The 54,573-nt window shown below is 41.6% G+C and carries 50 protein-coding genes and 1 other RNA gene (1 of these 51 running past the window's edge); 23 read left to right on the top strand and 28 right to left on the bottom strand.

Annotated elements, in window-relative coordinates:
* Positions 1–187: 187 nt before the first annotated feature.
* An RNA gene (gene ffs / locus DDV96_RS04665) (signal recognition particle sRNA small type) lies at positions 188–286 on the bottom strand.
* An 87-nt stretch (positions 287–373) separates the two neighbouring features.
* Here ffs and DDV96_RS04660 point away from each other — a divergent pair.
* The 11 genes from DDV96_RS04660 to miaA all read left to right on the top strand — a co-directional run bounded on the left by DDV96_RS04660 (position 374) and on the right by miaA (position 13,214).
* On the top strand, positions 374–1,429 hold the full coding sequence (locus tag DDV96_RS04660) for a glutaminyl-peptide cyclotransferase (RefSeq protein ID WP_116693564.1): 1,056 nt from the start codon (positions 374–376) through the stop codon (positions 1,427–1,429).
* A gap of 17 nt (positions 1,430–1,446) precedes the next feature.
* Positions 1,447–2,253: a TrmH family RNA methyltransferase gene (locus tag DDV96_RS04655; RefSeq protein ID WP_116693563.1), complete on the top strand. Its 807-nt coding sequence runs from the start codon at positions 1,447–1,449 to the stop codon at positions 2,251–2,253.
* Positions 2,254–2,505: 252 nt separating this feature from the next.
* Complete coding sequence (locus DDV96_RS04650) at positions 2,506–3,744, top strand: M48 family metallopeptidase (protein ID WP_116693562.1); 1,239 nt, start codon at positions 2,506–2,508, stop codon at positions 3,742–3,744.
* Positions 3,745–3,792: 48 nt separating this feature from the next.
* Positions 3,793–5,589 carry a mechanosensitive ion channel domain-containing protein gene (locus DDV96_RS04645; protein WP_116693561.1) on the top strand — a complete coding sequence of 599 codons (1,797 nt, stop codon included), beginning with the start codon at positions 3,793–3,795 and terminating at the stop codon, positions 5,587–5,589.
* Between the two features lie 323 nt (positions 5,590–5,912).
* Complete coding sequence (locus tag DDV96_RS04640) at positions 5,913–6,890, top strand: Gfo/Idh/MocA family protein (protein WP_116693560.1); 978 nt, start codon at positions 5,913–5,915, stop codon at positions 6,888–6,890.
* Between the two features lie 90 nt (positions 6,891–6,980).
* Entirely contained in the window at positions 6,981–7,871 is an 891-nt protein-coding gene (locus DDV96_RS04635; protein ID WP_116693559.1) for a 3-hydroxyacyl-CoA dehydrogenase family protein, read from the top strand.
* Positions 7,872–7,941: 70 nt separating this feature from the next.
* On the top strand, positions 7,942–9,180 hold the full coding sequence (locus tag DDV96_RS04630) for a DUF1015 domain-containing protein (protein ID WP_116693558.1): 1,239 nt from the start codon (positions 7,942–7,944) through the stop codon (positions 9,178–9,180).
* An 85-nt stretch (positions 9,181–9,265) separates the two neighbouring features.
* On the top strand, positions 9,266–9,919 hold the full coding sequence (locus tag DDV96_RS04625) for a YggS family pyridoxal phosphate-dependent enzyme (RefSeq protein ID WP_116693557.1): 654 nt from the start codon (positions 9,266–9,268) through the stop codon (positions 9,917–9,919).
* 45 nt (positions 9,920–9,964) lie between these two features.
* Positions 9,965–11,329 (top strand): exonuclease domain-containing protein, encoded by a 1,365-nt coding sequence (locus DDV96_RS04620; protein WP_116693556.1) that lies wholly within the window; start codon positions 9,965–9,967, stop codon positions 11,327–11,329.
* Positions 11,330–11,451: 122 nt separating this feature from the next.
* Complete coding sequence (locus DDV96_RS04615; protein ID WP_240607676.1) at positions 11,452–12,294, top strand: ion transporter; 843 nt, start codon at positions 11,452–11,454, stop codon at positions 12,292–12,294.
* A complete protein-coding gene (gene miaA / locus DDV96_RS04610) occupies positions 12,252–13,214 on the top strand; it encodes a tRNA (adenosine(37)-N6)-dimethylallyltransferase MiaA (RefSeq protein ID WP_394340099.1) in 963 nt (320 codons plus the stop codon). The genes DDV96_RS04615 and miaA overlap by 43 nt, the downstream gene beginning before the upstream one ends.
* Before the next feature lie 42 nt (positions 13,215–13,256).
* Here the strand turns inward: miaA and DDV96_RS04605 are convergent, their stop codons facing one another.
* The 21 genes from DDV96_RS04605 to DDV96_RS04505 form a co-directional block, all read right to left on the bottom strand.
* On the bottom strand, positions 13,257–13,973 hold the full coding sequence (locus tag DDV96_RS04605; RefSeq protein WP_116693554.1) for a response regulator transcription factor: 717 nt from the start codon (positions 13,971–13,973) through the stop codon (positions 13,257–13,259).
* Positions 13,974–13,976: 3 nt separating this feature from the next.
* On the bottom strand, positions 13,977–15,539 hold the full coding sequence (locus DDV96_RS04600) for a sensor histidine kinase (RefSeq protein ID WP_116693553.1): 1,563 nt from the start codon (positions 15,537–15,539) through the stop codon (positions 13,977–13,979).
* Between the two features lie 76 nt (positions 15,540–15,615).
* A complete protein-coding gene (coaE, locus tag DDV96_RS04595) occupies positions 15,616–16,203 on the bottom strand; it encodes a dephospho-CoA kinase (RefSeq protein ID WP_116693552.1) in 588 nt (195 codons plus the stop codon).
* On the bottom strand, positions 16,200–17,081 hold the full coding sequence (locus DDV96_RS04590; protein WP_165805967.1) for a CdaR family protein: 882 nt from the start codon (positions 17,079–17,081) through the stop codon (positions 16,200–16,202). The genes coaE and DDV96_RS04590 overlap by 4 nt, the downstream gene beginning before the upstream one ends.
* Positions 17,082–17,170: 89 nt before the next feature.
* Positions 17,171–18,181: a glycosyltransferase gene (locus tag DDV96_RS04585; protein WP_116693550.1), complete on the bottom strand. Its 1,011-nt coding sequence runs from the start codon at positions 18,179–18,181 to the stop codon at positions 17,171–17,173.
* Positions 18,182–18,253: 72 nt separating this feature from the next.
* A complete protein-coding gene (locus DDV96_RS04580) occupies positions 18,254–21,703 on the bottom strand; it encodes a T9SS-dependent choice-of-anchor J family protein (RefSeq protein WP_116693549.1) in 3,450 nt (1,149 codons plus the stop codon).
* 166 nt (positions 21,704–21,869) lie between these two features.
* The gene (locus DDV96_RS04575) at positions 21,870–23,798 is read right to left on the bottom strand and encodes a S8 family peptidase (RefSeq protein ID WP_116693548.1); all 1,929 of its coding nucleotides are present in this window, start codon (positions 23,796–23,798) and stop codon (positions 21,870–21,872) included.
* On the bottom strand, positions 23,788–24,348 hold the full coding sequence (locus DDV96_RS04570; RefSeq protein ID WP_116693547.1) for a hypothetical protein: 561 nt from the start codon (positions 24,346–24,348) through the stop codon (positions 23,788–23,790). Before DDV96_RS04570 ends, DDV96_RS04575 begins: the two co-directional genes overlap by 11 nt.
* A 170-nt stretch (positions 24,349–24,518) precedes the next feature.
* On the bottom strand, positions 24,519–25,334 hold the full coding sequence (locus DDV96_RS04565) for an enoyl-ACP reductase FabI (protein ID WP_116693546.1): 816 nt from the start codon (positions 25,332–25,334) through the stop codon (positions 24,519–24,521).
* A 77-nt stretch (positions 25,335–25,411) separates the two neighbouring features.
* Positions 25,412–27,064 (bottom strand): DNA repair protein RecN, encoded by a 1,653-nt coding sequence (gene recN / locus DDV96_RS04560; RefSeq protein WP_116693598.1) that lies wholly within the window; start codon positions 27,062–27,064, stop codon positions 25,412–25,414.
* A 94-nt stretch (positions 27,065–27,158) separates the two neighbouring features.
* Positions 27,159–28,049: a type IX secretion system protein PorD gene (gene porD, locus DDV96_RS04555; RefSeq protein WP_116693545.1), complete on the bottom strand. Its 891-nt coding sequence runs from the start codon at positions 28,047–28,049 to the stop codon at positions 27,159–27,161.
* Positions 28,042–29,253 carry a bifunctional phosphopantothenoylcysteine decarboxylase/phosphopantothenate--cysteine ligase CoaBC gene (coaBC, locus tag DDV96_RS04550; protein ID WP_116693544.1) on the bottom strand — a complete coding sequence of 404 codons (1,212 nt, stop codon included), beginning with the start codon at positions 29,251–29,253 and terminating at the stop codon, positions 28,042–28,044. Before coaBC ends, porD begins: the two co-directional genes overlap by 8 nt.
* A gap of 4 nt (positions 29,254–29,257) precedes the next feature.
* A complete protein-coding gene (locus tag DDV96_RS04545) occupies positions 29,258–29,593 on the bottom strand; it encodes a DNA-directed RNA polymerase subunit omega (protein ID WP_116693543.1) in 336 nt (111 codons plus the stop codon).
* A gap of 11 nt (positions 29,594–29,604) precedes the next feature.
* The gene (locus tag DDV96_RS04540) at positions 29,605–30,429 is read right to left on the bottom strand and encodes an outer membrane protein assembly factor BamD (RefSeq protein WP_116693542.1); all 825 of its coding nucleotides are present in this window, start codon (positions 30,427–30,429) and stop codon (positions 29,605–29,607) included.
* A 136-nt stretch (positions 30,430–30,565) separates the two neighbouring features.
* On the bottom strand, positions 30,566–31,441 hold the full coding sequence (gene dapA, locus DDV96_RS04535; RefSeq protein WP_116693541.1) for a 4-hydroxy-tetrahydrodipicolinate synthase: 876 nt from the start codon (positions 31,439–31,441) through the stop codon (positions 30,566–30,568).
* A complete protein-coding gene (locus tag DDV96_RS04530; RefSeq protein WP_394340098.1) occupies positions 31,441–31,956 on the bottom strand; it encodes a DUF6913 domain-containing protein in 516 nt (171 codons plus the stop codon). Before DDV96_RS04530 ends, dapA begins: the two co-directional genes overlap by 1 nt.
* Before the next feature lie 59 nt (positions 31,957–32,015).
* A complete protein-coding gene (gene ligA / locus DDV96_RS04525) occupies positions 32,016–34,010 on the bottom strand; it encodes an NAD-dependent DNA ligase LigA (RefSeq protein ID WP_116693539.1) in 1,995 nt (664 codons plus the stop codon).
* Positions 34,011–34,166: 156 nt separating this feature from the next.
* Positions 34,167–34,868 carry an aquaporin Z gene (gene aqpZ, locus DDV96_RS04520; RefSeq protein ID WP_116693597.1) on the bottom strand — a complete coding sequence of 234 codons (702 nt, stop codon included), beginning with the start codon at positions 34,866–34,868 and terminating at the stop codon, positions 34,167–34,169.
* A gap of 76 nt (positions 34,869–34,944) precedes the next feature.
* Positions 34,945–35,535 (bottom strand): LOG family protein, encoded by a 591-nt coding sequence (locus tag DDV96_RS04515; protein ID WP_116693538.1) that lies wholly within the window; start codon positions 35,533–35,535, stop codon positions 34,945–34,947.
* A gap of 34 nt (positions 35,536–35,569) precedes the next feature.
* On the bottom strand, positions 35,570–36,424 hold the full coding sequence (prmC, locus tag DDV96_RS04510) for a peptide chain release factor N(5)-glutamine methyltransferase (protein ID WP_116693537.1): 855 nt from the start codon (positions 36,422–36,424) through the stop codon (positions 35,570–35,572).
* Positions 36,425–36,448: 24 nt separating this feature from the next.
* The gene (locus DDV96_RS04505; protein ID WP_116693536.1) at positions 36,449–36,940 is read right to left on the bottom strand and encodes a GNAT family N-acetyltransferase; all 492 of its coding nucleotides are present in this window, start codon (positions 36,938–36,940) and stop codon (positions 36,449–36,451) included.
* Between the two features lie 27 nt (positions 36,941–36,967).
* On the opposite strand from DDV96_RS04505, the gene ribD reads away from it, so the two are divergent.
* From ribD to DDV96_RS04490, 3 genes are all read left to right on the top strand, one after another.
* A complete protein-coding gene (gene ribD / locus DDV96_RS04500) occupies positions 36,968–38,050 on the top strand; it encodes a bifunctional diaminohydroxyphosphoribosylaminopyrimidine deaminase/5-amino-6-(5-phosphoribosylamino)uracil reductase RibD (protein WP_116693596.1) in 1,083 nt (360 codons plus the stop codon).
* Positions 38,047–38,919, top strand: a complete 873-nt coding sequence (locus DDV96_RS04495) for an EamA family transporter (protein WP_116693535.1) — start codon at positions 38,047–38,049, stop codon at positions 38,917–38,919. The genes ribD and DDV96_RS04495 overlap by 4 nt, the downstream gene beginning before the upstream one ends.
* A gap of 246 nt (positions 38,920–39,165) precedes the next feature.
* Entirely contained in the window at positions 39,166–39,783 is a 618-nt protein-coding gene (locus tag DDV96_RS04490; protein WP_116693534.1) for an IMPACT family protein, read from the top strand.
* Between the two features lie 63 nt (positions 39,784–39,846).
* Here DDV96_RS04490 and DDV96_RS04485 read toward each other — a convergent pair whose 3' ends face one another.
* Complete coding sequence (locus DDV96_RS04485; RefSeq protein ID WP_116693533.1) at positions 39,847–40,245, bottom strand: acyl-CoA thioesterase; 399 nt, start codon at positions 40,243–40,245, stop codon at positions 39,847–39,849.
* A 214-nt stretch (positions 40,246–40,459) separates the two neighbouring features.
* Between DDV96_RS04485 and dnaA the strand changes: the two genes are divergently transcribed.
* The 4 genes from dnaA to DDV96_RS04465 all read left to right on the top strand — a co-directional run bounded on the left by dnaA (position 40,460) and on the right by DDV96_RS04465 (position 44,597).
* A complete protein-coding gene (dnaA, locus tag DDV96_RS04480; RefSeq protein ID WP_116693532.1) occupies positions 40,460–41,887 on the top strand; it encodes a chromosomal replication initiator protein DnaA in 1,428 nt (475 codons plus the stop codon).
* 114 nt (positions 41,888–42,001) lie between these two features.
* Positions 42,002–42,454 (top strand): low molecular weight protein-tyrosine-phosphatase, encoded by a 453-nt coding sequence (locus DDV96_RS04475; RefSeq protein ID WP_116693531.1) that lies wholly within the window; start codon positions 42,002–42,004, stop codon positions 42,452–42,454.
* Between the two features lie 47 nt (positions 42,455–42,501).
* A complete protein-coding gene (locus DDV96_RS04470) occupies positions 42,502–43,875 on the top strand; it encodes a PQQ-dependent sugar dehydrogenase (RefSeq protein ID WP_116693530.1) in 1,374 nt (457 codons plus the stop codon).
* Positions 43,876–43,880: 5 nt separating this feature from the next.
* Positions 43,881–44,597, top strand: a complete 717-nt coding sequence (locus DDV96_RS04465; RefSeq protein WP_116693529.1) for an SAM-dependent methyltransferase — start codon at positions 43,881–43,883, stop codon at positions 44,595–44,597.
* 6 nt (positions 44,598–44,603) lie between these two features.
* Here the strand turns inward: DDV96_RS04465 and DDV96_RS04460 are convergent, their stop codons facing one another.
* From DDV96_RS04460 to dapF, 5 genes are all read right to left on the bottom strand, one after another.
* Complete coding sequence (locus DDV96_RS04460; protein WP_116693528.1) at positions 44,604–45,272, bottom strand: peptidoglycan-binding protein LysM; 669 nt, start codon at positions 45,270–45,272, stop codon at positions 44,604–44,606.
* Positions 45,273–45,412: 140 nt separating this feature from the next.
* Positions 45,413–46,057 (bottom strand): hypothetical protein, encoded by a 645-nt coding sequence (locus tag DDV96_RS04455; protein WP_116693527.1) that lies wholly within the window; start codon positions 46,055–46,057, stop codon positions 45,413–45,415.
* A gap of 304 nt (positions 46,058–46,361) precedes the next feature.
* A complete protein-coding gene (gene mltG, locus DDV96_RS04450) occupies positions 46,362–47,405 on the bottom strand; it encodes an endolytic transglycosylase MltG (protein WP_116693526.1) in 1,044 nt (347 codons plus the stop codon).
* A complete protein-coding gene (locus DDV96_RS04445) occupies positions 47,395–47,928 on the bottom strand; it encodes a GNAT family N-acetyltransferase (protein WP_116693525.1) in 534 nt (177 codons plus the stop codon). Before DDV96_RS04445 ends, mltG begins: the two co-directional genes overlap by 11 nt.
* Positions 47,925–48,698: a diaminopimelate epimerase gene (gene dapF, locus DDV96_RS04440; protein WP_116693524.1), complete on the bottom strand. Its 774-nt coding sequence runs from the start codon at positions 48,696–48,698 to the stop codon at positions 47,925–47,927. The genes DDV96_RS04445 and dapF overlap by 4 nt, the downstream gene beginning before the upstream one ends.
* Positions 48,699–48,833: 135 nt before the next feature.
* On the opposite strand from dapF, the gene DDV96_RS04435 reads away from it, so the two are divergent.
* The 5 genes from DDV96_RS04435 to DDV96_RS04415 form a co-directional block, all read left to right on the top strand.
* Positions 48,834–50,231: a trypsin-like peptidase domain-containing protein gene (locus tag DDV96_RS04435; RefSeq protein ID WP_116693523.1), complete on the top strand. Its 1,398-nt coding sequence runs from the start codon at positions 48,834–48,836 to the stop codon at positions 50,229–50,231.
* Positions 50,232–50,673: 442 nt separating this feature from the next.
* The gene (locus DDV96_RS04430; protein ID WP_116693522.1) at positions 50,674–52,122 is read left to right on the top strand and encodes a glyceraldehyde-3-phosphate dehydrogenase; all 1,449 of its coding nucleotides are present in this window, start codon (positions 50,674–50,676) and stop codon (positions 52,120–52,122) included.
* 143 nt (positions 52,123–52,265) lie between these two features.
* Positions 52,266–52,706, top strand: a complete 441-nt coding sequence (locus DDV96_RS04425) for a GNAT family N-acetyltransferase (RefSeq protein WP_116693521.1) — start codon at positions 52,266–52,268, stop codon at positions 52,704–52,706.
* A gap of 117 nt (positions 52,707–52,823) precedes the next feature.
* A complete protein-coding gene (trmD, locus tag DDV96_RS04420; protein WP_116693520.1) occupies positions 52,824–53,501 on the top strand; it encodes a tRNA (guanosine(37)-N1)-methyltransferase TrmD in 678 nt (225 codons plus the stop codon).
* 258 nt (positions 53,502–53,759) lie between these two features.
* Positions 53,760–54,573, top strand: partial view of a tetratricopeptide repeat-containing sensor histidine kinase gene (locus DDV96_RS04415; protein WP_116693519.1) — the 5' end (the start) only. It continues 1,073 nt past the right edge of the window; only the first 814 of its 1,887 coding nucleotides appear in the window; it begins with the start codon at positions 53,760–53,762; the stop codon falls past the right edge of the window.

Genomic DNA, 54,573 nt, shown 5'->3' with positions numbered 1-54,573 from the left:
CTTTTAATGCAAAAATTAAAGCATTTAGAGCACAATTAAGAGGCGTAAGAAGAACTGAATTCTTCCTGTACAGACTTGAAAAATTATTTGCTTAAAAACTCAAAAACCCAGAAAATGTTCTTGATCCAAGATTAAGCCACCATTAGCGCAGTAAGCAATACATTCTTCTTTCACTTTTGCGCATAAAAAATGGCAAGCTACCTACATCACACCGCTACGACCGTTTACCCTTGCTGCGTTCCCGCCCTGGGGGATTCAACAGGAGCTGGTTGTGTAGGACTTGCCACTGCAAAGATACGTAGTTTTACATATTTAACAAGGGAATTTTACAATGATTTTTTACTTTTACCAGCAATAAAATGGAAGACGCACCATGAAATCACTCAACCTATTCGCAGCTATTGTTTTAGCGACACTCACAGCTTCTTGCGGAAACAACCCAGGCAGTAAAAAAAGCTCATTCTCCCTACAGATAACGAATGCCAAAAAAACTTATAAACCTTCTGATGCGCTATCGGTTTCCGTGACGAATAAAGATGGAATGGAAATAGATTCGGTTGTTTATTCCCTTCGTGATAAAAAAGTAGCGGTTTCAGTAAAAAACAAGCCTCAAACCATTTCATTGGCACATGAAAAATTAGGGAAAGACAGCCTAAAAGCAACTATCTATGCCGATGGGGATCAGTATGAAACCAAAACAGCATTTACCTTGCTCGCCCAAAGCAAACCAGAACTGTTTACCTATAAAATTTTAGAGACCTATCCTCACGATGTCAACGCCTTTACCCAAGGATTGGAGTTTGAAGGCGACACCTTGTACGAAAGCACTGGCAAGTACGGACATTCCACCCTACGAAAAACAAACTATAAAACGGGCGAAGTAATACAACAGGTAAAACTGGACAACCAATATTTTGGCGAAGGCCTCACCATTTTGAACAATAAGGTGTACCAACTTACTTGGCAAGCCGGCAAAGGCTTTATTTATGATGAGGGTACCTTAAAACAGACCGGTACTTTTGCCTATAACAAAAGCAAAGAAGGTTGGGGCCTCTGCCACAGCGAGTCAAAAGTGTATAAAAGCGACGGCACCGAAAAAATATGGGTTTTAAACCCTGAAACCATGGCCGAAATAGACCATATTGAACTATATACCCACACCAGCCGTATTCCAAAAGTGAACGAACTGGAATGGGTGGAAGGCAAAATTTACGCCAATGTATGGGAACAATCGTCCGTGGCCATCATTAACCCAAAAAACGGTGCTGTTGAAGGTGTAATCGACCTCGACGGCCTAAAAGAAAAAGTAACCCAACACCCAGACCTCAATGTGATGAACGGCATTGCCTACAAAGGCGAAAAAGACATCCTGTACATCACGGGGAAATATTGGGATAAACTGTTTAAGGTGCAGGTAGTTAAAAAGTAGCAGGTTATATTTGCCCTATGGAAAAATATATTTCAAGCTTTCAAAATCCATTGGTGAAGGAGTTTTCCCTGCTTCAGTCAAAATCGCGCGAACGTAAAAAATCCGGTTTGTTCCCTATTGAAGGACAGCGTGAGATTTCACTGGCCATAAAAGGCGGTTGTAGGATAAAAACCATACTTTTTTCTTCGGAAATAATAGCCGAAGAAGATCTGTACGTTATAAAGGACCTGAGCAACAGTGAAACATATTTTGTTGAAATTTCAACTGAAATATACGATAAGCTCGCCTACCGAAACTCCACCGAGGGCATCCTCGCCATTGCTGAAGCCAAAGAACACCGCTTGGAAAATTTCGATTTTCAATCTAAAAACCCACTCATATTAGTGGCCGAAGCAACCGAAAAGCCCGGAAACATCGGTGCCTTGCTCCGTACGGCCGATGCCGCAAACTTGGACGGTGTGCTCATTGCCGATATGAAAACCGACCTCTACAACCCGAACATCATACGCAGCAGTGTGGGCTGTATATTTACCAATAAAATCGCCACAGGCACTACCACCGAGATTATTGAGTTTTTAAAAGCGAACGCTATTTCCATTTATTGCGCTGCATTGCAAACCTCCCAACCTTACCACACACAAGATTACACCAAAGCCTCCGCATTAGTCGTAGGCACCGAAGCCACAGGGCTTTCCAAAGAATGGTTGCATGCCAGTACTCAAAACATCATAATCCCCATGCAAGGTGAAATTGACAGTATGAACGTTTCGGTAGCCGCAGGCATCCTTATATTTGAAGCCAAAAGACAGCGACTGTTTAAGTGATAATCAATTAAATAACAATTATTGCAAATAAATTTAAGTGAAACAAATTTCAATTAATTGAATTAGACATAGGAAGAAAAGACATACCCCTGATAATTTTGTCTTACTTTTAATAAGTTAGACTTCCCGTTAAAGCAATATAAACTCACAGTAGTCATAAGTCCAAAACTTCTTTAATCATTATTTTTTAGTTTTTGTTTCATTCGCGATTTCACTGTAAGCGTGATCAACCCATACCTTTAAACATAATTTATGACCCCGCAAACGCTATTTAATATCATTATCGCCATTTTGATCCTCAATTTTATCAAAGACCAAATATTGGATGCCCTAAACGCCAAACATTTTAACGATGCGCTACCAAAAGAACTGGAGGATGTTTATGATGAAACCGAATACAAAAAATCGCAAGCCTATAAAAAAGAAAAATATCGGTTTGGGGTGCTAACCTCCTGCGTCTCGTTTATAGGGGTTTTGTTGTTTTTCTTTTTGGATGGCTTTGCATACATAAATAAAATAGCCCGGTCTGTTTCAGATAACGAAATTGTAATCGCATTACTTTTCTTTGCGATCATTCTTTTTGCGAGCGATATTGTTATGACGCCGTTTGGGTATTACAACACGTTTGTTATCGAAGAGAAGTTCGGATTCAACAAAACAACTCGAGCTACTTTCTTTTTAGATAAGCTTAAAGGTTGGCTTGTTATGGGCATTATAGGCGCAGGGCTGTTAAGCGCTATTATTTGGTTTTACCAAACCACCGGTAGTTATTTTTGGTTATGGGCCTGGGCAATCATCAGCGTTTTTGCCGTGTTTATGAACCTTTTCTATGCCCGGTTGATTGTGCCGCTCTTCAACAAACAAACGCCATTGCAAGAGGGATCGCTCCGTTCAAAAATTGAAAATTATGCCAATACCGTTGGTTTTACGTTAGACAATATTTTTGTGATCGATGGCTCTAAGCGCAGCACCAAGGCAAACGCTTATTTTTCAGGCTTCGGAAAAGAAAAGCGCATCACTCTCTACGATACTTTGATTAACGATTTGGAAGAGGACGAAATCGTAGCCGTCCTGGCGCACGAAGTAGGGCATTATAAAAAAAACCACATTATTATCAACCTGTTTGCTTCTATTATTACCACCGGGTTCACCTTATGGTTACTGTCCCTTTTTGTGGGCAGCCCTTTGCTTTCTGAAGCGCTGCACGTTCCACAACCCTCTTTCCACATCGGCTTGATTGCCTTTGGGGTTTTATACACCCCGGTTTCCGAACTTACCGGGCTATTAATGAATTACCTCTCCAGAGTCTTTGAATACCAAGCAGATTATTATGCAAAATCCACCTTTAGTGCGCAACCGCTCATTTCAGCATTGAAAAAACTGTCCAAAAACAGTTTAAGCAATCTTACTCCACATCCGGCTTATGTTTTTGTTCATTATTCGCATCCCACCTTATTGCAACGTTTCAAAAGTTTAAAAAAGAGGAAATGAATTTAGGTACTGCCGAACATTCGGTATTTTTTCAGTATTTTTAAGGTAATGAAAAAAATTGCACCCTTACTTTCCTTAGCGCTAATCATCTTTGTTTTCGGTTTACCAGGGGTTAATGCCCAAACCGCGCAAGACTCGATAGAACCTATAGATGAAAGCAAGTTACCCAGTAAAAAAGAAATTATAAACGATAGTGCCCGCTATGCCTCCAACCCATTTACCGATTACAACGAAGCCTATTACCAAGTTAACAGGCTCAACGAACAGATAGGCCTTCCGCCTAAACGCTTTAACCTAAGGACGCCCCAAGCCACACTGGAACATTTTGTTTTAAAAAGCCGAAACGGAAACTACGAGGAAGCACTCTATGCCCTCAACTTGAACCTATTGCCACAGACCACCACAAAAGAAGAAGCCGCCATCCTGGCCGAAAAACTCTACTTTGTTATCAATCAACGGGTAAATATTGATTGGGACGCCCTTTCCGACCGTCCCGATGGGCAAATCGACATAAGCACCACTACCAACCAGGCCATTGCCGGCAAACCCAGAAGGAGCGTTGTGTTTGGTGAAGTACAACTGGGCGAACGCGACATTGTGATGCGGGTACAGCGCATACGGTACAAGGACTATGGAGCGCTATGGCTCATCTCGGCAAATACGGTTGAAAACATTGAACCGCTTTACCAAGAATATGGCCCCAGGAAATTAGACAAGATGATGCCCGAGTGGTCCCGGGTGCATTTTTTGGGCTATCAGGTTTGGAAATTTTTCGGAATTCTCGTTTTGTTGGTGCTCGCATGGTTTTTTGGCAAGTTCGTGACGTATTTAATTAGAAAACTCCTTCGGAAATCTAAAAAAATATGGATCAAGCATATCGCCAATAAATTGGCCAAACCGGCCGGCATCCTCTTTGGTACCTTGTTTTTCTACATTTTATTGGACAACCTTATCTCGTTGTCCGGTGGGGTTGCCAGCATTGTTTACACCAGTTTAATCATTCTTATCATTGGCTCCATCACGTGGTTCATTACGCGTTTTGTAGATTATTTGATGACCTACATAGCCGAAAACAAAATAGGCGATGTTTCCGAAGAAGAAAACGAAGAGGCCCGTAAAATGCTCACTTACATTTCGGTTGCGCGCCGCGTGGTTACCTTTTTGGTGGTCATTGTAGGGGGATATATCATTATTTCGCAGTTCAGGGCGTTGGAAAAAGTGGGCATTTCGCTGTTGGCATCGGCTGGGGTGGCTACGGTTATTCTGGGTATTGCCGCTCAAAATACCTTAGGAAATATCTTCGCCGGGCTTCAAATAGCCATTACTAAGCCTGTTCGCGTGGGCGACACGGTTATCATTAAAGACGACTGGGGCAATGTGGAAGAAATTGGCTTTACCTACATGGTGGTACGCACTTGGGATTTAAGGCGGTTGGTCGTTCCGTTGAAATATGTGATCTCCAATATTTTTGAAAATTGGTCCATGACCAGTTCGCATCAAATACGGCCCATTATTCTGTATGCAGATTACCGGGTGGACGTTTCAAAAATACGCTCGGAATTTGAAAAAATGCTGGAAGCCGAAGAAGATTGGGACAAAGACAACCCGGCTGTGGTGGAAGTGGTCGATATGACCGAAGAATCGGTTAAAATAAGGGCCCTTTGCAGTGCTAAAGACGCTAGGACCACATGGAAACTGCATTGCGCCTTGCGCGAAAAGTTAATTGAATACATCTGCCAATTGGAAGATGGCATCTACCTTTCCAGAACCCGCGTGGATATTTCAAATCCTCCCCAAAACAGAAAAAACGATCAGAATAATTCTTCTGAAGCGAAAGATAATTAGTTCAGTTGTCAGTATTCAATTAGCAGTCTACAGGTTTCAGAATCTTGTACTGACGTAGGTTGATCGTTTATGAAGCAATAAAACATGAAACAATTAGAAACAAATAGTTTTTTTCAAAACCTATAAGCTAAATAAAATAGACAATTAGTATGTAGTTTTGACCTACACTCTGGTACCTTAAAACCCGCAGCGACCTCTACTTGCCTGAATGCAGGTTTGCGAGAGATCATTTAGCACGGTCTACCTATTGTACATTATCTAAATTATCTTCTCCCTTTACAAATTCCCTCGAAAACCGTTACCTTTGCCAAAAACTAAAGCTGATGCTAAAAGCCGGAGTATTAGGTGCCGGGCACCTTGGAAAAATCCATTTAAAATTACTGGAGCAATCTACCAAATACCAATTGGTAGGGTTTTACGATAAGGACCAAGAAGCTTCAGCAAAAGTGGAATCCGAATTTGGCTACAAAAGCTTCCCTACCCCAGAAGCGTTAATTGAAGCCTGCGATATGGTCGATGTGGTAACGCCCACCGTCTTTCATTTTGACAGTGCAAAACAAGTGGTCGAAGCCGGCAAACACTTATTTATTGAAAAACCCATTACACATACCGTTCCCGAAGCCGAAGCTTTACTGGAACTGGCAAAAATACACAAGGTAAAGGGGCAGGTTGGGCACGTGGAACGCTTTAACCCGGCCTTTATGGCGGTAAACCATAAAATTAACAATCCCATGTTCATCGAGTCGCACCGCTTGGCAGAGTTCAACCCACGCGGAACCGATGTTTCGGTGGTGCTGGATTTAATGATCCACGATATCGATGCCATTTTAAGCGTGGTGCAATCCAAAGTCAAGGACGTACACGCCAGCGGGGTTTCGGTTATCAGTGAAACGCCCGATATTGCCAACGCCCGTATCGAGTTTGAAAACGGATGCGTGGCAAACTTGACCGCAAGCCGCATTTCGATGAAAAAAATGCGGAAAGCCCGGTTTTTTCAGCGCGACGCCTATATTTCGGTAGATTTTCTCGAAAAGAAATGTGAAGTGGTAAAAATGAAGGATGCGCCAAAAACACCCGATGATTTTGCGATGATCTTGACCAACGCCGAAGGGGTTAAGAAACAGATTTATTTTGACAACCCAAAAGTGGACAGCAACAACGCCATTTTAGACGAGCTGGAAACCTTTGCCGACGCTATCAACAACAACACAACCCCAATTGTGAGTTTAGCACAGGGCACGGAAGCATTGCGGGTTGCGATGCAGGTGATTTCAAAATTTGGTACATCGATACAATTTTAAATTTATTTCGGCTTCGTAAACAAAATTAAAACCAAGCTGTAGCTTTTGTTTAAAAAATTAAATTAATATTTCAGAAGAAAACCAACAACTATGAAAAATATAGCAGTAATAGGGGCAGGAACCATGGGCAACGGAATTGCCCACACCTTTGCCCAAAACGACTATAACGTACAATTGATTGATATTTCGCAAGATTCTTTAGACAAAGGAATGGCAACCATAACCAAAAACTTGGATAGGATGGTTGCCAAGGAAAAAATAAGCGAAGACGATAAAAAACGCACCCTCGACAATATCACTACCCATACCAAAACCGAAACAGGCGTAAAAAACGCAGATCTGGTAGTGGAAGCAGCGACCGAAAATTTAGATTTAAAGCTGAAAATATTCAAGGATTTAGACAGCTTATGTGGCGAGAACACTATTTTGGCCAGTAACACCTCATCTATTTCCATTACCCAGATCGCTGCGGCAACCTCACGCCCCGAAAAGGTGATTGGGATGCACTTTATGAACCCCGTCCCTATCATGAAATTGGTGGAAATTATTAAAGGCTACAGTACAAGCGCCGATACTTACAACACGGTTGAAGAACTTTCCAAAAAACTTAACAAAGTACCGGTAGAAGTGAACGATTATCCCGGTTTTGTGGCCAACCGTATTTTAATGCCCATGATCAACGAGGCCATTGAAACCCTGTATAACGGTGTAGCCGGTGTTCAAGAAATTGACACCGTGATGAAATTAGGAATGGCACACCCTATGGGGCCACTGCAACTGGCCGATTTTATTGGCCTGGACGTTTGCCTATCGATACTTGAGGTCATGCACGACGGATTTAAAAACCCAAAATATGCTCCCTGTCCATTATTGGTCAATATGGTCCGGGCCGGCAAAATGGGCATAAAAAGCGGAGAAGGGTTTTATGATTATACCGAAAGCAGAAAAGCCGAAACCGTTTCTTCGCAATTCACTAAGTAAAAATAAAAGACTCCTGACTGTTGGTCATTGAGCGGAGCCGAAGTGAACCGAAGAACCATTTAAGAAAAACATGGCAAAAATAATCCCTTTTAAAGCTGTACGCCCTACCCGCGACAAAGTGAGTTTGCTGGCCGCGCGATCGTACGATAGCTATACCCCGGCTCAAAGGGAATCGCGCTTGCGGGACAATCCGTTTTCATTTTTGCACATTGTAAATCCCGGTTACAAGTACCACAAGGAAATTTCGGGCGAAGAACGGTATTCGCTGGTAAAAAACCGTTATCAAGAGTTTAAGGAGGACGGCGTTTTTATGCAAGATGAAAAACCATGCTTTTACATTTATAAAATCGTGAACCGCGATGGTATTGAGTTCAATGGCATTGTAGCCGCCGCCAGTACCGAAGACTACAAAAACAATGTTTTAAAAAAACACGAAGAAACCCTAGAGTATAAAGAAGTGGTTTTTAAAGAATACTTAAAAACAGTAGGGTTTAATGCGGAAGCGGTTCTGCTCACCCATCCGGATAACGAAGCACTTTCGGCGATTGTAAAAAACGTGATGAAAACCCGTGCCGAATACGAATTTACCACCACCTACCGCGACACCCATTATTTATGGAACGTTGATGATGCGGAAATCGTTAAGAAGATAAGCGGTATTTTTTCTGAAATGGAAAGCCTTTACATAGCCGATGGCCATCACCGCAGCGCTTCTTCTTTTTTGCTTTCCGAAGATTTAAAAGAAGAAAACAACAACCACACCGGAAACGAGCCGTACAATTTTTTCATGAGCTACATGATTCCTGAAAGCAACCTAAAGATCTACGAGTTCAACCGGCTGGTTAAAGACCTCAATGGCTTGAGCAAGGAAGAGTTTTTAATCCGTTTAGATGCGGTGTTCCGTATTGAAAATCGAGGTTTGGAGTATTATAAGCCCACGCAGAAACAAAATTTCAGTATGTACTTGGATGGCGAGTTTTATTCGCTCTACCTTCGTAAAAACAGTTATACCATCAACAATGCGCTCGATGCCTTGGACGCGCAAATATTGTACACCACTATTTTAAAGCCCATTTTGGGTATTAAAGACCTCCGCAACGACAAGCGCATTAAATACACCGATGGAAAAAGCGACATGGCCTATGTGCAAACCATTGTCGATACCGGTGAGTTTACCGTAGGTTTCGGGCTGTTGCCGGTAACCGTTTCAGAAATGAAAAGCATTGCAGACGAAGGACTGAAAATGCCGCCCAAAACCACTTTTGTACTGCCAAAATTACGGAGTGGCGTTACGGTTTACGAATTTTAAGGTATTTCAGGAAACAGATTGTTTAACAAACTTTAGTTTTTCCTAAAGCTTCCTATTTGTATTTTACTGCAGAAAAGATAATGGTATGAATATTTCAGAAAACATAAAAACGTTTAAGCAACAACTTCCCGACGATGTTACGTTGATCGCCGTTTCAAAAACAAAGCCCGTTTCAGAAATCATGGAGGCCTATAATGCCGGCCATCGTATTTTTGGCGAGAACAAAGTGCAAGAAATGGAACGCAAATGGCAAGAAATGCCAAAGGACGTAGAGTGGCACATGATTGGCCATGTGCAACGCAACAAGGTAAAATATATAGCACCATTTGTGAGTTTAATACACTCGGTAGACAGCAAACGCTTGTTAAAAGAAATAAACAAACGGGCCAAAAACGAAAACCGGGTGATCGACTGTTTGCTTCAGGTTAAAATTGCCGAAGAGGAGAGCAAATTTGGTTTGGATAAAAACGAAGTGTTGGATTTATTGGCTTCAGAAGCTTTTGCGAACTATAAAAACGTGAAGGTAATCGGCTTGATGGGCATGGCAACCTTTACCGATAATGAAATGCAAATTGCGAAAGAATTTCAGAAATTAAAAGACCTCTACGACAACCTAAAAGAAGACCATGAGTTTACAACACTCTCTATGGGGATGAGCGGCGATTATGAAATTGCCTTAAAAAAAGGGAGCAATATGGTACGCGTGGGGAGCGCTATTTTTGGGGAGCGCAATTACTAAGCTGGGCATCACAAAACATTAAGGAAAAATAAAGGAAAACCATAGATGTACGCTATTTTAGATATTGAAACCACTGGCGGGAAGTACAACGAAGAAGGCATTACCGAAATAGCCATTTACCGTTTTGACGGGCATGAGATCGTAGATCAATTTAGTAGCTTGATCAATCCAGAGCGGAGCATTCAACCTTTTGTGGTGAACTTGACCGGCATCAACAATCAAATGTTGCGCAATGCGCCCAAGTTTTATGAGGTGGCCAAGCGCATTATTGAAATTACCGAAGATTGCACCTTGGTCGCCCACAATGCCAAGTTTGACAACCGCATATTGACTACCGAATTTGACCGATTGGGCTATAAGTATGAAAAAAAGACTCTTTGCACGGTTGAGCTTTCCAAAAAATTGATACCCGACCTTCCCTCCTACAGCTTGGGCAAGTTGGTAAAATCGTTGGGCATTCCGCTTACCGACCGTCATAGGGCGCAAGGCGATGCCAAGGCAACCGTTACTCTATTTAAAATGTTGTTGAACAAGGATACGCAAAAAAACATCATACAGGCAGCAGTGCGCAAAAACCCAAAACGCCAACTGGAGCCTAAATTGCTCGACTTTATTGCAGAAGCCCCTACCGAAACTGGGGTATATTATATGCACCGCGACGATGGCAAGATCATCTACATTGGAAAGAGCAAGAATATCAAAAAAAGGCTGACGCAACATTTTACTTCGGATAACAGAAAATCGAAACGCATCCAAAAAGAAGTGGCCAGTGTAAGTTACGAAAAAACCGGAAGCGACCTCATTGCCCAGTTAAAGGAGAGCGAAGAAATTAAAAGCAACCGGCCGGTGTACAACCGGGCATTGCGCAAATCTACTTTTAATCACCAGCTCACGTCTTTTAAAGACGAAAACGGGTATATAAACCTAAAGATAGAAAAAGCAGACGCCCGAAAAAAGGCCATCACCACCTTTACCAATTATCAACAAGCCAAAGCTGTTCTTTTTAAGATCACCGAAGCATATAAGCTTTGTCAAAAATTAAACGGTTTGCATAAAACTCAGGGCAGTTGTTTTCAATATAGCATTAAAGCGTGCAACGGCGCTTGCATAGCGGCAGAACCCCCTGAAGCCTATAACAGGAGGGTACAGCAATTTATAGATGAAACAAGCTATAAAAACCAAAACATGCTTATTATAGACCGTGGGCGGGATGTAGAAGAGCGATCGGTCGTCTTAATTGAAGCCGGACAATACAAAGGCTTTGGCTATTTCAACTTAAACCATCAGATAACCAACCCCGAAATTTTAAAAACACTCATCAACCCGATGCAAAATAACCGGGACGTGCAGCATATCATTCAAAATTATCTTCGGAAAAACAAAAAGGTGAAGACCGTTAAGCTTAGTTAGAAATAAATCTTATCATAAATAACCAAAAAATAGGCCACATAAATTCTTGCGAAGCTATAATCTTATCCAGAATGCGATAAATTAATTAAACTTAGTTATTTTTATCCCAAAAGATACTTTTCTTGAAAACCGAATCAAAAAGTTATTGGCGTGTAAAATTGCACGAAATCATTTCAGAGGCCGATACGCCCATGGGCAAGATGTTCGATGTGATTTTGCTTATTCTCATTCTGCTCAGCGTGCTATTTGTAATGATAGAGAGTGTAAAAGGCCTTCCTGAAAATGTGTACGATTTTCTGTATATAGGCGAATGGGTCATTACCATTTTTTTTACTTTAGAGTATATCGCCCGCATCTTGATCACCAAAAAGCCATCAACTTATATTTTCAGTTTTTACGGCATCATCGATTTTTTATCGACCATTCCCTTGTACCTGTCGTTTATATTGGTGGGCAGCAATGTTTTAATCACCGTACGGGCGTTGCGGTTGCTGCGGGTGTTCCGTATTCTGAAAATTTCCCGCTATGTAGGGGAAAGCAACAAATTGAAAAAAGCCCTCATCGACAGCCGTGCCAAAATATTTGTTTTTCTATTTGCCGTATTAATCGTCGCCCTCATCGCCGGAACGCTCATGTACCTGATTGAGGGCGAGCAAAGCGGCTTTAACAGCATTCCCGTAAGCATTTATTGGTGTATCGTAACCCTTACCACAGTTGGTTTTGGGGATATTGCCCCGGTTACGCCTTTAGGACAGTTTTTAGCGACCATCATTATGATTTTGGGTTACGGTATCATCGCTGTGCCCACGGGAATTGTAAGCGCCGAGTACGCCAAAAATACAGATTATGTGCATGTAAATACCCAAGCGTGTAGAAATTGCGGAGCGTTAAAACACCGCGACGACGCCAAATATTGTCATAAATGCGGCGAAGAACTCCATCCGGAAATTACAAAAAACAGTTGATGACCCCCAAACAAGACACCCTTATCTGTGTGGTGGGGCCTACCGCCATTGGCAAAACAAAACTGGCTATTGAACTTGCCAAAGCCTTCAACACTGAAATAGTCTCGGCAGACTCGCGGCAATTTTATAAAGAAATGACAATAGGCACGGCCGTACCTTCTGCTGAAGAGCTCCAAGCAGTACCACACCATTTTATCCAAAACAAGACCATTTATGAACCGTACAGCGTAGGCGATTTCGAAACAGAAGCCCTTGAAAAGCTGTATGAATTGTTCAAAATCAATAACACCGTCGTTATGGTAGGCGGTTCGGGGCTGTATGTCGATGCGGTGACCAAAGGGCTGGATTATTTTCCAAACGTTTCTGAAGAACTTAGGGAGCAGCTAAATGCCCAACTGAATGAAGAAGGATTGGAGTCGCTTCAAAAAGAACTGGAACAAAAAGACCCTTCCTATTATAAAAAAGTGGACCTGCAAAACCCCCACCGGGTCATTCGCGCACTGGGGGTTATCCGTACTTCAGGAAAACCCTATTCTTCCTTTTTAAACCAAGAGAAAAAAGAGCGGCCATTTAAAACCATTTACGTTGGGTTGACCGCAGACCGGGAAACTGTTTACGCCCGTATCAACAAACGGGTGGACCTTATGATGGAAGCAGGCTTATTGAGCGAAGCCAAAACTTTAATGCCATATAAAGACCTCAATGCCTTGAATACCGTAGGCTACCGCGAACTTTTTGATTATTTAGGAGGAAGGTTTACCTTGCAAGAGGCCCTTTCAGAAATAAAGAAAAACACCCGGCGTTTTGCCAAGCGGCAACTTACCTGGTTTAAAAAGAACAAGGCCATCCATTGGTTTGATTACCGCACGCCGGCTAAAGAAATCATCCACGGGCTAAAAACAAAAAACGCCCTGCAATAAGGGCGTTTTATGACACTTAATTTTTTAAATCTTGTTCCTTTTTTAATTATCAACTTCATCTTTTACCACCAAACGGAATCCTTCGCCGTGGATATTGATGATTTCCACCCCATCGTCTTTACCCAAATACTTACGGAGTTTGGCAATGTAAACATCCATACTTCGTGAAGTGAAATAGTTATCATCCCTCCAAATTTTGGTTAACGCCAACTCTCGGGGCATTAAATCGTTTTTGTGCAAGGCCAATAAACGAAGCAATTCGTTTTCTTTTGGGGAAAGTTTTATCGGGTCTTCTTCTTTGTAAGTTAAAAACCGAAGTTTGGAATTCAAAAAGAAGTTGCCTATTTCAAACTCAAACTGCTTGCTGTCTGCAATGCTGTCGGTAGCTTTGCGCTGTATGATGGCTTTTATCTTCATCAACAGTACTTCGCTGTCAAAGGGTTTGTTTAAATAATCGTCGGCACCAACTTTATAACCTTTGAGCACATCTTCTTTCATGGCTTTTGCCGTAAGGAAAATAATGGGGATGTCTTCATTTTTATCGCGTATTTCTTTTGCGAGGGTAAATCCGTCTTTATAGGGCATCATCACATCGAGGATACATAGATCGAAGTCATCTTTTTTAAATTTTTCAAAGCCTTCCATACCGTTTTTGGCGTGGACCACTTCATAATCGTTCATAGCAAGGTAGTCTTTTAAAACGGTTCCGAAATTGGGGTCGTCTTCTACCAATAAGATTTTTTTGTTTTCAGTTTCCATAATTTAAGATATTAAGTGTATTTTAATAATAAAGGTACTTCCTTTTCCTTTTTCGCTTTCTACATATACTTGTGCGTCGTGATCGTCAAGTATGCGTTTTACGTAAGCCAGGCCAAGGCCGTGACCTTTAACGTTGTGTATATCGCCGGTGTGTTCCCGGTAAAATTTTTCGAATATTTTCTTTTGGGTGGTTTTGCTCATTCCCATCCCTTGATCGCGTATCTTTAAAATAATATAGTTTTTTACGTTTTCGGTATAGACATCGATTTTAGGAGCTTCTTCAGAGTATTTTATGGCATTGTCCAAAATATTCACCACTACATTGGTTAAATGCGACTCGTTGCCCAAAACAGATGACTTTAACGCACCAAGATGGCTGGCCACATAACCGCCACGGTCTTCCACGATAAGCTCCACATGGGTAATGGCATCATTGATTACATCGTGCAGCTTAATGCGCTCTTTAGGGAGGTCCAGTTCGTTTTTTTCCAGTTTTGAAATTCGCAGCACATTTTCCACTTGTGCATGCATGCGGCGGTTTTCGTCCCGTATCATCTTTAAATAACGTTGTAAAAACTCCTTATTGTCCTTTACCTTTGGGTTTTTAAGGGAATCCAGTGCCAAATTGATGGTAGCGATAGGGGTTTTAAACTCGTGCGTCATGTTGTTGATAAAGTCCGACTTGATTTGCGAAATCTGCCGTTGTTTGAAAATTTGCGACAGGGCACTGGCATAAGCCAAAACGATTACCGCCGTAAACACCAATGAAAGCACTGCCATTCCCAAAATGGAACTGAGCACCACTTTTTCTTTTTCTGAAAAATTTACATATAATTGATATCCCTTTCCGGTATCGTCATTCTTGAACAACGGGACCACATACGTACTTTCGGGATTCAGTTTAAAATCGCCAGAGCGTACCTTGGTGGCCAAGTTGTTGCTGTAAACCGCATATTCAAATTTCGAATTAACGCCTCTGTCCTTCAGCTCTTTGGTAATCAGGTTTTCAATTTCTCCTCCACTCACCCTTTTGTGCAACGGCACTTTTGACGAAATGTCGAAATAAGCGCTTTCAATTTGGTTGCGCTCAAAATCTTTCAGTCGTTTAAAGGTTACTTCCGTGGATTCTGAAGGATTGCCCCCTTCCACTCCTGGGTTCAGCCTGGTTGTCGTTTTTCGGTTGGTAAGTTTTTTAAATTGGATACTGTCAAAATCCATGTCCAAAAAACTGGAAGACAGTTTATAATCTTCTTCCAAAATACCATCGGTATATATAAAAATTTCATTGGTCCGGTCATTTTTGGTTTTATAGACCAACTCGCTGAAATTTACATTGTCCGGCACTTCAATACTATCAACATACCTGCTGTAAACGCTGTAAAAATCTTCTATTTCCCTGTTTTTTATCTGTTTGGTAACAGAAAAAAGGGTTTGCTGTACGTTAAAGGTAAACTGTTCTTCCTTGGTTTGGTACGAATTCGCGATCCAATATCCCTGCACAAACATAATCCCCAGCAGCGACAAACTCATTAGGGCAATAAGTAAGGCGAATAGCTTTTTATTCATATCCCCAAAAGTAAGATTTTAACATTTAGTGCGGTTTTCATTTAACCAAATGTTAACAAAACATGTTACAGGGGTGTTATTGTGCCGTTTTCAGTAGGTATTCGTGAATTTCCTTAACTTGGGCTCGGGTCATTTCCATATCGATGTTTTCGATGGTAAAATCGGCCAAAGCTTTCTTTTTTTCATCGGGCCATTGGTTGTCCATACGCGATTGTATTTCGGTTTCGGTAGTATCGTCCCGTTTTAAAATACGATCTATCCTAAGCTGTTTGGGAGCCGTTACCAAAATGGTATAATCGCAGTTTTTATAGCCTCCGTTTTCAAACAGTATCGCGGCTTCTTCTATGCAATAAATGCCCGTTTGTTGTTGCGCCCACTCCTTAAAATGTTCGGCTACACGGGGATGGATTATTTGGTTCACTTTTTTCAAAAGCTGCTCGTTGTTGAAAATCTGGTCGGCCACATATTTACGGTTCAAACCGTTTTTGTTATAGGCTTTCTCGCCAAGGATTTCGGTGAGCTCAGATTTTATTGCTTCGGAAGTGTTGGTGAGCTTTTTTGCTTCAATATCTGCAATATAAATGGGCACGCCCAATTCACTGAACATGGTTGCCACGGTGGTTTTGCCGCTTCCTATTCCTCCTGTAAGCCCTATTGTTTTCATTTTTTGGAATCATTTTTGAAAATTAAAAAGTCGATTTTTTTGTCTTTTATCTCCACATCCCGAATGCCTGAAGGCCGTTTTGAAAGCTGGGTGAGCATAAAGTTGCCCTTTGGGTTCCGTTCGGAAAAATCGCACAACAACTTAAAATCGGTTTCAGATACCTTATTGAAATTTTTTACCGGCACATTAAAGCTTACCGTGGTCACTTCGGGAATCAACTTAATAATGGTACGTTGTGGCAAGTTGATCACTTCTATGGGAAGCGTCACTTGTTTTTGGGTAAATTCCTGTACCCTTAGAGATAGTTTTACTTCTTTTGGCACCACCGAAAGCGAAGGTGCATCGGGAACGGTAACGGCTACTTTTTCAGAAAAATCTGAATCGATGTTTTTAAAGTTTTCAGTTTTGGTAAAAACGGAAGCGATGGTGTCAATCACTTCTCTGGGGCCGGAAATCTGGACCGAATCTGGTTTTATGGATATGCTGTCCAAGCTCATATATCCCTTTTTAAAATTAAGGCCGGCCTTTGAAACCACAGGGACTTTTTTAGATACCAAAAGTTCTAAGTTTATGCTCAAGGTATCCAAAGATAGATTTTTTATAGAGAAATCTTCGTCCAGCTGGTTTTCGATCAAGTTGACCAATTGTGCATTGCCAATAGTTACTGTTTTGTTGCCTTTTTTATAATATTCGGCAAGGTTCACTGTAATTTCAGGCTGTTTTAGTTGGTAATAGAAAAATTCAAAACCGTTGGTGGTAAGGTCAAAAGAAAGTGTTTCGGGATTGTTTTCAGCCAAAAGTGTTTCATTGGGAATGCTTTTATACACAATGTTGGCGTCAACCGTGGCAGTGTATTCCCTTGAAAATTTTGTAAGCATCCAAAACAGGATTGCCAGAACAAGAAAAAATAAAAATTTCTTGATCTTACCGGTATTGTATTTTTTTTTAGGTTTCGCACTCATCGATGTCAATGGGTTTTAGTAAAGAACAATGTTGGGAACTGTTTTCTTGGGTCGCGCTTCAATAAACCAATATAGTAAGTGGATTTTAAAAAAGCGAGGCCATATCCAAAAAATTGTATAAACAATGCCACAACAGACAATAACCCAATTGCAAGGCTTTTATTTTTCAAAGAGGAATCGATAACGATCAATAACAAATAAGCAATCAAAGGCAACAACAGCATCCAATTGACTACGATAGATAGCACGATTGACCCCAAGGTAAAAAGAACAAAGCACAAGGGAAACCAAAACGTGATCTTAGATGCCTGTGGATGCCATTTATTGAGTATGGGGCGCACCAAACCAAATTTTTTTACCTGGACATAAAATTTTTGCCACGAAATACGGCGTTTGTGATATACGTAAGCATGGGGTATAAATGTTGTTTTGAATCCATTTTTTGCTATGCGCTGCGAAAGGTCTGGGTCTTCCCCGGGATGAATCGTACCAAAGCCGCCTGTTTCTATAAATGCCTTTTTTGAAATACCCATATTAAAGCTTCGGGGCTCAAAATTGCTCACACTCTTTTTACTGCCCCGTATGCCTCCTGTAGTAAAGAAAGACGTCATTGCATAGTTGATGGCCTTTTGCAGGTTGCTAAAACTTTCATGGGCTGCATCTGCGCCTCCATAACAATCGTAAAAATTGTTTTTTAAGAAATGGTCAACAGTTGCTAAATAATGCGATGGCAACAAACAATCTGAATCCAATATAATAAAATAATCGCCCTTGGCTCTTTGCATTCCGTAATTTCGGGAAAGCCCGGGCCCAGAATTTTCCTTATAAAAATACGCGATGTTCAATGTTTCTGAAAATGCATCGACAACCGCTTTGCTGGTGCTGGAAGAGCCGTCTTCTACGATCACAATTTCATACGGTTTGCTGTAATCAAGCGTCACAAAGCTCTCCAGAAGTTCTTTTACTTCCTCCGGGCGGTTGTAAACGGGAATTATAAATGAGAAACTGCTGTTCATTACGCAAATGTAACGAATAAAAAAAAGCCATCCCGTTACCAGGATGGCTTTTGAACTTTAAACGAAAAGGAGTTATCTTTTAATTAACTTAAAGGTTCCTATTTCTCCGTTTACAGAAACTTTCATCAAGTACGTTCCTGTACTCAAAGATGAAATGTCCAGGTCTGCGGTTACATTATCAATAGGTCGGTCTATTACCTTTTGACCTAAAATAGTGTAAATAGCCACATTTTCGATATTGTCCATTGCGTTTAAGGACAGTACATCATCTGCCGGGTTAGGATGGTAGGAGAACCCTTCAATGGTATTCTCTTCGGTTCCTAAATTGGTTCCATCGATGGTAATATCGGTCGTGCCTTCTGTGTTCACCACAAACACATAGTAGGCTTGGCCTGCTGTAGTATTTATGGTTGTAGAAGTGCTTGGCAAACATTGGTTGGTACCTTGATCCACTAAGGTAAGATCGGTCTCGGTAGCATTTTCATCCGGTGCTTCAAAGAAGGTCACCACGGTTACCCCTGCTGGGGAATCTACTGTTGCGGTAGCCGTTCCGTCTCCGTTAGAAACAAAATTGTACCAAACGCCGTTTGCTCCATCAATGTTACAGTTGTTCGGGTTCCCTCCTTCTGTGGTCGCTGCTGGCATGGCCACGGCAGGATCGGTATAAGGGAAGCCTATTTCATCAACATCAATAGAATTTGCGATATCATCGTTAGGCGGTGGCACAGGAAGACAATCTACATTTAAGGTAAAGTCGCCTGCATTACTTGCAAACCCGTGTACCAAAATATAATAAGTACTGTTTCCATCACCTTGGAAAGTTGCTTCAGACTGCAATCCACAGCTATCATCATTTCCAGCTTCACACACCAATGCGTTGCAGTCTCCTGAGAAGACAGATACCTTTGTATCATAATCTGAACCACACAAGGAAACGGTATAGTCGGTAACCAAACCTGAATCATCAGTAAAGGTGTACCAAAGTCCGGGCGCGGTTATATCTGTACCGTTACATACCGGCGCATCGGTATCAGGCGTAGCGCCAACAGTAGAGCCGGTAATGGTTTCGCCACATTCAATCGGCAAGGCTCCATCACAGAAATCGTTTTCAATAGGCGCTTCGCACGTAATGGTCAATTCAAAGTTACCTGAATTACTGCCGAACCCTTCAACCATAATCAAATATTCGCTAATACCATCGGAAACAAATGTAACTTCAGATTGCAATCCACAAGAATCATCATTTTCGGCAACAATAGTAGTTAAATCACAAGAGTCGTAAACCTTTAATACCGTATCAAAATCAGTCCCACTTCCACAAAGTGAAACAGTAACTATTTCAGTATCGCCACTTCCAGTATATGAGAAAAACTCATCTGGTGCGGCATTACCTCCAGAATCTGTATCACTCACTGTTTCTCCTATATACGTGTCACCACAAGAAAGCGCATAAGCGTTTTCACATTCATCGTTGGTTGGTGGCACACAAATAGACATAGAGAATTGCAATACCGTACCAGTATCGCCACTGGCATCGTCACAAACTTTTAATATCCAGTCACCTGAAATACTTTCACCATCAAATGCATCAGCAAATGCACCTCCAACGGCCATATAAGGACCTACACCAAATGGAGCAGTTGCTCCTGAAATATCTGCCCCGCCGTCTTCAAACATTGTACCATTATAGGCATCTTCGGTGCTTCCACCTAAATCTTGAGCGATTATCAATTCGGTACCAGCAGGTGAAATCAATGAAATATCAAGATCTGATGAAAAAGTATGCGCAATATCAATGGTTATATTTTCTAAAGTTGCGCCATCACCTATGGTTCCATTATCTGTTACTGTGATTGGAATTTCATTTGGTGCGTTGGTACAATCTGTTGTTGAAGTATCAGCTCCATCAATATCAAACGGTACGGCTGTAGAATCGTAAGTTGTACTGGTACAATTTGGTGGCGGTGGCACTGTGCCCCCACCTTCGATAGCGACAATGGTTAACTCAGCGCAATCTGCATTTACAGGACCTAACCCAGTTGCTGCTCCAGTTGCAGTATCAACAGAAGCCCATTGATTTACACCACCTCCAATATATGCTCCCATATAAAGAATACCGGTATCAGGATCAAAATCTGCATCTTGTGCAAAGCTAATATCAATTCCGAGCGGTCCTATTTCAGTTGCTGTTCCTGTAGCAAGATCCATAGAGTATAAATTATCCAACCCTATATCTGCCATGTAGGCATTACCATCGTTATCAATAGCCAACCATATTCCTATAAATCCTGCTATAGTAGTAGTGCCTATTTCAGTTAAGGTTCCACTTGATAAATCTACAGTGTATAATGTAACATCATCACCTAAACCACTAAGTAGGTACATCGTACTATTGGCTTCATTCCAAGCCAATCCTCTTGTACCATGACCTGCTACAATATTTGTAAGTGGTCCCACTGTTGTTGAAATACCTGTAGCTGGGTCGATAGTTAATAACGTTAAATTATCGTTATCCATGGTATATAACGTACCTGAACCATCAAAATCTCCAGCAAAGTTAGCTGCAGGATCATTATTAACTGTGTTTAAATTATAAGGACCATCTAAAGGGAATGATCCAAAGTCACCTCCAGTACATATTGCTGTTCCATCTTTAGCATAAACTGTAGAAACGCCACCGCCTCCGCCACCGGCTTCTTCAATAGATAACGTATCAATACCAATATAATCTGAATTGTTTCCAGCAGGGCCGGCATCGGTAACCCAATACCTAAAGGCAACCCTGGTGTCTGTTGCACCAGTAAGTCCTGATACGGTTACTGTAAATTCTGTCCATACATCAGGATAAACTCCAGTTACCAATGTAGGGTTTATCTCGAGCAATAACTCGGTGTAAGAACCTACATCGGCAGGTCCAGTAGGATCTGTATCTGCACCTGTTGGGTCTAAACGGACTTCCAATCTATCTGGAAACGTACTGCCTGTGGTTGTACGGGTCCAAAATTTAATTTCATCTCCATTCTCCAAGTTCAATACAGGGGTAATCATAAAGTTGTTTATCACAGAACCTGCTGTATTGTTAAAGTTGGCACCAATGTATGCCGTAGGTGCTCCTGTTTGTGATGGAAAAACCGTTTCATTCCCTTGAAACCAATCGGTTGCTCCTATCGCATCACTTGCATTTACAAAGCTATACCCCACTCCTGGCAAGGTGGTGATATCATCAAATCCTTCTTCAAGAAGCGTTGCTTGTGGTGCTTTATTACCAACATTTTGACCTCTAAGATAGGCCTGTAACACCTGTTTTTCATTAGGTGTAAATTGTTGGTTGTCTATTCCGGCTTTATTTTCCCCACTGTGGAGTCTTGCCAACAGTTCTTCAATTGAGGCGGTTGGTTGTTGTCTAATTTCTGCTCCAGCACTCCTTGCTCCATAAATTGAAGCGTTGGGCTGCGTAAACTGTGCCTCCATTGTAGCAACAATACCACAGAAGACAAAGAACAATAATGTAATTTTTCTCATAATTAAAATTAGAATTTAGTTAATATTAGCTTAAAAGTATCTAAAAAAAACCTGAAAGACAAAAGAATTAGCAGTAAAAACAATAACTAAACAAAAGATCACTCGTGTTTTAAGAAAAAAGCTACCTATAAAGGCAGCTTTGTTCTTAAATAAGGTTTAAGTGAATTTATTTTTTTACAATTTTGGTAGAATATATAGTCTCGTTATTATTATTGTATAATTTAATTATATATATACCAGGTTTTAAGTTTGTAAGATTCAATTGCGTTTCTGATTTTTTTGTACTACTCTTTTTGTACACTAATTGATTATAAAAATCATAAACTCTTATTGTTTTTAAATTTGGGTTAAAAGGTTCTGATTTAACAATAACTTCACTGTCAACCAATGTAGGAGTTACAAAATAGAATTCTTTATAATCATTTGGATTGTCTTCTTTAATGTTACCTACCTTAGAGGGAGTTGTAGTTGTTGGCACCTCACATGATGTTAAATTTGGATTAATTTGCAAGTCAATATACCCTCCTTCTGGTTGATAAAGTCCACTCACAATTTCCATAGCCGCTCTTGCTCTAAATTTAATTTTAGCACTATCAGTTATTGTATTATTTGCCATTTTAATAACATAAGGTGCAGTCTCCAATTTATAAAACCAAGGTCTATACAAAATTCTGTCAGATACAGTCACTGTCCCAAAATCAGATTTCATATCACGAGCCATTTTAACAGCCTGATAGGCATCTAACCTGCCCGCTCCTAATTTACCATAATAAGGTAGGTTTTCTGGAATAGTATCTACTTTTACTGCTGTTAATTTAAGAATTGTCTCTACCTCCCGCGGTTTTAAACAGTAATTTACTGAATGCATCAAACCTATTGTTCCTGCAACTATGGGTGCAGACAAAGAAGTACCACCAAAACCCGTTCTCCTGTAATCATCTTTCCAAGGATCAGTATGGTCAGCATCTCTCCATAATACAGGTGACGGATAGTAGGCAGGTACAACAATATCGATTGAATCGTTATGTTGATGAGACTGAACAACGCCATTATCTTTGTGATAGCAACTATGAACATCCTTCCAGTTATCGTAAGGTATTATTGTGCTATTTATCTCGTTTTTGTTTCCAACCGTAGATACAGCAATAACATTTTTATAGGAAGCAGGCCAGTAATAGGTGCTTGGATCACCAGACCCTGACCCCTCCCCATTACCTCCAGCTATTACAACCGTAACATCCAAAGAATCAATGGCATTTACCATATCTTGTATGTTTTGATTATAGGAAGAATCTAACCCAAAGCTAAGGTTTACAACTTTAGGTTTGGGATCATATTGAGCTAAAAGAAGGAGGTTACTAACACTACCCCCTTTTGCACCAATTAGTTTAGTATTAAAGCCAATCGAAGAAACTCCTAAATCATTATCAGTAGCTGCGGAAGCAAAACCAGCAACATAATTACCATGTGGCCCATATTGGTCATCATAATCTGATACCCCACCAACAAACTCTGTTTCAAAATCTTCGTGTTCTATATCAAAACCTTGATCTGCGACACCAATAATTACCGAAGGCTCTCCTTTTGTAATTTCCCAAGCTAACCGTGCTCCAATCATTCTTAGATCATTCTGTTCATAATCATCATAATTAGAAATTTTTATATTATCTGTTAAATCGGGGTTCTCCCAATCATTCGGAGTATATTGTATCGGATTTATTGGGATATCAAGAGGTTCATAATCTTCTTCAATAAAATATGAAGGGTAATAACTTGAATACTGATTAGTCAAATTCCCTATATCATCATTGTTGTCTAAGTCAAGTACATACTTATTTTTTAAAAAAGAGTTTTGTGTACCTGGTAAAAGCTCTTTAAATTCATAAACAGTAAAAGAACTTAATACAGTATTTATACGCTGGTTACTTTCTATATTACCTCTTAATCTCAACTCAAGCACTCCGTCATTTTCTGATACAACTTCTGGCACATATGCTTTATTTGGAATTTCCAAAAGATAACGCACCCTTTCCTGAGCATTTGAAAATTGAAAAACAATAAAAAGTAATAATAATTGCAATATTTTATTTTTCATCGTTATCAAGTTTTGATTTTAATACTTCTATTTCTTTTTTAAGAGAAATTACATACAAGGTAAGTTCTTCTATTTTTTCCATTTGTTTAGCTTGCATTTTACCAACATCTATCCCTTCTTTTTCTAATTTTTTTGCAGAAGGAACTCCTGGCAAGTGTTTATTCTTTTTTATGTATTTTTCGAGTTCAGACAGAGAACGTAATCTATAATTGTTTTCAAAAACATAATCTGCCCAATCATCACTACTGCTTAATGCTATTTTTAGTTTCTCTGTTAAAATACCATCTGCTACGTAAAGTTTATAATCACCTGGGGTTGCATTTATACTACCTGTTGTAGAAAGGTTACCTATTAAAACTTTATTGTCTTCTTTAACTCTAAAAGCAGTAACATTTTTTCTTTTAAAAACTAAGTCTTTATCATTAATGGTTCCAATAAAGCTAGAAGAACTTACACTATTACCGTTTAAACTCCAATCAGTCGGAACAGGTTGTGAGTACATGATTGAATTCACAAAAAAGAAGCTAATAATTATTAAAAAATTTTTCATAATTAGTAATGTTTTAGTTAATATTAACCTAAAAGTATTTAAAATAAACCTTAAAATCAAACATTTTAACGTTAAAATAATGCCTTTTAAGGAAAATAATTGATTTTTTAACAAAAAAAAAGACCCGTAACCACGGATCTTTTTGTTAAAAAAATAGTATTTAGTTTTTTTTATTCTTCCTCAAAGGCTTCTATCACCCCATCACTAACGCCAACATTAGAAAAGCCGCCGTCATTGTATAAATTCTGAAGGGTTACCCGCTTGGTCAAATCACTAAATAACGTAATGGTATAATTGGCACAGTCTATTGCTGTTGCGTTGCCTAAGGGTGACATTTTATCGGCATACGATATAAAACCACCAAAACCTTTTACGCCTTTCCCTGCCGTAGTGGGCGTTGGCGATTGCGAAATGGTATTGACCCGTACTTTTTTATCCCTTCCGAAGAAATATCCAAAACTACGCGCTATGGATTCCAGATATGCTTTGTTATCGGCCATATCGTTATAATCCGGAAATACACGCTGGGCGGCCATATAGGTCAAGGCTACAATACTTCCCCATTCGTTCATCGCATCTTTATTATATAATACGTTCATTGTCTTATGAAAAGAAACCGCAGAAACGTCCCAGCCTTTATGGGTCCAATCGTAATTTTGCTCGGTATAATGTTTGCCTTTTCTAACGTTTACCGACATCCCAATGGAGTGCAATACAAAGTCAAGCTTGCCGCCCAAGATTTCGGTGGCTTTTTCAACCAGGTTTTCCAAATCTTCCATTTTGGTAGCATCGGCTGGGATGATTTCAGCATTTGTTTTTTCTGCCAACTCGTTTATCTGCCCCATGCGCAAGGCTATGGGCGCATTGGTCAATACAAATTTCCCGCCTTCTTCGTGAACGCGCTCTGCGGTTTTCCAAGCAATGGAATGTTCGTCCAAGGCACCAAAAATGATCCCCCGTTTTCCTTTCAGTAAATTATATGACATATTTTTTTTAGTTTATGGGTTTATGAGTTTTAAGCTAAATATAGAATGGCTAATCTTCATTCCGTAAAGATACGGTTTTAATTCAGTAATTCCTTTGCATGGGCCAAAGCCGAATCGGTAACGTTCTTCCCCCCTATCATTTGTGCAATTTCCACAATGCGCTCTTCTTGCGACAGTGTTTTTAAACGGGTTTCGGTTACTTGGTCCACATCTTTTTTATACACCTTAATATGTTGCGCACCCTTTGAAGCGATTTGCGGCAAATGCGTGATGCTCACCAGCTGCATGCCCCGGCTCATCCCGTCCATGATCTCGGCCATTTTATGGGCAATCTCTCCTGAGACGCCGGTATCTATTTCATCAAAAATAAGGGTGGGTAGGGTTTGGTATTGTGCCAAAACCGCTTTTACCGCCAGCATAATACGGCTCATTTCGCCGCCCGAAGCCACTTTTTTAATGGGGCCCTTAGTGGTACCTTTGTTGGCCGTAAACAATAGCTCAAGCGTATCGGTACCGGTTTCCCGGAAATGTTCAGTAGCCGAAAGCTTAAAGTCAAAACGGGCATGGGGCAATCCGAGTTTCGCCAAAATAACCTCCAGTTTTTCCTGTAATTTAGGAATGACCTGCTCACGGGAACTGTGAATGTCATTCCCAACAGCAGTTACTTCTTTTTCTAAACCGTTCACTTCTTTTTCCAGCGCTTCAATGCGGGCGTCGAGCGTGTTGGTATCGTTAATGCTCGTTTCTAAGGTGTTTTTAATGGCCAGCAGTTCTGAAACCGTCGCCACTTGATGTTTTTGCTGCAGTTTGTGCAGGGTTTGCAGTTTTTCGTTGACCTGAAGCAATTCGTTGGGATCGGCCTCTACCGATGTTGTAATTTGCTCGGTTTCTTCAAGTAAATCATCGAGCTCGATGATGACGCTGTTTAAACGTTCCCACAACGTTTGATAAACCGACCCGTAGTTTTTCAATTGGCTCAATGCCGAACGGGCCTCCTTGGCGGTTTCCAAAGTACCTATCTGTTCATCTGAAAGCAGCTGAATTGTTTTTGAAAGCGTTTCTTGAATTTCTTCGGCATGGCTTAACATTTCATAACGTTCTTCCAAAGCTTCTTGGTCTATATGTTCCAAACCGGCCTCTTCCAACTCGGTAAACAAAAAAGTATTGTAATCCAGTTCTTTTGAAGCTTCACTTTTCTGAATTTTGGTTGTCTCCAATGTATTGGCAGTAGCACGGTATTCTTTTAACTTTTGAACATAGATGCTTTTAAGGGATGTATTTTGAGCCAACGTATCGATCACTTGCAGCTGGTACTGCTCTTGGGCCAACGACAATGTTTCGTGCTGGCTGTGGATATCGACCAAATACGGCCCCAAGGCCTGTAATTGGGCTACTGTTACAGGAGTATCATTTACAAAAGCACGCGATTTGCCGCTGGGCAGTATTTCCCTCCTAATGATGGTTTGGGCATCATAATCGAGGTCGTTTTCTTCAAAAATAGGTTGCAGGTTAAATTTTTTAATGGCGAATTCAGCTTCGATTACACATTTTTTTGAAGCGTCTTTCATACTGTTCAAATCGGCCCGTTTGCCCAACACCAAGGCCAAGGCACCCAACAAAATGGACTTTCCCGCACCGGTTTCGCCCGTGATGATGGTTAGCCCGTCCTTAAAATCCATACGGATGTCATCTATTAAGGCATAATTTTTTATGGAGAGGCTCGTGATCACAGGCAATAAATAAGATTAACAGTAATACGAATACGGTTTAAAATCGTTTTAAATATAAGGTAGCATTTTTACAACCGCAAGGAAAAAATAAGGCTTAAAATTTAATTTCGGCCCATTGGCTCCTTTTGGTCGGGGCCATTTTGTTCAGGTTTTCTACCAGTTTTACAATATCGACATTAGGGCCACCGCTAAAGATGTTCTGTATTTCGTCGCTCTTGGCATCAAAAAAGGTACGTATTATATACGAATTTGGCCTACGGTTATTGATCTGGGCCAAGGTTGCAATCGCATTGGCTACGCCCTTTTTCCCTTCTTTTGGGCTCTGGGCCATTTCGTCCAAGCCTTTACGATGGTATTCGTACATCGCGGTATGGAATTCTTGATACACGTTAGACAGCACCGCCTCGTTATAACGGTAGCGGGTTTGGGTACCATCGGTGGGTTTCCAGCCGGCAAAATTGCTTGAGGCGGCAGTATTTACAATCTGCTTGGCGATTTCAAAGTATTCGTCGCCCCCGTTCAGTTCAAACGTATCGGCATCCAAACCAATAATGGTATAAACGTGATAGGCAATGACCGATACTAAATTGGAGTTGAAGGTGTTCAAATTAAAATTCAACGGCTGAAACTCGGTATAGTCAAAATTAAACTGGCGGTCGTTATAGTTGTAAATGGGAGAACTGTAACTGGAACCATACACCGGTCTGGAAGCTTGTATTTGAATAGATGCCGTAAACGAATTGGAATCGAACCCTGAAACAATGATGGACATATTGCAATCAATGCGCTCTTGGTTTTTATAGACCTTGTTGGTCCACTTGGTGTTGTTCACAAAATCGTTCAACTCTTGCTGAAGCGTCCTGAACACTTGCAAATTGGGTTGGCCCGTTTGTTGGGCATCTACCGTAATACTGCAGTTGAGCTCCTGCGCTTGCACAGAAAACGAAAAAATAAAAACGGAAAGTATAAGTATGAAATTACGCATCTAATTGGTGTATAATATATTGTAAAATATCGTTGGCCACTTCGGTCTTTGGTTTAACAGGAAACGGCTGTACTTTATTGTGTTTATCTATTAATGTCACTTTGTTGGTGTCTGCCTTAAACCCAGCGCCTTTGTCTTTGAGCGAATTTAACACAATTAAATCTAAATTCTTTTTTTTGAGTTTGCTTTTTGCGTTTTCCAGCTCGTTTTGGGTTTCCAGTGCAAAACCGGTTAAAAATTGGTGTTTTTTTAGTTCCCCAAGGGATTTAAGAATGTCTTTTGTTTTTTCCAGTTGGATGGTCAAGGAACTATCGTTCTTTTTTATTTTTTCTGAAGCGACTTCCTTTGGTCTATAATCGGCCACTGCGGCACTTAAAATAGCAATATCGCAGTTGGGGAAATGCTTATGGGCAGCTTTGTACATTTCTTCGGCCGAAGTAACGGAAACCACTTCAATAGTACTGTGTTCCAGTTGTAAACTCACCGGACCGGAAACCAAAACCACCTTAGCCCCAAGGTTTGCCGCCGCTTCAGCGATGGCGTAACCCATTTTCCCACTGCTGTGGTTGCCAATAAAACGTACCGGGTCTATCGCTTCGTAAGTGGGCCCTGCGGTAATAAGTATTTTTTTATTCCGAAGGGGAAGTTTTTTCAGGATATCGTTTTCAAGAAATGAAACAATGTGTTCTGGTTCGGCCATTCTTCCTTTTCCGGTCAAGCCGCTTGCCAATTCGCCTTCTTCGGCCGGTATTTGTATGTTGCCGAAACGGTTTAAGATGTTGAACGTTTCCGAAGTACTGGGATGCTTGTACATATCCAAGTCCATGGCCGGGGCATAATACACGGGGCACTTGGCCGAAAGATAGGTGGCGAGCAACAGGTTGTCGCTGGTGCCGTGGGCCATTTTAGAAAGGGTGTTGGCCGTGGCCGGGGCGATTACAAATAAATCTGCCCAAAGGCCCAACGCGACGTGGTTGTTCCATTGGGCATTGTCATCTTCTTCGTGGGTAAACGAAGAAAAAACCTCATTTTTTGAAAGGGTGGATAGGGTAAGCGGGGTTACAAAGTCTTTAGCCGCAGGTGTCATCACTACTTTAACTTGGGCGCCCTTTTTTACCAAATGCCGAACCAAAAAAGCAGCTTTGTAAGCGGCAATACCGGCAGTAACGCCAAGCAACACATGTTTACCGCTTAAAACAGACATCTTTTTACTTATCTAATTCTTCTTCCTTGGTGTTGCGGTAGTAAATTTTATCGTTCAACCACTCCTCTACTGCAAGGGCATGCGGTTTTGGCAGACGCTCGTAAAATTTAGACACTTCAATTTGTTCCTTGTTTTCGAAAATCTCTTCCAAACTGTCGTTGTAGGTGGCAAATTCGTCGAGTTTTTCCAACAATTCTTTTTTGATGTCGCTATTGATTTGGGTCGCCCGCTTGGCAATGATTGAAATGGCCTCGTAAATGTTTTCAGTAGGCGCATCCACTTTGTTCTTGTCAATGGTGGTTGTATTTACGGGAGCTTCAGAATTTTTAATATCGATCATAATTCCTTGTTTTAACTTTTTTGTGCTGTTTCGGTTTGTAGTTCGCCCAAGCGCTCTTCAATATCTGCTGCAATGCGGTCGGCTTCGGCTTTTAATTCGGTATCGCTGTAATACTTTATAAATTTTTGATAATACTCTTTAGCGGTGAGCAAGCGTTCTTCTACCAAAGACGGAATACTGCGAACGGCCAGTTGATAGGCTGCCTGCAACCTTCCATAGAAGGCATCCTTACGGTATTTCGAACCGGGATGATCTGCAATGAAATTGTCGTACGATTCGATAGCTGGGCGGTAATCGCCAATGTATTCGGCAATTTTCAAGTTTTGATCGGCAATCTCTATGTCTTTTTTCTCCAATTTCCCCCGCAGTTCTGCAACCAGTTCGTTGGCCTCCATCCGCTTTTCTGAATTTGGATACTTATTAATGTAGTTTTGCAACTTTTCCAGCGCTTTATACGTGTCTTCTTGGTCTAAGGAATAGCGCGGCGACAACTCGTAATAGCTTTTGGCCGATTTGTAGGCGGCGACTTCCACGCTATCGCTTTGCGGATAGGAGGTTTCAAAACGCTCAAACTGGTAGCCAGATAAATAATAGTCCTCTAATTCATAAAAGGTGTTGGCGTACAAATACATTAACCGCTCTGCTTGGGGCTTGCCACGGTACACCGGCACCACTTGTTCAAAAAGTTTCAATGCTTTTTTGTATTTCCCTTGTTTATAAAGGGAATCGGCCATGGCGTATTTTTTCCCGGTATCTTCAGAAGAGAGCACCTTTTGGTATTCGCTACAGGAACTCAATGCAATGGCGGCAAAAAGCAATAAAAATAAATTCTTCATAGTGTTAAAAAACATCGTGCAAAATTAGTGAATTAAATGGGATTACAAAAACTTAATAATAGTCCAAATTATTGTGTTAAAACCTACAAACGGACCATTTCAGAAAAACAACATCATCCCAATCTAAAAGTTAAAATCACATTTCTTCGATAAAAGAGGCGATTTTTTGCTGCAAAGTACCGCTTGCCTTAACCAACGGCAACCGTACGGTATCACTGCAAATGCCAAGCTTCTTAAAAACAGCTTTGATGCCAGCAGGATTTCCTTCGGCAAAAATATAATCGATTGCCGGAGCCATTTTGTAATGCAACTTGAAGGCCTCGTCCACCTTTTTGTCGAGCCCTAAACGAATCATCGTAGAAAATTCCTTTGGGAACCCTTCGCCAATTACAGAAATAACACCCGCACCGCCAGCCAAGGTCATAGGCAAGGCGATCATATCGTCCCCGCTAATCACCAGAAAGCCATCTGGGGTTTTAGCGATCAAGTTCATGGCTTGCACCAAGTCGCCAGCGGCTTCTTTAATGCCAATGATGTTTTCATGGTCCTTGGCCAGGCGCGCAACCGTCTCTGGCAACATATTGGATGCCGTTCTTCCCGGCACATTGTACAGTACGATGGGCAACGGGGCCTCTTTGGCAATAGCGGAAAAGTGGCGGTAAATACCATCTTGCGTGGGCTTGTTGTAGGCCGGCGAAACCGAAAGAATGGCCGTAAAAGCTGCGAGGTCCCTCGTGTTCATTTCTTTTACCACCGCAGCCGTATTGTTACCGCCAATGCCCAACACCAATGGCAATTGTCCGTCGTTGGTCTGGACAATGGTATCGATGACCAATTGTTTTTCATCTTCGTCCAAGGTGGCGCTTTCGGCCGTTGTGCCCAACACCACAAGATAATCGGTACCGTTATCGATATTGTGCTGCACTACTTTTTTCAATCCGTCCACATCTACCGAAAAATCATTCTTAAAAGGGGTGATCAACGCGACTCCGGTTCCTATCAATTCTTTCATTATATTTTATTTAAAACGGTTAAATATTTTTTCAGTTCTTTTTTAAAGGGTTCCATCTGTTCCAGTTTTACATCGATCAACAAATCGAACAAGCGCGGGTCTGCTCCTTTTAATCCAACTTTAAAATGGGCTTGGCTCGCAGCGACAACGGCATTCAAAAAATCGTTTTTTGTGTTGTAATACCCTATAAGGACATCAAACGGCGTGTCGATAAATTCTTGGGCATTCTGGTTGTGCAATTCCCCCTTCCAATTAAAATCCTTGTTGTGTAATTGGTTTTGCCGCAAGGAAGGGAGTTTGCGCTTTACTTCCAAAAAAGAAAACACCCGCACGTCTTTAGGCTGCAAGTTGAAATAGCCCGAACATTCATACAGCTTCTCGAAATCCTGAAACGTGGCCTCGTCCACCAAAAACCCCATCGTTTTCAAAGTAGAATTTATTTGCGAGACATCCCTTTTCTTTAGGCTATGCTCCATTTTTTTGCGTAATGACCGTCGCTTCAATTTTTCAAACATAAGCTTTGTTGGCTTCTTTCACAAAAGTAGGGGTTTCAAGTTCATTTTTAAAATGATTGTTAAGCGATCATATTCAAGAAATCATCTTCTGAAATAATGGGCACTCCCAAATTTTCGGCCTTTGTTTTTTTACTGGGTCCCATCTTGTCGCCGGCAACCACATAATTGGTTTTTCCTGAAATGGAGCTCGACACTTTTCCGCCGTTATCTTCTATGAGTTTTTTAAGTTCGGTTCGGGACACTTGATAAAACACGCCCGAAACCACAAAGGTGTCGCCATTTAATTTATTGGTTTGGTTAGCCAGTTTTTCTGCCGATAGTTCCAGTTGCAACCCGTGGTTTTTCAACCGCTCGATGATGTGTTGGTTTTCTTCGGAAGCGAAAAAAGAAACTACACTTTCAGCAATGCGATCGCCAATTTCATCTACCGAAATCAATTGCTCTTCGGTTGCCGATGAGAGCGCATCGATACTCTTATAGTGTTTCGCCAACTTTTTCGCCACTGTTTCGCCCACATACCGAATGCCCAAAGCAAACAGCACCCGCTCGAAAGGGATTTGCTTGGACGCTTCAATACCATTAATTAAGTTCTCGGCACTTTTTTCGGCCATGCGCTCTAAGGGAAGAATGTCTTTTTTGGTGAGCTCATACAAATCGGTATAATTGTTAATCAAGCCATTGTTGACCAATAAAGCAACGGTCTCACCGCCCAAACCTTCAATATCCATCGCTTTTCGAGAAATAAAATGCTGGATGCGCCCGATAATTTGTGGCGGACACCCGTCGGTATTGGGACAGTAATGCTGGGCTTCGCCTTCGTTACGTATTAACTCGGTATCACATTCGGGGCAGGTGGCTCTGTATTCCGTAGGATTGGAATTCGGGTCGCGCTGGGTAAAATCGACCCCAATAATTTTCGGGATGATTTCACCACCTTTTTCAACAAAAACAGTATCCCCTTCCCGCACATCCAATTTTTCAATTTGATCGGCATTGTGCAGCGAGGCTCGTTTAACGATAGTACCGGCGAGCTCTACCGGTTCTAAGTTGGCCACCGGCGTGATGGCTCCGGTACGTCCCACTTGGTAGGTTATGGTATTCAGTTTGGTAGAAACTTGTTCGGCCTTAAACTTATAGGCCATGGCCCATCGTGGGGCTTTGGCCGTATACCCCAATTCTTCTTGTTGATAAAGGCTATTCACTTTAATTACCACACCATCGGTTTCGTAGGGCAAATCGTGCCGATGGGTGTCCCAATAGTCCACAAATTTCAATACCTCATCGATGCTTTTGGTGAGTTTGGCCACTTCGGGCACTTTAAAACCCCAGTCCCTGGCCTTTTCCAAACATTCATATTGAGTGGCAAATGGCAACCTATCAGCCTTAATACTGTACAACAAACACTCTAAAGGGCGTTTGGCCACCTCGCTGCTGTCTTGCAGTTTTAGGCTTCCTGAGGCTGTGTTTCTAGGGTTTCGGTACGGTTCTTCCCCTGCCTCCACACGTTGAGCGTTCATTTTTGCAAATCCTTCAAACGGCAAGATGATTTCGCCACGGATTTCAAATTTCTCCGGAAAATCACCCTTCAATTTCAACGGCACCGAGTTAATGGTTTTTACATTGGTCGTTACATCATCGCCTTGAAATCCGTCGCCACGGGTCACTGCTCTTTTAAGTAAGCCGTTTTCGTACGTAAGGTTAATGGACGCACCGTCGTATTTAAGTTCGCAAACATATTCCACTGTACCGTCCACCAATTTTTTTATGCGTTTCTCCCAATCTTCCAAGTCTTCTTTTGAATACGAATTGGCCAACGAGTACATACGGTGTTCGTGCGCAACCGTTTCAAAATTTTTGGTCACTTCGCCACCAACGCGCAAGATGGGCGAATTGGCGTCGTAAAATTCTGGGTGTGCTTCTTCCAGTTTTTGTAGCTGCTTCAGTTTTTGATCGAATTCAAAGTCTGAAATCGTAGGCTTGTCCAGTACGTAATACTTGTAATTGTGCTTGCGGAGTTCCTCTCGGAGTTGGTTGATCTGTTCTTCGGTGTTCATGCCAACAAATATAAAGAATAGCCCTTGTTGTAAAATGGAATTTTGAAAAAATAAATTGATGATGGGCGTGGGTGCTGGAGGCTGGATGATGGGATGATGGATGATGGGATGACGGATGATGGATGATGGATGATGGATGATGGAAATTTCAAAGATTCAATCTTCCAAAAACAAGTTGCGTACGAGCGCGGCAAACAGGCCACCGGCGATGGGAATAAGTATAAAAAGCCACAATTGCCTAAGGGCTTCCCCGCCCGAAAACAAGGCTGGGCCAAGACTGCGCGCCGGATTTACCGAAGTGCCCGTAATAGGGATGGCCACCATATGGATTAACGTCAAAGAGATACCAATGGCCAAGCCTGCCATTAATGGTGACGCTATTTTGGCAGTGGTCCCAAAGATCACGAGCAAGAACAAAAAAGTGAACACAAACTCGGTGATCGCTGCCGAAATGATATTGTACTCACCCAGATAGCCATCGCCCCAGCCGTTGCTCGCCAAGCCCCACTCTGGCATGACAAATCCATCGCTACCAATGGCAATTACATACAAAATTGCAGCCGCGAGGGTCGCTCCCGTGCACTGAGATAGCACATAGCCTATTGTTTCTTTTAAGGATAGTTTTTTGGCGGCCATCATGGCAATGGATACCGCCGGATTGATATGACAGCCCGAAATAGGCCCTATGGCATACACCATAACCATAAGCGAAAAACCAAAAGCAAGCGAAATGCCCAATAGCCCAATTCCTTCTGGGCCCGACTGCGATACACTGGCAATGGTCGCGGCTCCACAACCAAACAGCACCAAGGCAAAAGTGCCCAATGCTTCAGCAAAATATTTTTTTGAAGATTCCACAACAAACAACTGGTTAGCAATCACTAAGGTAATCCAATTATTTATTTTGACGTGTTTTTTTACTGAAAGGAGTTTCTTACGTTCGATGTTTTTTAAGCCATTTGGGTATTTCCGGGGCTTTAAAACGCTTCATTTTTTCCAAAAGGTTTTCAATAGTGGTATCGACCAAAAGCAAGTCGTAGTTTTCCATGGAAAGAAACCCCTTACGTACCATGGTTTCGAGCAACTTCAGCAAATCGTTGTAAAAACCGTTTACATTCAACAGCCCTATGGGTTTTTGGTGCAAGCCCAACTGCAGCCACGTGATGATCTCAAAAAGCTCTTCCAACGTGCCCATTCCCCCGGGCAACGCTATAAAACCGTCGCTCAGCTCGTGCATAGTGAGTTTGCGCTCGTGCATATTTTTGGTGGTGTGCAGTTCGGTAAGGCCAAGGTGCACCACTTCTTTTTTCTTTAAAAAATCGGGGATCACACCAATTACATGCCCTTTATTGTCTAAAACTGTTTTGGCAAGAACGCCCATGACCCCAATTTTTGCGGCACCATAAATTAAGGTAACGTCTTGTTGGGCAAACTGTTTCCCCGTTTTTATGGCAGCTTCGGTTATGGCGGCATCGTTTCCTTCACTGCTTCCGCAGAACACGCATATTTTGGTTAATTCTTTCATCGGGTCGTGATTTTTATGAAAAGCCTTTTTAAACTCACTTTTTCCTGCATTGCAGCATTCGGTCTTTGCCCCTAAAATCTTTTTTCAGATCGATATGTGGGTACCCTTCTTTTTTCAAAGATTTCATTAATTCGTTACTAAGGTACTCATTTATCTCGAAGTAGAGTTTGCCATGAGGTTTTAAATAGCGCAAGGCCAACCGTGAAATGGTTCGGTAAAACACCAATGGGTCTGCATTGCTCACGTATAAAGCCGAAGGGGGCTCAAAGTTCAAAACGTTGTTTTTCATCTTCAGTTTTTCCAGTTCGCGCACATAGGGCGGGTTTGAAACGATCACGTCGTATTGCTGTGGCAAGGTTCCGGTTTTCAATATATCTTCTTGAAAAAACTGCACCGAAACCTCGTTTAACCTGGCATTTTCTTTGGCCATCTCCAAGGCTTTAAGCGAAACATCCATTGCGAAAACACTTGCCTGCGGAAGCGCTTTCGCCAAGGAGACCGCAATGCAGCCCGAACCGGTGCCGATGTCCAAAATACGGTAATCGGGCTTGTTTTCTGAAACGGCACCTTCAATGATCCACTCTACCAATTCTTCGGTTTCGGGCCGGGGGATCAAGGTATGCTCGTTGACCTTAAAAGGCAGTCCGTAAAATTCGGTACCGCCTACGATATATTGAATGGGTTCGTGGTTTTTCAGTCTTCTTAAAGCGGTTTCAAATTTCTGCAAAACACGAGGATTAATTTTCTGTTCGGCTTCAAGGGTTGTCTCTATTCGGGAAAGGTTCAGGTATTTTTCTGAAAGGATAAAAAAGAACGTGTGTATCTCTTCAGAAGGATATATTTCTGAAAGTGCTTCTATAACGTTCTTTTTAAGTTGCTTTAATTTCATTGCGTGAATTCAATAACAATCCAATTATAAGGTCATCAACAAATGAACGGGACAGGAATGGTGCCCGGTGTTCCCCAGAGGGCCGTCGAGCAGTTTAAAACCAACACTTTTATATAATTTTTGAGCGGCGGTCATATTGGGCATGGTTTCAATATAGCATTTTTCAAAATTGAATTCACGTGCCTTTACCAAACACATTTTTATCAAGGTTCTTCCTATGCCTTTTCCTCTGGCTTCTGGTAAAAAATACATTTTTTGCAGTTCGCAAATCCGCTCTGTCCCTTCATAGTTATCAAGTTTTGCGATGCCGGCACCTCCCACTACGGTGTTATTTTCCGTTACTACAAAATAGCAAGATGTTTCGGTATCGTACGTCTCGTACATGCAATCCAACGCCTTGTCTTCGTAGGCCGTGCCTATTTTTGGGATATCCATATCTTCAAACACCGAACGGATTACCTTGGCAATTTGCGGGTTGTCTTTCTTTTCAATAAGACGGATCATGGGCGTGTTCATGTAAGCAATTCCTTGTATTTTTACGCCGTGAAGGTACATGAAAAATATATGCAACGCTGCATCGATTTGGCCAAAAACGGGTTGGGAACCACCTATCCCAATCCTTTGGTAGGGAGCATACTCACACATAACGATACCATTATTGGCGAAGGGTGGCATTATAAGGCCGGGCAACCCCACGCCGAAGTGTTAGCCATTAACAGTGTTGAAGACAAAACACTTTTAAAAGAAGCTACCATATATGTAAGTTTAGAACCTTGCAGCCACTTTGGAAAAACCCCGCCCTGTGCCGATTTGATTATCAACAGTGGCATAAAAAACGTGGTAATAGGCAGTACCGACCCCAACCCACAAGTGGCAGGGAAGGGCATAAAAAAATTAAAAGATGCCGGTTGCGCTGTAACCGTTGGTGTTTTACAGCCTAAATGTGACATTTTGAACAAACGCTTTTTTACCTTTCACACCAAAAAAAGACCTTATATTATTTTAAAATGGGCACAAACCCAAGACGGATTTTTAGCCCCTGCGGAAACTGCAACTGTTTCAAAAAAAATCAATGCACAGCAACCTGTGTGGATCACCAACACCTATTCGCGGCAGCGTACCCATAAGTTACGGGCGCAAGAGCAGGCCATCTTAGTAGGGACCACTACGGTTTTAAAAGACAATCCCAGTTTGACCACCCGCCATTGGGAAGGCCGCTCCCCCACTCGTATCATCTTGGACAAAAACCTAAGGATACCGATAGAAGCTTCGGTTTTTGACGGAAATAACCCAACCATTGTCCTAACTGAACAAGAAAAAAAGAATTCGGAAAATCTTGTTTTTGAACGCATTGTTTTTCAGAAAAACCTAACACAGCAAATTTGTTCGGTTTTGCACCGCCATAATTTGCAATCGGTCATTGTGGAAGGCGGCGCACAGACCATAAATACGTTTATTGACGCAAATATTTGGGATGAAGCGCATATTTTTACAGGAAATGCTAATTTTGAAACGGGTGTGAAAGCCCCTACTTTTTCAGAAGAAAAAATAAATAGTGTTTTAATACTATCGGAAGAAACGTTAGCACTAGACACTCTGCAAATTTTTAAAAACAACAGTACTTGACAGCCTTACTTTTAAGCATCCTTTCGTCCACCTTGATTTTTGTGGTGTTCAAGCTTTTCGACCGTTTTAAAATCAACACCCTTCACGCCATAGTGGTCAATTATGTCGTTGCTTTTTTCTGTGGGTTGTTTTTTTATACCGGGGAGCTTGCCTTGGCGCAAACCCCCGAACAACCTTGGTTTTATTATACGTTAGGCCTTGGCGCCTTGTTTATCATTATCTTCAACCTAATGGCAATTACCACCCAGCGCAGTGGTCTTTCGGTTGTTTCGGTAGCGACTAAAATGAGCGTAGTAATCCCAGTGGTTTTTGGCTTGGTCTATTACAAGGAAAGTATAGGGATTTTAAAAATTTTGGGAATCATACTGGCATTGATAGCCGTGTACCTCGCATCTATAAAAACAAGGGACGGCCTGGCCATCGAGAAGAAAAACCTAATTTATCCCTTGTTGGTCTTTTTAGGCAGCGGGTTTATCGATACGAGCATCAAATATTTAGAAGACACTATGGTCGCCCAAGATGAAGTGGCGCTGTTTTCGGCCATAATTTTTTCGGCTGCGGCTGTTATTGGGATTTCAATTTTAATCCTGCAAGCCGTTCGGGGGACCCTCAATTTTCAGTTTAAAGCAATTATTGGTGGGATTGCTTTGGGGCTTCCCAATTATTTTTCGATCTATTTTATTGTTCAGGCCTTGAGGAGCGATATTTTGGAAAGTTCCGGGATTTTTACGGTCAATAATGTGGCCATAGTCATGGTTTCCACTTTTTTGGGAGTTACTTTTTTTAAAGAACGATTACTGAAGAAAAACTGGATCGGGATTATCCTTGCCGTAATCAGTATCTTTTTGGTAGCTTTGGCGAGATGGTAAAATGGTGGTGGGTGTTTGATGCTCGATGACGGGTGCTGGGTGACCGGTGATGGGTGATGGATGCTGAGTGACGGGTGATGGATATAAAAAATGTCAATGTATAAATAGGTTTATTTTTTAAGTTTACCCATATAAATCTGTACTTAAAAATATCAAAAAAAAGACCGCCAATTACTATCGTACCTTTTCCCTTTAGGGAGACCGGAAGGGAACAATTCAATCTATGAATTTTTAAAATTAAAAAATATCCCAACAGAAAAGGACACATATAAAACCATTGCAAAACCTTCAAAAGAAGCACTTTTTAAAGACCGTGGCAGCAAGTTTTTCGGCTATGCGTTTCCGGTTAAAAATGAAACTGAAATTGAAGCCCATTTAGAAGAACTTAAAAGCAAACACCATAAGGCACGCCATTGGTGTTATGCGTGGCAACTGGGCAAAACCTACGATGCCTATCGTGCCAATGATGACGGCGAACCCTCCAACAGTGCAGGGATGCCCATTTACGGCCAATTGCAATCTTTTGATGTCACCAACACCTTGGTCGTGGTAGTTCGCTATTTTGGCGGAACCAAGTTGGGCGTGGGCGGATTGATACAGGCCTATAAAACCGCTGCACAAATGGCCTTGGAACAATCGAAAATCGTAAAACGGACCATTGACGAGAACTTTCTCCTGAAATTTGAATACCCCGAAATGAACACCGTGATGCGCATGGTAAAAGAAGAAGACCTAAACATCGTTGACCAAAAAATGGAACTGTCTTGTGAGATGGAAATTTCAGTCCGTAAAAAAGAAGCCGACCGCATTTTTAAGCTTTTTGAAAACACCTACAAGGTTGCCATTAAAAGACTGGAAAATTAAAAAAATATCGTGCTATTGATTATGGGATCAGCCCAATTACCGTCTGTCAACTATTAACCCCACCTATTCCTTTAATTTCTCCAGTAAATAATCTGGTGCTTTCATCAATTTGTTGGTCTGGGTGTCTATAAATACCAAGGTAGTCGTAGCTGTTACCAAAAGCTCGTTGGCCTCGTTATGTATTTCATAGTAAAATTCTATTTTAACCGTGGGTGTTTTTTTCAACGTGGTCGTAATGGTCAACACATCGTCGTATCGTGCTGGCCTCTTGTAATCGACGTTTAAGTTGACAACGGGCAGTTGCACATTATGGTCTTCCATCCATTTGTACGAAAAGCCCAATTCGCGGAGCCATTCGGTACGTCCTTGTTCCAAGTATTGTGCGTAGTTGCCGTAGTACACAACGCCCATTTGGTCTGTTTCGCCATAGCGAACACGTATTTTTGTAACAGATTTTTTCATAGATTTATGCCTTAGATACCGAACTTTTTTCGTAGTTTTATCGGTAATGGAGTATGCACAAAAAAAAGCAAAAAGTCAATAGCCTTTCTATTTTTTTATTCCTTTTTTTGTTCACATATTTGTACCGTTAAGAAACCACAGGAACATACTCTTGTTTTTAATTCTTAACCAAGCCTAAAATTAAATAAACTAACTAATTACTTCAACAGTAACTATGAGCAAAACTGCAAAATCGGTTTGGAACAATTGTTTGTCCTTTATTGAAGATAACATTACTTCTCAAGCTTATAAAACATGGTTCGAACCCATCAATGCAGTAAAGCTCACGGATAATTCGTTGAGCATACAGGTGCCCAGCAAGTTTTTTTATGAATGGCTGGAAGAGCACTATGTAAAATTACTGAAAGTTGCCCTAACCAAAGAATTAGGCAAAGATGCCAAATTGGTGTACGTTATTAAAATGGAAAACACCTACGGCAACAAACAACCTTTTACCGAAAAAATACCCAGTGCCAACCGGAGCCACATGCAATCGCAAGAAATCGATGTGCCGGTAAAGAACAAAAGCCCCGAATTGAAGAACCCCTTCATCATCCCGGGCATCCGTAATGTAAAAATCGAGTCGCAACTCAACCCTTCATATAATTTTGAAAATTTCTTGGAAGGCGAAAGCAACCGTTTGGCCCGATCGGCCGGGATGGCTGTTGCCAACAAACCCGGTGGCACTTCCTTTAACCCCTTGTTGATTTTTGGTGGTGTTGGTTTAGGGAAAACGCACCTGGCCCACGCCATTGGGGTTGAGATTAAAGATAAATATCCTGAAAAAACTGTTCTGTATATTTCTGCTGAAAAATTCACGCAACAGTATATCGAATCGGTCAAAAAAAACAACCGGAACGATTTTATCCACTTCTACCAAATAATCGATGTGTTGATCGTGGACGATATTCAATTATTGTCCGGAAAAGCAGGAACCCAAGATGTGTTTTTTCATATCTTCAACCACTTGCACCAAAACGGCAAACAGGTCATTTTAACCAGCGACAAAGCCCCGGTTGACATGATGGATATTGAGCAACGCCTACTGTCCCGTTTTAAATGGGGGCTCTCGGCAGAACTGAACCATCCCGACTACGATACCCGCGTGGCAATCATCAAAAACAAGCTGTACCGTGACGGCGTGGAAATGCCCGAAGACATCATCGAGTTTTTGGCCAACAACATTAAAACCAACATCCGCGAACTGGAAGGCGCCATTATTTCATTGATCGCCCATTCATCGTTCAACAAAAAGGACATTACCATCGACCTTGCCAAAAAGATTGTCGATAACTATGTAAAACATACCAAGCGGGAAGTTTCCATAGATTATATCCAAAAGATCGTTAGCGATTATTTCCAGATGGATGTAGACACCTTACAGAGCAAAACCAGGAAACGCCATATTGTACAGGCACGCCAACTGGCGATGTTTTTTGCTAAAAAATTGACCAAGGCATCTTTGGCATCCATTGGCTCCCAGATTGGGCAACGCGACCACGCAACGGTATTGCACGCCTGTAAAACGGTCAATAACCTTTCGAGCACCGACAAGCAATTTCGGAAATACGTAGAGGATCTGGACAAAAAATTAACGTTATAACCTACAAATCCAGCGCAACAGCTGGATTTTTAACATCCCCCTAACCTACTTTCAAAAACCAATCCCTTATTTTCGTGCTGTAGTGAAGGAACCTGCATAATTTCAGAAAAAACAATGAAGACAAAAATACTTATGGTCTGCTTAGGGAACATTTGCCGCTCTCCATTGGCAGAAGGCCTCTTAAAAGCCAAAGTCGATCCCGACAAGGTTTATGTAACCTCTGCCGGTACCGGCCATTGGCATGTAGGCGAACAACCGGATCCACGAAGCATTGCCGTAGCCAAAAAGAACAACCTTGATATTACCGACCAGCGTGGAAGGCAGTTTAAAGCAGAAGACTTCAACGAGTTTGACCATATTTTTGTCATGGACAATTCAAACAAAGAGAATGTCCTGAAACTTGCCAAGACCGAAGCAGACCGAAAAAAAGTACAGTTGATCCTCGACGAAATTTTCCCTGGTGAAAACGTTGATGTACCCGATCCGTATTATGGCGGAGACAGCGGTTTTGACCGTGTGTACGATATGCTTAACCAAGCGTGCCAAAGCATTGCCAATCGTATTTAACACGGTAATTAAATGGTTTTCGTTATTTTAGTGGAAAATATAACGCCATGAAAACCTTCTTCCCTTACCTTCTTACCTTATTGTCCATTTGCTTCACCAACGCCCAAAACATCGATATCAATCTGGTAAAAGAGGGGTTTAACAATCCTGTAAACCTTCAAAATGCGGGTGATGACCGTTTATTTGTTGTAGAGCAAAACGGCGTTATAAAAATTTTAAATGCCGATGGCACCGTTAACGCAACGCCTTTTTTGGATATTTCAACTCAAGTTTCCTGTTGCAACGAACGCGGCCTCTTGGGCTTGGCTTTTCATCCCGATTATGCAACCAACGGCTATTTTTTCGTGAATTATACCAATACCAATGGCAATACCCAAGTATCGAGATTTAGTGTTAGCGGTTCTAATGCCAACGTTGCCGACCCCAATTCCGAATTAGCCATTATAGGTTACAACCAACCCAATGGCAACCACAACGGTGGGTGTTTGGCTTTTGGTCCGGATGGATATTTATATATAGCTTCTGGCGATGGCGGCGGTAGCGGCGACACCGACAACAATGCCCAGAATCTTTTGAAATTGTTGGGAAAAATACTGCGTATTGATATTGACAATACCAGCGGTGGAAACAATTACGCCATACCGCCAGGCAATCCTTTTATAGGCAACCCCGATGCCTTGGATGAAATTTGGGCCTACGGCGTGCGAAACCCTTGGAAGTTTTCATTCGATTTTACCGAAGGCACCATTTGGATAGCCGATGTAGGCCAAAACCAAATAGAAGAAGTGAACAAACAGCCAGCCACCGCCGCGGGGCTCAACTACGGTTGGCGCTGCTATGAAGGTTCAGACCCGTTTAACACCAACAACTGCCCGCCACAGGGCGATCTTGTTTTTCCCGTTGCCGAATACAACCACTCCGTGGGAAGTTCCGTGACGGGCGGGTATGTTTACCGGGGCAGCGAATTCCCCAATCTCCAAGGTATTTACGTTTTTGCCGATTTTATTTCCGGCTTTTTGGCCACCGTGGACGAAAACAACAATTATGTAAACTATGGCGACTTTGGCGGCAATTGGTCTTCTTTTGGCGAAGGTGTTGACAAAACATTGTATGCGGTGAATTATTCAGGAAGCATCTATAAGGTAATCGATACCGATTTAGGCGTTTCAGAAAATGAAAACGCTATTTCGGTCAAGCTGTACCCTAACCCAGCGAATGGGGAAATTACCGTTTCCCTCTCAAAAGGAAACATCCATTCCGTAGAAATTTTTGACACGAAAGGTAGCCTGCTCGTTAAAAAAGAAGGGTTGAATGGTTCAGAAACAAAGATCACGACCTCCTCTTTTAAAAGTGGAATCTATTTCATAAAAATAACCGATTCTTCCAGAAGCATCCAAAACAAACGATTTATCATTAAATAAGCCTTATGAAGCCCCAAAAAGGAAACCTATATTTAATACCCTGCCCGCTTGGCGAAACCCCACCTTTGGAAGTGCTGCCTTTGCACATTAAAAAAGCCGTAGAGCACATTGACCATTACATTGTGGAACACGAGAAAAATGCCCGGCGTTTCATAAAAAGCATCGTCCCTCGAAAATCGCAGCCCGATTTGCAGTTTAAGCTCATCAATAAATTTACCGATGAAAGTGAAATCCCGAAAATGCTGGCACCGTGTTTAGAAGGGATTGACGTTGGCGTGATAAGCGATGCCGGTTGCCCGGGCATTGCAGACCCCGGTGCCGGGGTTGTAGAGCAGGCCCATTTGCAAGGCGTAAAAGTGGTTCCGTTGGTGGGGCCTTCTTCTATTTTAATGGCGATGATGGCCAGTGGTTTCAACGGACAAAATTTTGCATTTAACGGGTACCTTCCCATTGACAAAAGGGAACGGAAAAATGCTATAAAACGGTTGGAGAAACTTTCAGCAGAATACGACCAATCGCAATTGTTCATAGAAACACCTTACCGCAACAACCAAATGCTGGAAAGCCTTATAACGACCCTGCAACCACAAACCAAAATTTGTGTGGCCTGCGATATTACCCTTCCTTCAGAATTCATAAAGACCGATACTGCGGAAAACTGGAAAAATAAAAAAGTGGACCTCAATAAAAGGCCCACTTTGTTTATTGTTCATAAGCAGTGAAATAGGTTATAGCACTTTTGCTATTTTCGCTACTTTCGCTTTACGGTTGGGGAGGATAAACGAAGTATCGTACCCACTGAATTTTTTAAGGTAATACCCTATTGAAGTTCCAAAAGCATCGCTAAAGCCAATGGCTCCACCGCTACGCAAGTATTTTTTTACGTTACCGGCACCGGCCAAATGAGCTGCAGCGAGAATACCCGATTCGGTTACTTTTACCCCATTAATGTATTTCCCGTTAAAGCGTTTAATGTCCCGTCGCAAAATCCATTTATTTCTTGCGGTGTAGGCCGTAAAGGCTTCTTCTTGCAATCGGGAGTCGTTTATAAAAGAATCTGGGTTGTAAATGCCTATCATACGCAAGGTCGCCGAAGCAAACTGGTATTTGCCCAAATATCCAAACTCGTTAATGATGCTATAATCGCCACGGGATTCTTTAAAACCCAAGGCCTCTTTAAAACCTACATACGATTTTCCTAAAAATAAGGTGTAATTCGTGGTAGGAACAGGCTTGGTGTACATAATCATGTCCTCTTCATTGGGGACGTTGTAATTCATCTCTACATCATCTAAAATGTAGCTCGAAAGATCTACATTGTTTTTGGTGGTAAAGCCACTAAAAAACAAAGCTGTTACAATAAGTACGGTAAATAATCCTACTATATTTTTTTTCATTTTTTAAACGTTCGAGTGCGAAAATTCACACTCTATTTTTCAGCGCGCAAATATACAACTTTTTTATTAACCTGATAATTAAACCGTTAAAGTTTGTTAAAATGAAAAAACCAGGCTTGTCCACCTGGTTTTTTCAATAATTATAATGTCGCCTTGGCATTGTTATCCGGGAGGATAGATGATACATCGTACGCTGCAAATGTTTGCATGTACTTTGTGATGGGGACATTATTGGCGTCTTTAAACACCTCTTCCCCATCGGTATCAAGAAACTTCATTACATTTCCTGCTCCTCCCAAATGGGCTGCTGCTATTAAGCCAGATTCGGTTACTTTAATACCATCTATTATTTGGCCTTTGTATTCATTTATATGGTCTTTAAGCACCCACTTGTTTTTGGAAATCAACGCTTCGAACGCTTTTTCCTGTAACAGTGGGGAGTTTAAAAACTTACGTTTGTTATAAATGCCTACCCAATTGAGGGTAGTCCAGCCAAACTGGTATTTTCCCAAATAACCTAATCTATTAACAGCCTTGTAATTACCACTGCTTTCGCTAAAGCCGAGGTCTTCACAAAAGCCAAGATACGACTTCCCAACAAAGGGAATATTCTGCTGGGGATTCATATTTACTTCAAAGTCGAAAGGAACATAAGATGATGCTCCAATGACGTCTGTAGTAAATATAGAACTACTGTTTTTCATTTCTTCCTTCGAAGAAAAACCTGTAACGCAAAAAACGGTTACAAGCAGTAGCACAGACAATTTCATAAAACGTTTTCTCATGTTTTACTTAGTTTTAAAAATTATAATTATTGCGCAATCACTTTGTGTGAAAGCGTAATAGTCTTAAGTTCAGGCACTCTTAACAAAAAGCGTGCCTGCCATAAGTTCTATGAAATCTGTATGTCAATGAGCATTTGTTTCTTTATTTGGGTGTTGAAATCAACTTCAACTTCATTGAAATTATAAATATGAATAATTTTAATAGAGGAATTAACATTGTTTAACCTGTTATTTTAAAAAGGTTTAACAAAAAAACCCAGTTTTTACGCTTAAAAACCGGGCTTTCTGTTTGTGAGGGGGGCCATTACCTGTTCACGCCTTGTTTGGAAATCCAACGAACATATTCAGCCTTATTTCGGTTATGTTGTGCCAATGTTTTTGCAAATTTATGGTACCCAAAACGCTTGGTGTCGGCTACAAAATAATAATAGTCGTGCTTTTCATAATTCAACACCGCATCGATGGATGAAATATCGGGCATGGTAATGGGTCCGGGCGGCACACCGGCGTATTTATAGGTATTATAAGGAGAATCCAGCTCTAAATCTTTATACAAAACCCGCTTAATAATTTGATTGAAATCGTTTTCTGCCCGTTTTTTTGCATAGATTACAGTTGGGTCTGCTTGTAGCGGCATACCACGTTTTAACCTATTAACGTAGACCCCCGCGACACGTGGACGTTCTTCTACTTTTGCCGTTTCTTTTTGTACAATGGCCGCCAGCGACATCACCTCAGCGGGAGTCATATTCAATTTGTTGGCTTTTTGAGTACGGGTCTCGTTCCAAAAACGGTTGTATTCGGTTTTCATACGGTCGCGGAAGGTTTTGGCACTGCTGTTCCAGTAAAATTCGTAGGTATTGGGAACGTATAGGTTTAATGCGGTTTCTTGGGTTTGTCCTGTTTCTTTTAGAAAAACAGAATCTTTCATGGCTTTCAACAACGACAGACTGTCAGCCTCAATTTGCCTGGCTACGGCCCCCGCCAAATCTTCCAAACGCTCTTGGTTATTGAATTTTACTTCTATAGGGATATTTTTACTGCGAATGGTATTGATAATATCATTGTTGTTCATCCCTTTTTTAATGACAAAGTGTCCAGCTTTTATGTTGCTGGGATATCCTTTTTTTTGGGCAACAGTGGTAAACGCCTCCATGTCTTTGAGCAACGGTTCCAGTTCCATAACAACGTCTTGATAGGTAGCGTCTGTAGGAATGTAAATGTGCGCTTGGTTATTGTTAAAAGCTGTGTTGGGCGCAAAGATGGTACTGTAAACATACCAGGCAAAGCCGCCCATGGCCACTAAACCCAAAAGAGCGACGGCCCATAGTATTTTTTTAATGTACATGAGGTATCAATTGATAAAAAAGTTCGTTTTTATAGGTGTTCCCAACCTTGATCCAGTCTTTTTTTATACCGTTTTTCACAAAGCCGGCTTTTTCAAAAAGGCGTATGCTTTGTTGGTTGTCTTCGGTGATGTTGGCGTAAAGCTGGTGAATGTTCAAATGCTGTACTGCATAACGAATTACCAACCGTAAGGCTTCAGAAGCATATCCTTTGCCTTTGTTTGCTTCAGAAAAAATAACGATCCCAACCCCTGCCCTGCTGTGCTTGGGGTCAAAATCATACAAATCGATAAAACCGATGGCCGTTTCATTATTATTGGTACAGATTACCAAACGCAGTTGCTTTACATCGTAAATATCCCGATGGGCTTGATCTAAGTATTGCTGTAACAAATGCTTGGAATACGGTGTGGTGGTATTGCTGACTTCCCAGCCTTTCTCATCGTTTTCCAACAAATACAAAAAGTCTAAATCGGCTTGTTCCAGTGCCCGCAAATATATGTTTTCGCCCTTTAATGTCGTCATAGCCATTCGCCTTTAAAAACCAAGGTTGCCGGGCCCTGCAGCTGGACGTTGGTGTATCTGTTTTCAATCTTTTCAAAAGTAACGGTGAGTGTTCCGCCGGGGGTATTTAGATGTACGGTACTGTGCTTGGTCAATCCTTTTTTGTGCATCGCAATGGCCACGGCCGTTACGCCCGTACCACAGGACAGGGTTTCGTCTTCTACGCCTCGTTCGTAGGTTCTTACCGAAAAAGTATTTTCTGAAATTTGCTGCACAAAATTGATGTTTGCGCCTTCTTTTCCGTACAGTTCATTCCGAAGTTTTCTCCCTTCTGAAAACACATCAAAAGCCGAAACCGTTTCAACCAGTTGAACGTGGTGGGGCGATCCCGTATTCAGGAAAAGATGGTTTCTATTCATTTCAATTTCTGAAACATCGCTCATTTTCAAGGAAACCATACCTGCTTCAATTTCTGCCGTGTGCCTACCGTCTATGGCTTCAAATTCAGCGGTTTTTTCAACAATCCCAAGATGGTTGGCAAAATGGGCGATACAACGGCCGCCATTGCCACACATAGAACTTTCGTTTCCATCGGCATTGTAATACACCATTTTAAAATCGGCTTCTGGATGGTTTTCCAATAAAATCAATCCATCGGCGCCTATGCCGAATTTTCGGCTGCAGAGCTGGGCAATCAGTTTGGTATCGTTTTTGCAAAATGTATCGTGACGATTATCGATCAAAACAAAATCGTTTCCGGTTCCTTGATATTTGTAAAACTGAAACTTCATGGCGGCAAATATACTAAAAGCATGACCGCTATGGAACAGTTAAACTTTGTTAAATAGCCGTTAAAACTGAAATTTCAGAAAAATATAATCGTCTTATAAAATGTTAATATACAATAACCTCAAATATAGCATAACATGAAACAGACAATTAAAATGATGGCAGTTGCGCTGTTTGCAGGCGCCGTTACTTTGGGCGGTTACAAATATTTTATTGAACCCGACCAGGCAGTGGCCACAATAACCCAAGAAGAAAGACCAAATTTCATTCCTACCAATTTTACCACCTCTCCGGTAAGCAGTACCAACGCAGATTTTACCGAAGCGGCCGAAAAAACAGTGCACGCCGTGGTACACGTTAAAAACACCACCATTAGCAGGCAACCTACCAATATCATGGAATATTTTAGCGGCGGTGGCAAGCCCCGTGCCATCGTAGGTGCCGGAAGCGGGGTGATTATTTCGCCCGATGGCTACATTATCACCAACAACCACGTGATTGCCAATGCTTCGCAACTGGAAGTAACCCTTAACAACAACAAAATATACAAGGCCGAGTTGATAGGCACCGATCCCAATACCGATATTGCCCTAATTAAAGTAGATGCCGAAGAAGACCTTCCGTTTATCCCTTTTGGCGACTCCAACAATGTACAGCTGGGCGAATGGGTGCTGGCCGTGGGCAATCCCTTTAACCTCAACTCTACGGTTACGGCAGGAATTATTAGCGCCAAAGCGCGCGATTTAAACCGGTTTGACCGGAACCCACAATCTTTTATCCAAACCGATGCAGCCGTTAACCGTGGTAACAGTGGCGGCGCCTTGGTAAATGTACGTGGCGAATTGATTGGAATTAACACTGCCATTACCTCCGAGACCGGATCGTATGTGGGGTACTCGTTTGCAGTGCCTTCTAACGTGGCCCGGAAAGTAATTGAAGATATTATGGAATATGGCGATGTGCAACGAGCCATTTTGGGCATTAGCGGCGGAACCCTGAATACCAATGTCGCCGATGAACTTGGCATTGAGGAAACCCAAGGAGTTTACGTGGCCAGTGTGGAAAAAGGCAGTGGCGCCGATAAAAGCGGTTTGAAAAAAGGCGATGTCATTAAAAAAATGGACGGAATCGTGGTACGGAAATTCGCAGACCTATCCGGTTATTTAAATTCAAAACGGCCCAACGATGTGGTTGATGTAACCGTTATGCGAAACGGAAGAGAAAAACACATTCCCGTTACCTTGGTTAAATTGGAAACCTATGAAATCCAAGACCTCGGCCTGGAAGTGAGAAACGCCAATGCCGCACTTTTAAAACAACGCGGCGTTGAGCACGGTGTGATTGTTTCGAAAGCATTGAGCAAAGACATGGCCCGCTACAACCTTGAGGGCATTATCATTACCAAAATAAATGATGAAAAAATTGAGGACATAGACGATGCCAAGCGCATTATGAACAAGCGGGATTACAACGCCCCCATTAAAATGACCTTTATAAACCAGCGCGGCGAGTTGAACTCCTTTATATTTAGATAGTGTTTTTTAAAAATCCTAAAAATGCGCAGCCTTTAATAAACGTAAAGCTTGACTTAAAACTGCTTGGCGTATGACATAGGACGAAATGTCTTTGAAAATAACAGCAACGGTTTTGCACTAAGCGACCTTAATCGCTGTTGTATTTTGACAATTAGGTATTTTTGCGGAAAAGTTAAAAAACCTCTTATAAATTTACTTTTATTGAGAGGTTTTTTTAGTTTAAGATTTTTTAGATTTTTAAATATAAATACCTGTATATCAATTTATTAACGACCAAGCATTACGTCTTATGCCTAAAAGCGAAGCGGCCGGCCCAAACGTATCATTTCGGTACGGGCGGGCCTTAAGTCTTAGTTGGATACGACTATTTTAAATTAACTACCACGAACCGAAGAAAATACCTATTTTTGTACCGATTTTTAAACCCTTAAACAACACAACCATGAGCTTTGATGAAGTTTATGAAAAAGAACTCTCTTTTCAAACCGACCGCCGAAAGGCTTCCGTAGAATTCATTAAGATAATCAGCGACCTTTGGTACGATAAATCCATCGAGTTGGTGCTGTTCCGCAACCAATTGATAGACCGCAACGTAAGTGAAATATTGAACCTTCACGAATATGCCGGCGAGTTTGTGCAAAAACCCATCTCGATTTTCGATTCGGTTGAAATAGCCCAGGCCATTAAAACCCTCGACATCCCACCCGCAAAGCTGGATATTGGGAAACTCACCTACGAGTACCACCTTGAGGAAAACCAGCATGAAAATGCCATCGCTTTTGTGAGCGATAAACTTAAAAACGCCAAGGAAAAGGAAGATATTTCACCCAAAGACGTGGTGTTGTACGGTTTTGGGCGTATTGGCCGTTTGTTGGCCCGTGAGTTGATGACCCGCACCGGCCAAGGCAGCCAGTTACGTCTGCGCGCCATTGTAATTCGTGGCAATGTGGACCAGACCATCCTCGAAAAACGCGCCTCATTGCTGCAAAACGATTCGGTACACGGCGATTTTCCAGGAACCGTTCGGGTAGATTTAGAAAACAAAGCTTTGGTAATTAACGGGACTACCGTGCATATTATTTCGGCAAACGCGCCCGAAGCTATTGATTATACCGAATATGGTATTGAAAACGCATTGATCATCGACAACACGGGAGCTTTTAGGGACGAAGAAGCCTTAGGGAGGCACTTAAAAGCAAAAGGAGCCGCAAAAGTGTTGTTGACCGCTCCGGGCAAAGGCGTACCTAACATCGTGCACGGCGTAAACCACAAGGAATACGACCCTGAAAAAGTGGATATTTTTTCGGCGGCTTCGTGTACCACAAATGCCATCACGCCAGTATTAAAAGCCGTTGAGGACTCTTTGGGCGTGGTGCATGGCCACTTGGAAACCATCCACGCCTACACCAACGACCAGAACTTGGTGGACAATATGCACAAAAAATACCGCAGGGGCCGCGCCGCTGCCTTGAATATGGTAATTACCGAAACCGGTGCCGGAAAAGCCGTTTCAAAAGCATTACCCTCGTTTGAAGGGAAATTAACCTCAAACGCTATCCGGGTTCCGGTTCCCAATGGATCGTTAGCCATCTTGAATTTAGAACTGGAAGCGAAAACCTCAAAAGACGGCATCAATTCCATCATGAAAAAATATGCCTTAGAAGGCAATTTAGTCGAACAAATCAAGTATTCCTTGAGCAATGAATTGGTATCCAGCGATATTGTTGGCTCTTCTGCTCCTTCTATCTACGATAGCAATGCAACCATCGTAACTGAAGACGGTAAAAACGCCGTATTGTACGTTTGGTATGATAATGAGTATGGATACAGCCATCAAGTAATCCGGTTAGCAAAATATATTGCTGAAGTGAGACGTTATACGTATTATTAGTGGTTTATTTTCTTCGGAAATGTAACCTTTGAAAAAACAGAATTTGAAAATGCCTGATCGGTTGATCAGGCATTTTTTTGCCTTCATAAACCCAAAAACCATTTATTTCGTGAAATTTGATTAAATTTTCAGAAAAAAGAAAAATGAAAATACTGCAAGCCAACGTGAAACACTTAGACCAGTTAATACCGCTTTTTAACGGCTACCGGATGTTCTACAAACAACCCGATGATCCCGAAAAAGCCAAAGTATTTTTAAAAGATCGTTTTGAGCAAAACGATTCGGTTATTTTTATGGCGTTCACTTCAACAGGAAAAGCCGTTGGTTTTACGCAGTTATACCCTACTTTTTCATCGGTATCAGCCCAGAAAAGGCATATTTTAAATGATTTATTTATTTTAAAGGAACACAGAGGTAACGGCTTTGGCGAAGCCTTGCTAACCCGTGCCAAACAGTTTGTGAGAGATGAAAATAGCAAGGGGCTAACCTTGGAAACCGAAACCAACAACCCTGCCCAGTATTTGTACGAACGTTTGGGCTGGAAGAAGGATGAACACCTATTTCATTATTCTTGGGAGGTATAACTTTTCATATTTTACCTATTTTTACAAATAAAATAGGCCGTCGTAACACAAAGAAGAAGTGTTGGCCCCTACAAGTGGTTTCATACCAAGCTACAAGCCCAAAAAAGAACGATTATCATGCGCATAGATATCATCACCGTGGTCCCCGAACTGTTACGAAGCCCATTTGAAGCTTCCATATTGCAACGCGCCATTGACAAAAATCTCGTTTCCGTGCATTTGCACAACCTGCGGGACTATTCCAGCAACAACTACAAGCAAATTGACGACTATCAATACGGTGGCGGCGCCGGCATGGTGATGATGATCGAGCCCATAGACAAATGCATCACCCAACTGAAGTCTGAACGCGATTACGACGAAGTGATCTATATGACCCCCGATGGCACTACCTTTACCCAAGGCATTGCCAACGAACTGTCGTTAAAAAAGAACATCATCATCCTCTGCGGGCATTACAAAGGGGTGGACCAACGGGTGCGCGACCATTTTATTACACGCGAAATTTCAGTAGGTGATTTTGTGTTGAGCGGTGGCGAACTGGGCGCGGCTTTAGTTGCCGATGCTGTAATTAGGCTTATTCCTGGGGTGTTGGGCAACGAAACCTCTGCCTTGACCGATTCGTTTCAAGATAACCTTCTCGCACCTCCTGTTTACACCCGTCCTGCAGAATACAAAGGCTGGAAAGTTCCTGGTATTCTAACTAGCGGAAACACCCCAAAAATTGAGCAATGGCGCGAAGACCAAGCACTAAAACGTACCCAAAATCTGCGTCCTGACCTTTTGGATGAATAATTTAAGTACATTTTAAGGATAGTGTTTATTACAAAATCAACTTGTAATGTTCTGTAACACAAGCAATCGATTAACTTTCAATGTGTTATAGATTTGGTGTTAACCATGGACCGCGTGCGTCGAAGTATCTTAAGTCTTAGGTCTTGTATCTTAGTCGTATACGACTGTTTTTTTATAGTTTTCTGAAATTTAATAGGTTATAGTTTCGATAGTTTTTTTAAAAAAAACTATCTTTATAAACAACCATAACCCAATTGTATGAAACTCCTGTTACTTTTCATAGTAATAGTAAGCGTTTCGTGGAGTGGTATTCCTCTATCTTCTTCCCAAACTCAAGGCGACACCATCGAGTTGTATGTCGCCAATACAACAGTACAAGTTCCCAAAATAAGCGATTCTATTTTAGAATATGATCGTTTCAAAAAAACAATAACCGCTTCAAAAAAAGCCAATAATCCCCAAAAACTGGCAGCGGCGTATATCGGTCTGGCGGCATGGCACGAAAACCACACGGTACTGGATTCTTCCATAACCTATCTTAAAAAAGCCATTGCCATTTATAAAAAACAAGGTTTAACTAAAGAGCTGGCCGAGACCTACCTTATATTAAAAACCAATTACGGCAGTAAAGCGGCTTACGATAAGGCTTCTGAAGCTGTGTACGCTGCTTTGGACCTTTACGAAAAGATGAAGGATGAAAAAGGGATAGCAAAATGCTACACCTCCATTGGCGACCTTTTTTATTATTCAAACCGGTATGCCGAAGGAGCAAAATATTGCGAAAAAGCCATCGCCATACAAGAAAAAAACGGATATGAAGAAGATTTGGCCCTTTCCTACCGCAGGCTGGCTGAAAATCAACTCTTTTTGGGCAATTTACAGCGAAGCCTGAAAAACATGAACCACGCCATAGCACAGTACAAAAAACTGGGAATTACCGACGCTCCTTTATTGGCCTGCTATAATGGCCGTGGCAACATCTATAAGTACCTTGAAGAGTACGACAAGGCCATAGCAGATTACAACCGTTGCTACGAAGGCGCAAAAAAAATTGGCTTGGAGCAATACACCG

The organism is Marixanthomonas spongiae (assembly GCF_003095375.1).
Lineage (GTDB): Bacteria > Bacteroidota > Bacteroidia > Flavobacteriales > Flavobacteriaceae > Marixanthomonas > Marixanthomonas spongiae.
Note: the sequence above shows the minus strand (reverse complement) of the source record. Positions and strands in the feature narration are given on the sequence as shown.

Coding starts and splice junctions, on each gene's coding strand:
- DDV96_RS04515 (WP_116693538.1), bottom strand. CDS start 35,535: ATGAAAGAATTAACCAAAATATGCGTGTTCTGCGGAAGCAGTGAAGGA.
- DDV96_RS04645 (WP_116693561.1), top strand. CDS start 3,793: ATGAAAAAAATTGCACCCTTACTTTCCTTAGCGCTAATCATCTTTGTT.
- DDV96_RS04425 (WP_116693521.1), top strand. CDS start 52,266: ATGAAAATACTGCAAGCCAACGTGAAACACTTAGACCAGTTAATACCG.
- DDV96_RS04475 (WP_116693531.1), top strand. CDS start 42,002: ATGAAGACAAAAATACTTATGGTCTGCTTAGGGAACATTTGCCGCTCT.
- DDV96_RS04445 (WP_116693525.1), bottom strand. CDS start 47,928: ATGACGACATTAAAGGGCGAAAACATATATTTGCGGGCACTGGAACAA.
- DDV96_RS04635 (WP_116693559.1), top strand. CDS start 6,981: ATGAAAAATATAGCAGTAATAGGGGCAGGAACCATGGGCAACGGAATT.
- DDV96_RS04565 (WP_116693546.1), bottom strand. CDS start 25,334: ATGTCATATAATTTACTGAAAGGAAAACGGGGGATCATTTTTGGTGCC.
- coaE (WP_116693552.1), bottom strand. CDS start 16,203: ATGAAAACAATAGGGCTTACAGGAGGAATAGGAAGCGGCAAAACCACC.
- dapF (WP_116693524.1), bottom strand. CDS start 48,698: ATGAAGTTTCAGTTTTACAAATATCAAGGAACCGGAAACGATTTTGTT.
- miaA (WP_394340099.1), top strand. CDS start 12,252: ATGCGGCGAAGAACTCCATCCGGAAATTACAAAAAACAGTTGATGACC.
- ligA (WP_116693539.1), bottom strand. CDS start 34,010: ATGAACACCGAAGAACAGATCAACCAACTCCGAGAGGAACTCCGCAAG.
- DDV96_RS04485 (WP_116693533.1), bottom strand. CDS start 40,245: ATGAAAAAATCTGTTACAAAAATACGTGTTCGCTATGGCGAAACAGAC.
- DDV96_RS04460 (WP_116693528.1), bottom strand. CDS start 45,272: ATGAAAAAAAATATAGTAGGATTATTTACCGTACTTATTGTAACAGCT.
- DDV96_RS04650 (WP_116693562.1), top strand. CDS start 2,506: ATGACCCCGCAAACGCTATTTAATATCATTATCGCCATTTTGATCCTC.
- porD (WP_116693545.1), bottom strand. CDS start 28,049: ATGCGTAATTTCATACTTATACTTTCCGTTTTTATTTTTTCGTTTTCT.
- DDV96_RS04545 (WP_116693543.1), bottom strand. CDS start 29,593: ATGATCGATATTAAAAATTCTGAAGCTCCCGTAAATACAACCACCATT.
- DDV96_RS04455 (WP_116693527.1), bottom strand. CDS start 46,057: ATGAGAAAACGTTTTATGAAATTGTCTGTGCTACTGCTTGTAACCGTT.
- DDV96_RS04605 (WP_116693554.1), bottom strand. CDS start 13,973: ATGGAAACTGAAAACAAAAAAATCTTATTGGTAGAAGACGACCCCAAT.
- DDV96_RS04590 (WP_165805967.1), bottom strand. CDS start 17,081: ATGCTTACAAAATTTTCAAGGGAATACACTGCCACGGTTGACGCCAAC.
- DDV96_RS04660 (WP_116693564.1), top strand. CDS start 374: ATGAAATCACTCAACCTATTCGCAGCTATTGTTTTAGCGACACTCACA.
- DDV96_RS04655 (WP_116693563.1), top strand. CDS start 1,447: ATGGAAAAATATATTTCAAGCTTTCAAAATCCATTGGTGAAGGAGTTT.
- prmC (WP_116693537.1), bottom strand. CDS start 36,424: ATGAAATTAAAGCAACTTAAAAAGAACGTTATAGAAGCACTTTCAGAA.
- DDV96_RS04470 (WP_116693530.1), top strand. CDS start 42,502: ATGAAAACCTTCTTCCCTTACCTTCTTACCTTATTGTCCATTTGCTTC.
- trmD (WP_116693520.1), top strand. CDS start 52,824: ATGCGCATAGATATCATCACCGTGGTCCCCGAACTGTTACGAAGCCCA.
- DDV96_RS04430 (WP_116693522.1), top strand. CDS start 50,674: ATGAGCTTTGATGAAGTTTATGAAAAAGAACTCTCTTTTCAAACCGAC.
- dapA (WP_116693541.1), bottom strand. CDS start 31,441: ATGAAAGAATTGATAGGAACCGGAGTCGCGTTGATCACCCCTTTTAAG.
- mltG (WP_116693526.1), bottom strand. CDS start 47,405: ATGTACATTAAAAAAATACTATGGGCCGTCGCTCTTTTGGGTTTAGTG.
- DDV96_RS04505 (WP_116693536.1), bottom strand. CDS start 36,940: ATGAACACGCCCATGATCCGTCTTATTGAAAAGAAAGACAACCCGCAA.
- DDV96_RS04540 (WP_116693542.1), bottom strand. CDS start 30,429: ATGAAGAATTTATTTTTATTGCTTTTTGCCGCCATTGCATTGAGTTCC.
- DDV96_RS04575 (WP_116693548.1), bottom strand. CDS start 23,798: ATGAAAAATAAAATATTGCAATTATTATTACTTTTTATTGTTTTTCAA.
- DDV96_RS04620 (WP_116693556.1), top strand. CDS start 9,965: ATGTACGCTATTTTAGATATTGAAACCACTGGCGGGAAGTACAACGAA.
- DDV96_RS04640 (WP_116693560.1), top strand. CDS start 5,913: ATGCTAAAAGCCGGAGTATTAGGTGCCGGGCACCTTGGAAAAATCCAT.
- DDV96_RS04435 (WP_116693523.1), top strand. CDS start 48,834: ATGAAACAGACAATTAAAATGATGGCAGTTGCGCTGTTTGCAGGCGCC.
- DDV96_RS04630 (WP_116693558.1), top strand. CDS start 7,942: ATGGCAAAAATAATCCCTTTTAAAGCTGTACGCCCTACCCGCGACAAA.
- DDV96_RS04570 (WP_116693547.1), bottom strand. CDS start 24,348: ATGAAAAATTTTTTAATAATTATTAGCTTCTTTTTTGTGAATTCAATC.
- DDV96_RS04600 (WP_116693553.1), bottom strand. CDS start 15,539: ATGAATAAAAAGCTATTCGCCTTACTTATTGCCCTAATGAGTTTGTCG.
- DDV96_RS04465 (WP_116693529.1), top strand. CDS start 43,881: ATGAAGCCCCAAAAAGGAAACCTATATTTAATACCCTGCCCGCTTGGC.
- coaBC (WP_116693544.1), bottom strand. CDS start 29,253: ATGTCTGTTTTAAGCGGTAAACATGTGTTGCTTGGCGTTACTGCCGGT.
- DDV96_RS04580 (WP_116693549.1), bottom strand. CDS start 21,703: ATGAGAAAAATTACATTATTGTTCTTTGTCTTCTGTGGTATTGTTGCT.
- DDV96_RS04585 (WP_116693550.1), bottom strand. CDS start 18,181: ATGAACAGCAGTTTCTCATTTATAATTCCCGTTTACAACCGCCCGGAG.
- dnaA (WP_116693532.1), top strand. CDS start 40,460: ATGAGCAAAACTGCAAAATCGGTTTGGAACAATTGTTTGTCCTTTATT.
- DDV96_RS04625 (WP_116693557.1), top strand. CDS start 9,266: ATGAATATTTCAGAAAACATAAAAACGTTTAAGCAACAACTTCCCGAC.
- DDV96_RS04530 (WP_394340098.1), bottom strand. CDS start 31,956: ATGTTTGAAAAATTGAAGCGACGGTCATTACGCAAAAAAATGGAGCAT.